Here is a 55,934-nt window from a genome sequence, read left to right as displayed (position 1 = left end):
AGCGGCACGTGGTCACTGTGGACGGCGGCGAGGTTTCGTTGCCGCTCAAGGAGTTCGACCTGCTCGAGTACCTGCTGCGCAACGTCGGCCGGGTGCTGACCCGCGGCCAGCTCATCGACCGGGTGTGGGGCGCGGACTACGTCGGCGACACCAAGACCCTCGACGTCCACGTGAAGCGGCTCCGCTCGAAGATCGAGCCGGACCCGGGTTCGCCGCGGCACCTGGTGACCGTGCGCGGGCTCGGCTACAAGTTCGAGACCTGAGCGGTTTCCCCGGCGGATTGAGGGGTCCGCCGGGTTGTCGGGGACGGTTGCGCCCCAATGTGGCATTGGGTGCATCTGACGCACCGAATGCCACATTGGGTGCGTCACATGCACCGAATGTGGCATTGGGGCGGTTTGGTGCGCGCACGGTGCCGGATCGCGCACGCTGAGTCGATGTTGATCCGAGTGGAGTTGGTTACAGTTTCGAGACCTGGCACTGGGACCGGTACGCTGAATCCTCGTGCGCCTAGGGGTACTCGACGTCGGTTCCAACACCGTCCACTTGCTCGTGGTCGACGCCCACCGTGGCGCCCACCCGACCCCGATGCACTCCGAGAAAACGATGCTGCGGCTGGCCGAGCAGCTGACCGGCTCCGGCGAGCTGAGCCGCCCGGGCGAGGACGGCCTGGTCCGGGCGGTCGAATCGGCAAGGGCCGCGGCCGTGCGGCTCGGCTGCGAGGACGTGCTGGCGTTCGCGACGTCGGCGGTGCGCGAGGCGAAGAACTCCGCGAAGGTGCTGGCCAGGGTGACCGCCGAAACCGGCGTCAACCTGCGCGTTCTCTCCGGTGCGGACGAGGCGCGGCTCACCTTCCTCGCGGTGCGCCGCTGGTACGGCTGGTCGGCCGGGAAACTGCTGGTGCTGGACATCGGCGGCGGGTCGTTCGAGGTCGCGATGGGCCGCGACGAGGAACCGGAACTCGCCGAATCGCTCCCGCTCGGCGCGGGCCGCACCACCCGCACGCGCTTCCGCAACGACCCGCCGACCCGCTCCGAGGTCGTCGCGACGTCGGCCTGGCTCGAGGACCAGCTCGCCGGGCTCGCGAAGAAGGTCGCCGGGCAGGGCATGCCGGACCGGGTCGTGGCGACCTCCAAGACGTTCCGCTCGCTCGCCCGGCTGACCGGTGCGGCCCCCTCGGCGGCGGGCCCCCGCGTGCGCCGTACGCTCACTGACACTGCCCTTCGCCAGCTCATCGCCTTCATTTCGCGGATGACCGCCGCGGATCTGGCTCAGCTGGAAGGCGTCAGCGGGAGCCGGTCGCACCAGCTCGTGGCGGGTGCGCTGGTGGCGCAGGCCGCGATGCGGGCGCTCTCCCTCACCGAGTTGGAGATTTGCCCCTGGGCGCTGCGAGAGGGTGTCATCCTGCGGCGGTTGGACCACGCCAACGGGGCGGACGAAACTGGTACTGCCGTCGCCGGCGTTTCGGCGAGCGGGGAGGACCGGTGACAGCAGCGGACTGGACTTGGCCGACGAGGACCAGGCACGGTGAAGAGGTGACGGACATGCACTGCACGGTGTCGATTGCGCGCGGCTCCGGAGGCAGGTGTGCCCGAGTGACCACAACCAACCCCGAGCGCGCTTTGGACAGCACGGTATGACGGACCAGACCGGCGGCGACCAGCCCCAGAAGACCGTGGCGGAACTGCTCGCCCAGCACGGGCAGCAGGTCGACGGCGCACGGCGACGCAGGCGCAGGGCGGCCGATGACGAGGACGAGGCCGCCCCGCGGCGCTCGAACCTCACCGACACCGGACCACAGGCGATCATCGACCGGGTGGCCTCCGAGGGCGGCACCCCGCCGCCTCCGTCGCGTCCCCCGGGCGGCCGTCGCCGTCCGGACGCGGCTCCGCGACCCGCGCCGCCTGCTCCGCCCGCGCCGCAGGAATCGGGTCAGTACCCGCGTCCCGGCCAGCAGCCCTCCGGGCAGTACCCGGCTCCGCAGGAGTCGGGCCAGTACCCGGTGAACGGCCAGCAGGACTCCGGCTACGCGCGTCCCCCGGCGCCGCCGCAGGAGTCCGGCCAGTACCCGCGGCCGGGCAACGGCCAGCAGGATTCGGCCTACGTGCGCCCGCCCACGCCGCCGCAGGAGTCGGGCCAGTTCGCCCGCCCCGCGCCGCCCGCGGCCGGTCCTGGTCCGCAGGGCACCGGCTACCTGCGTCCCGCCGCCCCGCAGGACTCGGGCTACGTGCGTCCGCCCGCGCCGCCGCAGGAATCCGGGCAGATGCCGGTGCCGCCGCGCGGCCGTCCGCCGCGTCCGCAGGGGCCACCGGCAGGCGGCGAGGAGACCCGCGGCGCGGTGCCGCCGGTCCGCCGCCGCCCGGCCCCGCAGGCTCCGCCGCCCCCGCCGGACGGTGGCCTCGCGGCCCGGCTCGACGGTCTCGACGGCGATTCCCCGGAACCGCCCGCGACGCCGATGGCGAGCGGCGCGTTCCCGGCTCCCGGCGCTCCGGCCGCTCCTCCCAACCGGCCGCGGCGCGCTCCGGCCCGCCGTCCGGCGCCGAAGCAGGAGCCGCACACCGAGCAGTTCGACGCGGTCGACGGCCTGCCCGCCGAGGGCGTCGCCGAAGACGCGCCGCCAGCGGGTCTCGCGGGCTGGCGTCAGCGTCGGCAGGCGGAGCAACTGGAGGACACCGAGGTCGGCATGATGCCGGCCGTCCCGCCCGCTGGTGCGGAGCCGGAACCGGCCGCGCAGTACGCCGAGGACGACTACGTCGACGACGGCTACGAGGACGAGTACCCGCCCGCCGCCGCGGACTACGACGCAGGCCCGCCGACCGCGGGCTACCCGGCCCCGATGCCGTTCGCGCCGGGCGGCAAGGACCAGGTCGAGGACGACCTGTCCGAGTACGAGCGCGAGTTCGCCGAGCCGTCGGGCTACCCCGAGGGCCAGCCGGACTTCGAGGGCGACGACGGCTACGGGTACGAGCAGGCCGAAGGCTACGAACACGCCGAGGGCTACGCCGAAGGCGACGAGTACGACGACTACCCCGAGGAAGCCGTCGCCGAGGACGCGCCGGAGGCCGAGCCGGAACCCGCGGTTTCGGCGGGCAAGCAGTGGCTGACGCTGGCCGGACAGCTGGCGCTGGGCGTCGTCGGCGGCGCCGCGGTGTGGCTCGGCTTCAACTGGCTGTGGGTCAACCTCGCGCCCGCCGCGCTCGTGGGCGCGCTGCTGGTGATCGTCGCGCTGGTCTGGATCGTGCGGAAGATCCGCCGCGCCGAGGACCTGCAGACGACGCTGCTGGCGATTCTCGTCGGGCTGGTGGTGACGGTGTCGCCCGCGGCGCTGTTGCTGGTGGCCAAGTAGCCCGCCGCCGAGGCCGCTGGGGCAGGATGGGCGCGTGAGTGAGAGCGCGCCCGTCCCCGTGGGTTTGAGCACCGCCTCGGTGTGGCCGCTGCGCGCGGGCGCGGCCTTCGAGCTGGCGGCGGACCTCGGCTACGACGGCGTCGAGGTCATGGTGTGGGCCGATCCGATCAGCCAGGACGTCTCGGCGATCCGGCGCTGGTCGCGGCGCACCGGGATGCCGGTGCTGTCGGTGCATTCGCCGTCGCTGCTGATCACGCAGCGGATCTGGTCGCCGGACCCCGAGGTGCGCCTGCGCCGCTCCGTGGACGCCGCGTTGGAACTCGGCGCGCGCACGGTCGTGGTGCACCCGCCGTTCCGCTGGCAGCGCCGCTACGGCGACGCGTTCGGCGATCTCGTGGACGAACTCGAGGACGCGAGCGGCGTCGACGTCGCGGTGGAGAACATGTTCAAGGTCCGCCCGCCCGGCGGCTCGCGTGACGCGCGGGTGTCGGCCTTCCGGCCCTCCATCGACCCCACCGATGTCGGATTCCGGCACTACACCTTGGACCTGTCGCATTCGGCCGCGGCGCGGATGGACGCGCTGGCACTGGCCGACCGGATGGGGGCCGGGCTGAGCCATGTCCATTTGGCGGACGGGACGGGAATTCCGAAGGACGAGCACCTGATTCCGGGGCATGGCGGGCAACCTTGTGCGGAATTGCTGGAAAAGCTGGTGAGTGACAGCTTTTCCGGGCAGGTGGTGCTGGAGGTCAACACCCGGCACGCGACGGGGGCGGCGGCGCGGGCCCGGGCGTTGGCGGAGGCGTTGCTGTTCGCCCGCCTGCATCTCGGGCAGTGATCCGCGGGTGATCTTGCTCGGCTGTCCGGGCGGTCCCTGCCCGGCTCGGCTCGCAAAGGCGGCCGGGCACCGTAAAGTGCGGGCGTGACCTCGCTGCCATCGCCGTCTCCAGTCTTCCCCGGACCCGGTTCCACGCGCCGTATCGCCGTGGCCGGTCGTCCGTGAGCGCGGCCGACGACACCGCGACCGCTTTCGACGCGGCCACCGCAGTCCGGTCGCTCGGGGACGGCACGTTCACCGCGACGTTGCGTTCGGAATGGGCGATCGCGGTCCATCCGCACGGCGGGTTTTTGGTGGCCTTGCTGGCAAAAACCGCAGCCGCCGCGTTGCACGAGCGCGGGGACGCGACGGTCGAACCGCTCGCGGTGAGCACCGAATTCCTGCACGCGCCCGCGCTCGGCCCGGTGCTGCTGCGCACCGATGTGCGCAAGGTCGGCCGCCGCGTTTCGGTGGTCGCGGTCTCGCTCGAACAGCGCGGCCGGGCTTGCGTCGAGGCGCGGGTCACGGTCGGCCGGCTGCCGATGCGCCGTTCCGAATGGACGGACCTGCCGCAGATGCCCGCCGAACCGCCGTCGAGCGCGCTACAGCTCGGCAAGGACACCCCGGAAGGCCCGTTCCACCTGTCCGCCGCCTGCGACGTGCGACTCGATCCGGCGACCGCGGGATTCGTGTCCGGACGGACCGGAGACCCGCCGCGGCTGCGGATGTGGGCCCGTCCGCGCGCCGGCCAGCCCGACGTGTACTTCGCGCTCCTGGCGGGCGACCTCAACCCGCCGGTGGTGGCGAACCTCGGCAGGCACGGCTGGGCCCCGACCGTCCAGCTGACCTCGCTGCTGCGCACCCGCCCGGCCCCGGGCTGGCTGCGGATCCTCGTCGAAGCGCGGTCGGTGCACGAGCCGTGGTTCGACTCGGACGCCACCGTCGTGGACGCGCAAGGCCGGCTCGTCGCGCAGGTGCGGCAGCTGGCGCTCGCCCCGGCACCGGGCGGCTGAGCTGCGTTTGGCACGCTGGCGGCATGAGTGTGATCGCGGTGCTGGGTGCGGGAAAGATCGGCGAAGCCCTGCTGTCGGGCCTGCTCAACGGCGGCCACGAGCCAGGCGACCTGCTCTTCACCGAGCGGTACGAGGAGCGGGCGCGCGAGCTTGAGGCGCGCTACCCGGGCATGAAGGCGGCGACTGTCGCGGACGCCGCCCGGCAGGCGGACATCGTCGTGGTCGCGGTGAAGCCGCAGGACATCGAGCCGGTGCTGGACGAGCTGGCCCCGCTGCTCGGGACGGCGTCGCTGGTCGTCTCACTGTGCGCGGGACTGCCGACCGCGCTGTACGAACGCCGGCTCGCTTCGGGGGTGCCGGTGGTCCGCGTGATGCCGAACACCCCGATGCTGGTCGGCGAGGCGATGAGTGCGATCTCACCCGGCAAGCACGCGACGCCGGCGCACGTCGCGACGGTCAAGGAGCTGCTGTCGCACGTCGGCCAGGTCGTCGAGGTGCCGGAGCGGCAGCAGGACGCGGTGACGGCGCTGTCCGGATCGGGTCCGGCGTACTTCTTTTACCTGGTCGAGGCCATGATCGACGCGGGCATCCTGCTCGGCCTGCCGCGCGCGCTCGCCGGGCAGCTGATCATCCAGTCGGCGGTCGGCGCGGCGAAGATGCTCGCCGAGGGCCAGGATCACCCGGTGCTGCTGCGCGAGGCGGTGACGTCCCCGGCCGGGACGACCATCAACGCGATCCGCGAACTGGAGAAGCACGGCGTGCGCGCGGCACTGCTCGACGCGATCGAGGCCGCCCGCGACCGCTCCGAGGAGCTGGGCCGCGCCCACGAAAACTGATCACCCGCCTGGTCACCCGCCGCCCAGACCGCCCCAACGCCACATTGGGTGCATGCGACGCACCGAACGCCACATTGGGCGCATCCCGCGCACCCAACGCCACATTGGGGCGCTTCTGCCAGCCACGTGCGAGGGTTCTCGCCCTCGTCGCCGGGCCTGGCGCGCGCTGGTCGCGAGGTCGAGGTACGTGAGGGGAACCCCGAGGGAATCAGATTCCCTCAGGGTTCCCCTCACGTACCTTCGCGGGAACCGAGCCACGGACCTCGGCAGAGCGCACTTGGCTCGCTGCGGGGTGGGCGTGGGGTGCTTCGGCGCAGTGATCGCGGGGCGGCGCGGGCGAGTCCTCTGGTCCGTTCAGTGCCGATGCTGCTGCAGCGGGGCGAATGACGGAATCGGGCGAACCGGACACTGCTGGGCCGTCTGGGCTATCCGAAGCCCCAGGTGAGAGCCCATCCTGGTGACAGGCGTCGCACGAGTCCCACCTGTCCCGCTACCCTCGGAAGAGCACGTGCGTGTCGATACCACAGGTGGGGAAGCCTCGTGGCGCGACACGTGTCGAAGGACGCGGTAAACATGTCGCCGAACAAGAGGGAGGATTTGCCCGCGGTAGGGCAGGTCCAGTTTTTGACAGTCGCCGAAGTGGCCACGCTGATGCGGGTCTCGAAGATGACCGTGTACCGCCTGGTGCATTCGGGCGAACTTCCCGCGGTCAGAGTCGGGAAGTCCTTCCGGGTGCCGGAAAAAGCGGTGCACGAGTATCTGCAGGGTGCTTACTTCGACGTGGGCTGACGGGTCGCCGGGCATGCGTCAAACCATGCCCGCCGACCGGCCCGCGCCGGGACGCTAGTAGCCTGGTGAACCGCTCGTGCCTGTGCGCTCCACCCGTTGGACGCTGCGCCGGGCAGCGTGACCGACGACAAGAGGAGCGCCCATGGGTTCCGTGATCAAGAAGCGCCGCAAGCGCATGTCCAAGAAGAAGCACCGCAAGCTGCTGCGCCGCACGCGCGTGCAGCGGCGCAAGGCCGGCAAGTGAGCCGTCCGCGCGGTTGAGGTTTCGTGGCCCGTCCAGTCTCTGGACGGGCCACACTCATGTTCGGGCCCGAGTACGCCCGATCGAGTGAGGCGCGTATCGCAATCCGGACGTCCCTCGTAAAAACGAGGTAAGCCCTGGTCAGAAGGGTGCCTGCGGCCGGTAACATGGCGGGCGCATCAGCGCGATGCTTCCAGCGAGTGCAGGTTCGCGCACCCCGAGTGATCACTCCGTCTTGCACACTGCTGCCGATCAGGGAGTTCCATGGCCTCGAACATCGTGCTCGTCACCGGGGTCGCCGGCGACCTCGGCGGCAAGCTGCTCGCCCGGCTCGGAGCCCATCCGGATCTTGAACGGGTGATCGGCGTCGACACCGCGCCGCCCGCCAAGGACGTCCAGCAGCGGATGGGCCGCGCCGAGTTCGTGCGCGCCGACATCCGCAATCCGCTCATCGCGAAGGTGATCAGCAGCGCCGAGGTGGACACGGTCGTGCACACCTCGTGCACCGCGCATCCGGCCGGGCCGAGCCGCCGCGCGGCGGTCAAGGAAGTCAACGTCATCGGCACCATGCGGCTGCTCGCCGCGTGCCAGCGCGCGCCGAAGGTGCGCAAGCTCGTCGTGAAGTCCAGCGCCGCGGTGTACGGCGCGGGCGCGCGTTCGCAGGCGGTCTTCACCGAGGATTCGGAGCTGATCCCGCCGTCGTCCAGCGGTTACGCGAAGGACGCGGTGGAGATGGAGGGCTACGTGCGCGGCCTCGCGCGCCGCCGCCCGGACCTGACCATCACGCTCGCCCGGTTCGCGAACATCATCGGCCCCGAGGTCGACACCGTGCTGGCCCGGTACTTCTCGCTGCCGGTCGTGCCGACGGTCTTCGGGTACGACTCCCGGCTGCAGCTCCTGCACGGTTCAGACGCGCTGTCGGTGCTGGAAATGGCGACTCTGGAAGACCGGCCGGGCGTGTTCAACGTCGCCTCGGAAGGGGTACTCACGCTGTCGCAGGCGATCCGCCGGGCGGGCCGGGTCGGGCTGCCGATGCCGCGCGGCGTCGTCCCGTCGGTCGGGAAGCTGCTGCGCGGGGCCCGGCTGGTCGATTTCTCCGCCGACCAGGTGCGGCTGCTGAATTTCGGCCGCGCGGTCGACATCACGAAGCTCAAGAAGGAGTTCGGGTACACGCCCCGCTGGACCACCCGCGAGGCGTTCGACGATTACGTGGCCGGCCGCGGCCTGCGCCCGGTGCTCGACGGCGGCGCACTGGCCGGGCTGGCCGGGAAAGTGCTCGAGGCCGCCGCCACCGGGCAGGCGCGCCGATGAACCACGCGACGAGGGCCGGAAGTGAGGCGAATCCCGTGAATGGTGCTGAGGCACAGGTCATCCCGCTGCATGGACCCGGCCGGGAGAAACCGGCCGAGGCGCCGGAGCAGGCCGAGGAGCGCGTGGACGCGCCCGTCGTCGAGTTCCCGGCGCAGCCGTCCGGTCCGGTGCGCGAACCCGCGGCCGATCCGTTGTCGGAGTCGGTCCGGAGCGCGCTCACCTTCCTCCGCCACCGGCTCACCGGCGACTACGCGGTGGACGAGTTCGGGTTCGACGCCGAGCTCACCGAGACGCTCGTGCTGCCGCCGCTGCGCGCGCTGTACGAGAAGTGGTTCCGCGTCGACACGTTCGGCGTCGAGAACCTGCCGAAGGCGGGCGGCGCGCTGCTGGTGTCCAACCACTCCGGCACCTTGCCGCTCGACGCGCTGATGACCGCGGTCGCGGTGCACGACGAGACCGGCGGGCGGCATCTGCGCGGCCTCGGTGCGGACCTGGTGTTCAAGCTGCCGCTGGTGGGGTCGTTCGCGCGCAAGTCAGGGCAGACGCTCGCCTGCAACGCCGACGCCGAACGCCTGCTGACCAACGGCGAGCTCGTCGGCGTGTGGCCCGAAGGGTTCAAGGGCGTCGGGAAGCCGTTCTCCGCGCGGTACAAGCTGCAGCGCTTCGGCCGCGGCGGCTTCGTGTCCGCGGCGATGCGCGCGGGCGTGCCGATCATCCCGGTGTCGGTGGTCGGGGCCGAGGAGACGTACCCGAAGATCGGCGAGCTGAAGGTGCTGGCGCGGCTGTTCGGGCTGCCGTACTTCCCGGTCACGCCGTTCTTCCCGCTGCTGGGCCCGCTCGGCGCGGTGCCGCTGCCGACGAAGTGGACCATCGAGTTCGGCGAGCCGATCCGCACCGACGACTACGGACCGGACGCGGTCGACGATCCGATGCTGGTGTTCACGCTCACCGACCAGGTGCGGGAGTCGATCCAGCATTCGCTGTACCGCAGGCTTTCCCAGCGGCGCAGCGTTTTCCGCGGCTGAGTTTCAGCCGGGCAGGTGCCAGCCGCGGCGCACTGAGCGTTCGCAGCGCTGAGGTTCGTCGCCGACGCTGACGAACAGCGCGGTCAGCAAGGGCGCGCCGTGATCGAGTGTGGTGCGCGGCAAGGGACCGTTTGCGACCAGCGAGACCAGGCCGTGTGCGATGGCCCAGCTTTGCGTCGCGAGTTCGAGTGCGTCGAGGCCTTCGCGGTACCGGCCGGTGTCGCGGCCTCGGGCGGCGGCTTGCACCAGGTATTCGAGGGTGTCGTCAGCGGCTTGGGCGTCTTCCAGCTCGAAGTTGGCGTCGAACATCACGCGGTACAGGTCGGGGTGGTCGAGCGCGTTGCCGAGGTACGCGGAGATCAGCGCGGCGTGGTCGCGTACCGGATCGGCGGACTGGCGGACCTCGGCCATCCGGTGAGCTAGGCGGGTAAAACCCTCCTGGCGCAAGGCTTTCCAGAGGCCGTCCATGTTGTCGAAGTGCGTGTAGACGGCCATCGTCGACACCCCGGTCCCGGCCACGAGCGAGCGCAGGGTGATCGGTTCGCGGGTGCGGAGCATCTGCGCTGCCCGTTCGAGCAGCAAGGTGCGCACTGCCGGATCCTTCGCCCTCGCCATGGCGGCATTCTATAGCATTGCAATGCTATGTTTGAAGAACCGATGATCTTTCCCGGCTTCAGGAGGAAAACATGGCCGTCACCCTGGTCAACCCGGCTGCGCTGCCGCAGGTCGGCCTCTACCGCCAGGTGTCCGTCGCGACCGGCTCGCGGACCGTATACATCGCCGGGCAGGTGGCACGGACTGCCGACGGCGGGCACGTCGGGGACGGGGATCTGGCCGCGCAGGTCGAGCAGGCTTACCTGAACGTGGCCGCGGCGCTGGTCGAGGTGGGTGCCACCTTTGCCGACGTGGCGCGGCTGACGGTGTATTTCGTCGAGTGGTCGCCGGAGAAGATGGGCGAGTTCGTCGAGGGCGTGCAGCGCGCGGAGAAGAAGCTGGGCGTCGCCATCCAGGCCCCGTTGACGGGGATCGGTGTGGCGTTCCTGGCGGAGCCGGACCTCCTGGTGGAGGTCGAAGCAACCGCGGTCCTGGACTGAAGCCTCAGCGGCGGCGGTACGCCATCCCCGCGGCGACCGCCCCCGCGACCGCACCCGCGCCGATCACCGACGGGACGCCGATCCGGGCGGCCTTGCGGCCGGTGCGGAAGTCGCGGATCTCCCAGCCGCGGGCGCGGGCGACGTCGCGCAGGCCGCTGTCCGGGTTCACCGCGACCGCGGTTCCGACGACCGACAGCATCGGCACGTCGTTCTGCGAATCCGAATAAGCCGTGCAGCGCTTGAGGTTCAGGCCTTCCCGCGACGCGAGCGCGCGGACCGCGTGGGCTTTCGCGCGGCCGTGCAGCATGTCGCCGACCAAGCGTCCGGTGTAGACGCCGTCCTTGGTTTCCGCGACCGTGCCGAGCGCGCCGGTCAGGCCGAGGCGGCGGGAGATGATCGCGGCGAGTTCGATCGGCGTCGCCGTGACGAGCCACACGCGCTGGCCCGCGTCGAGGTGCATCTGCGCGAGCGCGCGGGTGCCGGACCAGATCTTGTCCGCCATCAGCTCGTCGTAGATTTCCTCGCTCATCGTGGTGAGCTCCTCGACCGTGCGACCGGCCACAAAGGACAGCGCGCGCTCGCGGTGGGTCTTGATGTCGGCCTTGTTCTCGCGGCCGCCGATGCGGAACTTGACCTGGTCCCACACGAAACCGGCGAGGTCGGCGGAGGTGAAGAACTTGCGCGCGGCGAGGCCGCGGGCGAAGTAGAAGATCGACGCGCCCATCATCATCGTGTTGTCCACGTCGAAGAAGGCGCCCGCGGTGAGGTCCGGTGGCGCGGGCGGAACCGACGTCGCCAGCTGCGCCGAAGACGAGGCCGCCTCGGCCGACGCCTCGCCGGCGAGCGTGGCGAGCCGCTCGAGTTCCTGACTCTTATCCTTGCCACGCCAAGCTGACACGCACACCGCCTCCAGGTTCGGGCACGTCCCGGCGGACGACGCCGACCGGGTCCTGCAGGACAGGGTAGCGACCGCTCGACTCACCCGTTGGAGATGTGGCCCGTGCCTCCGATAGGGGTTGCCCACCCGCCCCGATCACCGCGCTCGAGAGTGATCTACGTCGCGGACAGTCAGCCGATGACGATCGGCGGCAGGCCGGGCAGCAGCGGCGGGATCGAGACGACCGGCGGGGGAGCGGGCCGGGTCGGGATCCGCGGCGGCGTCGGGGCGGTGATCGGCGGGGACACGCTCGGCGGGGTCGCCGTGCGCGGGACGTCCGTCGAGGTCGGCGTCGGAGTCGGCTGGTTCGGGCTGCTCAGCGTCGGCGAGGACACCGAGCGCACCGGCAGCGGGGAGTCCGTCGGCGGCACGCTCGACCCGGCAGCGGGCGGCGGGCTGCTCGGAGTGGAGCCGCCGGGCGAAAGCGGTTGCTGGGTGCACGCGCCGCGCGCCGGGAGGAGGCCCAGTTCGTCGGTGGTGCCGGTGGTGATCTGGTAGCAGCTCAGCCGCGAGCCCAGCGCGGACGTCCGCTGCCGCACCCGGTCGAGCAGGAGGCGCGCTTGCTCGAACTCCGAGAGGGCGGACTCCGGGACGTCGGCCTGTTCCGATTCCAGTTGCCGAGACTGGCTCTGCGCCCACGATTCCAGCGACGCCAGCCGCGTGCGGTTGCCGTTCGTGGTCGCCAGCTCGGTGAGTTCGGCCACGCCCGCGCGGACATCGCTGCCGAAATCGTGCAAGGCGGTCTGGAACGCAGCCGGGCTGGCGTCGCTCATCCGGCTCAGTTCGGTGACGCGGTTCGCGGCGAACTTCAGATGTTTCTCGGCCTTGGCTTCGTCGCCGAAGGTCAGGCCGAGCGAGGTGACTTCGCCGGCTCGCTTCACGCTGTACAGCGCGTCCCCGGGCAAGGCGTCTCGCGAAAGCAGCAGCGTGAGCCCGCCCAAGCCCAGAATGAGCGCGATGCCCGCGGCGGCGAGGTCGGCCATTCGCGGCCGCCAGCGTCGGCGGGGAAGCGGTTCGCCGATGCGGCCTTCGATCTCGGCGCGGATGCGGGCCCGGGTGGCTGGGTCGGGGTCGCCCGCTTGGCCCAGTTCGCGCAGGGCACCGACGAGAGCCAGCTCTTCGGCGAACTCGTCCGGCCGCTGTCCGGGGGAAGCATTGATCGCGTCGTCGAACCGTTCGCTCTCGGTCCGACCACGCGAAAACCACCCGGGCACGCCCACGGTGCTGCTCCGTCTCCACCCAACGCCCGGCCCTGACCGCCGGTCTGCGTGAGAAACGATTAAGAAGCCGAAAAAGTTACGGCTGATCGTTGAACGATCAACGCAGGCCGGTGGGCAGCAGCTGCGCGAGCCGCCGGACCGCGCGGTGCTGCAGCGCCTTCACCGCGCCCTCGTTGCGGTCCATGATCTGGGCGGTCTCGGCGACCGAGAGCCCCTGCAGGAACCGCAGCACGATGCATTCGCGCTGGTCGTCGCCGAGTTCGGCGACACATCGCAGCAGCTCGGTCCGGGTCGCGCCCGCGATCGCCTGCTGTTCGGGCCCGGCCTGCGCGACCGGGCCGACCGGTCCGCCGGGCACGCCGCCCGGTTCGGCGACCTCGTCGGTGACGACCTCGAGCCGGAACCGGCTGGACTTCACGTGGTCGAGGATCAGGTTGCGGGCGATGGTGACGAACCACGCGCCGACGTCGCGGCCCTGGTAGCTCACCGACGTGATCCGGCGCAGCGCGCGCAGGAAGGTCTCGCTGGTGACGTCCTCTGCAAGGTCGCGGTCGCCGAGGCGGAAGAGCGCGTAGCGGTAGACGACGTCGACGTATCGGTCGTAGAGCTGGCCGAACGCGGAGGAGTCGCCCGCCTGCGCGGCCCGCACCAGCTCCCACGCCTCGGCCTTGGCGACCTCGGCGGGATCCGGTTCGGCGTCCGCCTTGGGCAGCGGCACGGCGGCCGCGGCCGAGCCGAACACGCGGTCGGCGAACATCGCGACCGGCCCGCGGTGTGCGGTGGCGTACAGGGTGATCGGACGGGTCATCGAGCGGCACCTCCGGCTGTCCCTGGTGCTGCCGGGCAAGTGCCCGAGGGCGCGAAGGCGTGCCGCGGCGCGTGTCCCACTTCCTCGTGGACCGGCGGCTTCGGCACGACGACTCCCTTGGTCGGGTCACCCGGTAGTGATCAACGCCACCCGGCGACGCAGTGCAGCATACGTGTTGTTACCGCGAAGTAGGTAGTGTCCCGGTCAGGCAGAGGTGCGACGATCGCGCGGCATCCCCATTACGGGTGACAAGATGACGAATCCGCAACGGAACGAGAGGGGTGGGGGTGGACCGGATCAGCACCGCCCACGGCGTCGCCGGCCTGCTCGCCGATGCGGCCAGCCGCTGGCCGGAGCGCACGGCGATCACCGAGACGGGCACGGGCAGCACGCTGACCTGGCGACAGCTCGACGAAGCCGCGCACGCGCAGGCACGCAGCCTGGTGTCCTCTGGCGTCGCGCCGGGCGACCCGGTGGTGCTGCGGCTCCCGACGTCGGCTGACTTCGCGGTCGCCCTGTTCGCGGTGCTGCGCGCGGGCGGAATCGCCGTGCCGTTGTCGCCGCAAGCCCCCGCACCCGAACTGGAGCGGCTGCTGGAGCACTGCGGCGCGAAACGCGTGGTGCAGCGCGACGACGCCGAACTGCCCGAGGGCATCGCCGGTCTGCCGCCACGCAGCGACGAGCCGGGCGAACCGGTCGACCTCAGTCGTTCCGGCGAGGACATCGCGGTCATTTCGTACACCTCCGGCACGACCGGTCCGCCGCGCGGAGTGCTGCTGTCGCACCGGGCGTTGCTCGCGAACCTCGATCAACTGTCCCAAGTGGACGGTGTGACCGAGCACGACGACCGCGTGCTGGTGTCGATCCCGCTCTTCCACGTCTACGGCCTTGGCCCGGGGCTGCTCATGGCGACCGCGGTCGGCGCGACGCTGGTGCTGTCCGAACGCTTCGAAGCCCGCCGGACGCTCGAAGACTGCGCCGAACATCGCGTCACCGCGATCACCGGTGTGCCCGCGATGTACAACGAATTCGCCTCGCTCGAAACCGAGGAGCTGAGCCGCGGGCTGGCGACGGTAAAACGGCTGACGTCCGGTGCCGCGCCGCTGCATCCGAAGGTGCTCGCGGCGATCCGCGAGGCCACCGGGCTCGACGTGTACGAGGGCTACGGGCTTACCGAATGCGCGCCGGTGGTGACGTCCACGCTGGTCACCGGCTATCCGAAGCCAGGATCGGTCGGGCGGCCGCTGCCTGGGATCGAACTGCGGCTGGTGGAGTCCGACGGGTCCGCAGACGACCTGCCGCTCGACCCCGAAGAACCAGACGACATCTTCGAGGCGGGCGGCAGCACCGGGCTGGTGTCGGTGCGCGGGGCGAACCTGTTCTCCGGGTACTGGCCGGACGGCGCGCACGGCCCGGACGCCGAGGGCTGGTTCCGGACCGGCGACGTCGGCTATCTCGATTCCGACGGCGACCTGCACCTGGTCGACCGGGCGAACGACTTGATCATCGTCAACGGCTTCAACGTCTTCCCGCACGAGGTCGAGGAAGTGATCTCGCGACTGCCTGGAGTGGCTGAGGCCGCCGTCGTCGGCGTGGTGGACGAGCGCAGCGGCGAAGCGGTGAAGGCGGTCGTGGTGCCTGCCGAAGGCGCGTCGTTGTCGGAGCAGCAGGTGGTGGACCAGTGCACCGCGCATCTGGCTGGGTACAAGGTGCCGCACACCGTCGAATTCGCCGAGACGCTGCCGCATTCGGCGACAGGGAAGCTGCGGCGGCTGAAGCTGCGCTGACGTTTAGGCTGGCTCCGTGCACAAAGTGACCGTGATGAGCCGCGAAGGGTGCCACCTGTGTGAGGTGGCCGAGTCGGACGTCGCGCGGATCTGCGGTGAGCTGGGCGTGCCGTGGGAGACCGCGGACGTCGACAGCGACCCGGAATGGCAGGCCGAATACGGCGACCAGGTCCCGGTGATCCTGATCGACGGGATCGAGCACGGGTACTGGCGCGTCGAGGAAGAACGGCTGCGCGCGGCGCTGCGGTAAGCAACCCGTAAGCGCTTTCAACGGGCCCGCAGGGGCCGGACCCGCCGAAGATGGTGGGGTGAGTGCGTTGAAAGAAGCTCCGCCGGCCGTCCGGCCGCGCCTGTCGCTGGGCATCGCGACGTTCATCGGCCTGGTCTCGCTGGCCGTCGCGCTGGGCGTCGGACATCTGGTCGCCGGATTCGTCGGGTACAACGCGTCGCCGTTCGTCGCGGTCGCGGACTTCGTGATCGCGCACAGCCCGCACGCCGTCGTGGTGTGGGCGGAGCAGACGATCGGGACCGCGGACAAGACCGTGCTGAAGATCGGCCTGGCCGTGGTCCTGCTGGGTTTCGCGGTGCTTGCCGGACAGCTTTCGCGCAGCCGTCCGTTGCCGGGTCAACTGCTGGTGGTCGTGGTCGGCGCGTTCGGGATCTTCGCGGTGTTCGAGCGCACGGACGTCGGACAGCTCGCGTTGCTGGCTCCGGTACTGGCGCTGGGCGCTTCGCTGCTGGTGTTCGGCTGGCTGCACAAACGCGCGCTACCGCCGGAAACCGAACTGCGACAAGGACTTAGCCGTCGGCAGGTGTTGCAGCGCGGCGCGGGAATCGCGGCCGGTGCGGGGGTCGCGGCGATCGTCGGCGAGGTCGTGTCGACCACCGGCAGCGCGGCTGGCTCGCGCGCTTCGGTCGGGCCGCTGGTCGCTGCCCGGAAGGCTCCGCCGCTGCCGCCGGACGCGGATTTCCACAAGCTCGGGTCGCCGCCGTTCATCACGCCGAACGGGAGCTTCTACCGGATCGACACCGCGTTCGTCGTGCCGCAGGTGCGGGCCGAGGACTGGGCTTTGAAGATCCACGGCATGGTCGACCGCGAGGTGAGCTTCTCCTACGCGGACATCCGGAACCGCCCGCTGGTGGAACGGACCGTGACGCTCACCTGCGTCTCCAACGAGGTCGGCGGCGAACTGATCTCCACCGCGAACTTCATCGGCGTGGACCTGGTCGACCTGCTGAACGCGGCGGGCGTGCGGCCGGGCGCGCAGCAGATGTACGCGACCAGTGTCGACGGATTCACCTGCGGCACCCCCGCCAACGTCGCGCTGGACCCGGCGCGCGGCGCGATGCTCGCGATCGGCATGAACGGCGAGGCGCTGCCGGTCGAGCACGGGTTCCCGGCGCGGATCGTGATCCCCGGCCTGTACGGCTACGTCTCGGCGACCAAGTGGGTCACCGACCTGGAGTTCACGACCTGGGACGCGCGGCAGGCGTACTGGCTGCAGCGCGGCTGGGCGGAGCAGGCCCCGATCAAGACCGAATCGCGGATCGACGCACCGGCCGACGGGACGTCGGTGCGCGCGGGCAAGGTCCGGGTGGCGGGGACGGCGTGGGCGCAGCACGTCGGGATTGCGAAGGTCGAGGTGCGGGTGGACCAGGGCGCGTGGATCCCGGCGACGCTCTCGGCCGAGGTCAACAAGGACACGTGGCGGATGTGGTGGGCCGAGGCGCCGGTGCCGCCGGGCAGCCACACGGTGACGGTGCGGGCCACGGATCAGTCCGGCTACACGCAGACGGACCGGCCCGCGGACCCGGTTCCGGACGGTGCGACGGGCTGGCACACGGTGCCGTTCACCGCGGCCTGAGCTACCCCGGGGCTTCGCCGCCCGGCCCCCCGCCGCGCGTGCGGGGTTCGCTGTTCGTGAGGGGAACCCTGACGGACTCAGAGTTCCTCAGGGTTCCCCTGACGGACAGCGAGGAAGGCCGCGCGACGGACGTGGGCGCCCGGTGCTGACCTGGAGTCCCGGCAGGCGTGGTTGTGCTTCTGGTCATGCGGATGACCAGTGACTTTGTGCATGCGTTCACAAGTGGACTACCGTAGGAACCCGTCCCCGCGAGGACCGGCATCGAACCGGACGGAAGCCGTGGGGTCAAGAGTTGGTTTTCCACTGCCGGACAGGCAGGTGGGGGACAGCGCGGGCACGAAGCCGGATTGAGGAGAAGTCAGCGTGGTGACACAGCGGGGTGGGCGCAGCGGTGCCGAACCGCCGGCCACGCCTCCTCGCGACGAATCCGACGCCGCCGAAGCCGCCCCGCCGACCGCGCGCCGGACCGGTGGACGGCATGCCGCGGGAAGTCGCCGTCGCGCCACGGTGAGCGAGAACGGCTTGGCGCGCAACGGGAATTCGGCGGAAGCCAGTCACGAGAACGGCCAGGCCGGGCACGACCAGGTCGCTGGTGGCGGCGAGCACGCCGCGGGCAACGGCCGCGCCTCCGGAAACGGCCGCGCGAGCCGGGCGACCACCCGGGCCGCCGCGTCCGCAGCAGCGAGCACAGCGTCCGGCAACGGCCGCGCCAGCCGGGCGACCGCCCGAGCCGCTGCCGAAGCCCAGGCCGAAACCCCAGCGGAGAGCGACGCCAAGCCCCGCACCCGCCGCGCCGCCCGGACCTCCCGTCCCGCGCCGGACGCCGACAACGCCCCGACCGCCGAGATGCCCGCCGTCTCTGACGCGGAAGACACCGCGGTCCGCGCGAAGCAGATTCCGGAGGCCGCCGTCGCCCGGCTGGCTGTCTACCTGCGGATTCTCTCCGGCTTGGCCGAGCAGGGCACCACCGCTGTCTCCAGCGAGGAACTCTCCGCCGCGGCGGGCGTGAACTCCGCCAAACTCCGCAAAGACCTCTCCTACCTGGGCTCTTACGGCACCCGCGGCGTCGGCTACGAGGTGCAGGTGCTGGTCAGCCAGATCGAGCGGATCCTCGGCCTCACCCGGCAGCACCGCGTCGCCGTGGTCGGGATCGGCAACCTCGGCCACGCGCTCGCGAACTACGGCGGCTTCCCCGGCCGCGGGTTCCCGGTCGAGGCGCTCTTCGACCTCGACCCCGATCTGATCGGCGTCCCCGTAGGGGGTCTCCCAGTCTCGCACATGGACGACATTCCGCGCGTGTGCTCCGAACGGGAGATTTCCGTGGGGATCATCGCCACACCTCCTACCGCCGCGCAGTCGGTGTGCGACAGGCTGGTGGCGGGCGGCGTCCAGTGCATCCTCAACTTCGCGCCGGTAGTGCTCCAGGTGCCGGCACACGTCGAGGTCCGCAAGGTCGACCTGGCTGTCGAACTGCAGATCCTCTCGTTCCACGTGGCCCGGCGCGCCGACAGCGCGGCGAGCGCGGGGTCCGCCGGGGAAAACCAGGGGAATGCCGGGTTACCCGGAACCGGCGGGGCCGCCGACAATGGCAGCGGCGGACGAAACGGCGCCGGTACGGACGGCGGTCTCGGAATGGTGGTGCGCTGAAATGAGCGTGTTGGCGGTCGGGCTCTCCCATCGCAGTGCGGATCTCGGCACGCTCGAGCGTGCGGCGATCTCCGCGGACGAGCTGACCAAGGTCCTGCACGACCTGCAGCAGGCGGAGCACGTCAGCGAGGTCATGCTCGTCTCGACGTGCAACCGCATCGAGGTCTACGCCGTGGTGGAGACGTTCCACGGCGGCGTCAACGACGTCTCGGACGTGCTCTCCCGCAAAGCCGGGATGGAGCCGGCCGAGCTGTACGACAGCCTGTACGTGCACTACGCGGGCGCGGCCGTCGAGCACCTGTTCTCCGTCGCCTCGGGCCTCGACTCGATGGTGGTCGGCGAGACGCAGATCCTCGGCCAGGTCCGCTCCTCGTACGCGACCGCGCGCGACGCCGGCACCGTCGGCCGCACGCTGCACGAGCTGATCCAGACCACGCTGCGCGTCGGCAAGCGCGTGCACTCCGAGACCGGGCTCGACCAGCTGGGCGCGTCCGTCGTGTCCGAGGCGCTGGCCGCCGCGGGCGACATCGCGGGCAAGCACGCGCTGATCGTCGGGGCCGGTTCGATGGGCGCGCTCGCCGCGTCGCAGCTGCGCAAGGCCGGGATCGCCGAGATCACCGTGGCCAACCGCACCGAAGCCAACGCCGCCCGGCTGGCCGAGAAGGTCGTCGCGGAGGGGATTCCGGCCCGTTCGGTGCCGCTGTCCTCGCTCGCCGGGGCGGTCGAGCAGGCCGATCTCGTCGTGGCGTGCACCGGGGCGCAGGACGCGGTGTTCCTCGCCGGGCACGTGCCCGCGCGCGGGGGACGTCCGCTGGTCGTGTGCGACCTCGGGCTGCCCAAGGACGTCGACGTCGCGGTCGCGGACCTCGCCGACGTCACCGTGGTCGACCTGGAGACGATCCAGCGCCGCATGCGCGACGCGGGGGCCCCGACCACCGAGCGGCAGACCGCCAAAGCCAACGGCATCGTGCTCGACGAGGTGCGCGAGTACCTCGCCGGACAGCGCAGTGCCGAAGTGACGCCCACGGTCACCGCGCTGCGCAGGCGCGCGGCCGAGGTGGTGGACGCGGAGTTGCTCCGCCTGGACAACCGGCTGCCGGAACTCGACAGCCAGGTTCGCGAAGAGGTCGGCCGCACGGTTCGCCGCGTGGTCGACAAACTGCTGCACGCGCCGACGGTGCGGGTCAAGCAGCTGGCCGCCGAGACGGCCGACACCGACTACGCCAACGCGTTGCGGGAACTGTTCTGCCTCGACCCGCAGGCTCCTGCGGCCGTGGCGAGCCCGACAGCGCCGGAAACCGAGAAGAAGCGGTAAGTGACCAGAGTCATTCGCATCGGCACGCGGGGCAGCAAGCTCGCCCTCGCGCAGACCGGCATCGTCGCCGACACCATCCGCGCCACCGGGGCGGAGGTGGAGATCGTCACCGTCACCACGCCCGGCGACCTCTCCAGCGCCCCGATCTCGCAGATCGGGGTCGGCGTGTTCACCTCCGCACTGCGGGAAGCGTTGCTGCGCAACGAGATCGACGTCGCCGTGCACTCGTACAAGGACCTGCCCACCGCGCCGGAGGCCGGCCTCGTGCTGGCCGCGGTGCCGCCCCGCGAGGACCCGCGCGACGCGCTGATCGCGCGCGACGGCCTCACCCTCGGCGAGCTTCCGCCGGGCGCGAAGGTCGGCACCGGGGCCGCGCGGCGCATGGCTCAGCTGCGCGCGCTGGGTCTCGGTTTGGAAATCGTGCCGATTCGAGGCAATATCGATACCCGCATGCGCAAGGTCACCGACGGCGAGCTGGATGCCGTGGTGCTCGCGCGTGCCGGACTGGCCAGGGTCGGCCGGGTGGACGAGATCACCGAAACCCTCGACCCGATCCAGATGCTGCCCGCCCCCGCACAGGGGGCGCTGGCGCTGGAGTGCCGGGCCGCCGACGTGGACGTCGAGCACCTGCTCGCGTCCGCGGCGGACGACGAGAGCACGCGGGTCGCGGTGACGGCCGAACGGGCTCTGCTCGCCGCGCTCGAAGCCGGGTGCAGCGCGCCGGTGGGCGCGCTCGCCGAGATCGTCGAGGACCTCGACGACGAGGGCGCGGTGGTGGAACGCATCTCGCTGCGCGGCACCGCTGCCGTCGAAGGCGAGAACGGCGGCGTCGACATGGTGCGGGCTTCCGCGATCGCCGGGATCGGCGACGCGGAGAAGCTCGGCCGGGAACTGGCCGCCGAACTGCTTGACCTGGGAGCCGGGGCGCTGCTCGGCCCCGCCCTGTGACGCCAGCCGTCACCGACCCGCACGACCTGCCCGACAGCCGCGGCCGGAGCACCGGCCGCCCAAGAGGAGAAGAACACCAACGATGACCCCTGCTCGCAAGACCGCCGGGCGCGTCGCCTTCGTGGGCTCGGGCCCCGGGGACGCCGGGCTGCTCACCGTCCGCGCCCAGGAACTCCTGGCCAAGGCCGAGGTCGTGGTGACCGACCCGGACGTGCCCGCCAGCGTGCTCGCCTCCGCCGCCCCCGGCGCCGAGGTCCGGCCCGCCGTCGGCGAACCGTCCGACGTCGCGAAGGACCTGACCGCCGAGGCCAAGGCGGGCCGGCTCGCGCTGCGGCTGGTCTCCGGCGACCCGCTGACCAGCCCGGCCGTCGTGGCCGAGGTCCAGGCCGTCGCCCGCACCTCCGCCGTGTTCGACGTCATCCCGGGCGTCGCGCCGGGCACCGCGGTGCCGGCGTACGCGGGCGTCGCGCTCGGCGGCACCTACACCGAGGCGGACGTCCGCGGCGAGGTCGACTGGGGCGCGCTGGCCGCGGTTCCCGGCCCGATCGTGCTGCACGCCACCTCGGCGCACCTCGCCGAGGCGGCCAGCCAGCTCACCGAGAAGGGGCTGCCCGCCACCACGCCGGTCGCGGTCACCGCGAACGGCACCATCAACACCCAGCGCACGCTGGACACCACCCTCGCCTCGGTCGCGAACGACGCGGGCGAGCTGGTCGGCCCGCTGGTCGTGACCGTCGGGCAGGCCGCCGGGCAGCGTTCGAAGCTGTCCTGGTGGGAGTCGCGGGCGCTGTACGGCTGGAAGGTCCTGGTGCCGCGCACCAAGGAGCAGGCGGGCGAGATGGCCGAGCGGCTTCGCGGCCACGGCGCCACTTCGCACGAGGTGCCGACCATTTCGGTCGAGCCGCCCCGCAGCCCGGCGCAGATGGAGCGTTCGGTCAAGGGCCTGGTCGACGGCCGCTACCAGTGGATCGTCTTCACCTCCACCAACGCGGTGCGTGCGGTGTGGGAGAAGTTCGAGGAGTTCGGGCTCGACGCGCGGGCGTTCTCCGGCGTGAAGATCGCCTGCGTCGGCGAATCGACCGCGGCGAAGGTGCGCTCGTTCGGCATCATCCCGGAGCTGGTCCCGACGGGCGAGCAGTCGTCCGAGGGCCTGCTGGCCGAGTTCCCGCCGTACGACGACGTGCTGGACCCGGTGAACCGCGTCCTGCTGCCGCGTGCGGACATCGCCACCGAGATCCTGTCGGCCGGTCTGGTCGAACGCGGCTGGGAAGTGGACGACGTCACGGCCTACCGGACCGTCCGGGCCGCGCCGCCGCCAGCCGAGACCCGCGAGATGATCAAGACCGGCGGGTTCGACGCGGTCTGCTTCACCTCGTCGTCGACCGTGCGGAACCTGGTGGGGATCGCCGGGAAGCCGCACACGCGCACGTTGGTCGCGTGCATTGGGCCGAAGACCGCTGAGACCGCGGTGGAATTCGGTCTGCGGGTGGATGTGCAGCCGGAGAAGGCTGATGTGCCGCATTTGGTGGACGCTCTCGCCGAGCACGCCGCGCGGCTTCGCGCGGAGGGGGCACTGCCTCCGCCGCGCAAGGCCAAGCGCACCCGGCGCAGCTGAGGTTTTGTCCGTGAAGGGCTCCCTTGAGAAATCGAGGGAGCCCTTCACGCTTTCCGGGGTGGGCACCGGCGAGTGTGTGTATGGTGTGTGTATGGCGAGGATGAACGTCTACGTGCCGGATGAGCTGGCCGAACGCGCGAAGAAGGCTGATCTCAACGTCAGCGCGCTCGTGCAGTCGGCCCTGTCCGACGCACTGCAGAGGCAGGCCACGGATGCCTGGCTCGACGCGCTTCCCGTGCCGAGCCGGGAAGTGCCGCACGTCGTCGCCATGGCCGCGCTCGACTCCGCCCGCGACGAGTTCGGTGATCGCGCGGATGCCTGAAGCGCCAGGAGAAATCGCGGTTCTCGACGCGTCGGCGCTGGTGGATGTGCTCGCGGGGACCTGTCGTAGCGAGCAGGTGAAAACGCGGATGCGCGGCACGGTGCTGCACGCTCCGGCGCATCTGGACGCTGAAGTCCTCTCCGCGCTGGGGCGGTTGTGCCGTGCCGGAGTGCTGACGGCTTCGACAGTGGACGACGCGCTCCAGGCGTTGGCCAGCCTGCCGCTCACCCGGCACCCGGTCGTCGAATTGGCGAAAGGAGCTTGGGGGCGGCGCGGAGATCTGCGGCTTGTCGATGCGCTGTATGTCGAATTGGCCGCGAGCCTGGGTGCCAAGGTGCTCACGACGGACCGTCGGCTGGCGCGGGCGAGCGCCCTCGCCGAAGAGATTGTCTGAGCGCGGGAGTACCTTGGATGTGTGTTCCCTGAGCAGCGACCCCGCAGGCTTCGTACTACTCCGGCAATGCGCAGGATGGTCAGTGAGACCACGTTGCGGCCACGGCAATTGATCCTGCCGATGTTCGTCGGCGAAGGGCTCGACGCGCCGCGGCCGATCGCCAGCATGCCGGGCGTCGTTCAGCACACTCGCGACACTCTTCGCAAGGCCGCTGTCGAGGCGGTCAACGCCGGAGTCGGCGGGATCATGCTCTTCGGCATTCCGGAGAAGCGGGATCCGGAGGGGTCCGGCGCGGTTGACGAGAAGGGCATCCTCAACGTCGCGTTGCGGGATCTGCGCAGCGAGCTCGGTGACTCCACCGTGCTGATGGCGGACACCTGCTTGGACGAGTTCACCGATCACGGCCACTGCGGCGTCCTCGACGCGGACGGCGTGGTCGACAACGACGCCACCCTCCGGCTGTACGCCGAAATGGGCGTCGCGCAGGCGGAAGCCGGGGCGCACGTGCTCGGGCCGAGCGGGATGATGGACGGGCAGGTCGGCGTGATCCGCCGGGCGCTCGACGAGGTCGGGCACAGCGAGACCGCGATCCTCGCCTATTCGGTCAAGTACGCCAGCGCGTTCTACGGTCCCTTCCGCGAGGCCGTCGACTCGCAGCTCAAGGGCGACCGCAAGACCTACCAGCAGGACCTCGGCAACGCGCGCGAGGCGATGCGGGAGCTCGAACTCGACCTCGCCGAGGGCGCGGACATGGTCATGGTCAAGCCTGCACTGTCCTATTTGGACATCATCAAGGCGGCGGCCGACATTTCGCCGGTTCCCGTCGCGGCGTACAACATCTCCGGCGAGTACGCGATGGTCGAGGCGGCCGCGGCGAACGGCTGGATCGAGCGCGAGCGCACCGTCCTCGAGGTGCTCACCTCCATCCGCCGCGCGGGCGCGGACGTCATCCTGACCTACTGGGCGGCCGAGGCCGCGGCCTGGCTGGACTGAGCCCGGGTAGGGTCTTTCGGGTGGCCGAGAAGGACGAGAACACCCCGAAGCCAGCCAGCGTGACCTCGGACGATCTTTCCGGGCTCACCGACGACGAGCGCCGCAAGCGCGGGCGCGCGCCGGATCCGGTGCTGCCGGGGCAGAACGCGCCGAAGGCCCAGCCGCCGACGCCGGTGCACGCCGCGTTCGTGCTCGCGATCCTGGCCGCGCTCGTCGTCGTGGCCGGGCAGGTCCTCACGGTCCTGCTCAAGCAGCAGCTGGTCGACCGGGCGGTCGAGCAGGTGCAGAAGTCCGGCCAGAAGGTCGACGTCGCGCAGGTGCAGGCCAACGCCAACACTCTCGTGTGGGCCATGCTGATCGGCGCGCTGTGCTTCGGCGCGCTGCTCGTCTTGTTCGCCTGGAAGGCCCGCGAGGGCACGCGGTCGGCGCGCAGCATCGTGACGCTGCTGGCGGTGCTCGGCATCGTGTTCGAGCTCGGGGTGATCCGCAGCATCTTCTCGGTCGTCGCGTCGCTGGCGCTGATCGTCATGCTGATCCTGCTGTACCTGCCGAAGGTCGCGGACTACTTCCCGAAGGTCGGCAAGAACCTGTAATGGCGGCGAGGACGCTGTACTCCGAGCCCGGCGTCGGCTGGTCGGCCCTGATCTGGGGGCCGCTGTTCGCGCTGCTGGGCGCGCTCGCCGAACTGGCCACCGGCGGGCCGACGCACGTCGTCGGCTGGGTGCTGATCGGTGTCGCGCTGGTCGCGCTGACGCTGCCGTGGGTGTACGCGCGGCGGCGGTTCCTTTCGCTGGAGGTCACCACCGAGGCGCTGCGGCAAGGGCGCGAGACGCTGGCCGCCGAGAAGATCGCCTCGGTGAGCGACGTCGGGGCGCCGGTCGGGACGCGCGTTCTCGGCGGTGGCTGGTCGGTGCCGCGGAAGTACGACGAGTTGCCGGTGGAGCTGGACGACGGCACGGTGGTGCTCGCCTGGGCCCGCGACGTCGAAGCGCTGAAGGCCGCGCTCGCCGAGCTGGCCGCGAAGAACCACCCGAATGCCGAGGAGCGGGCCGATGACTCCCGGAACTGAACCCCCACGAGGGACGCGGAACGACGGCGAACCTGAAAGGCTGGACCCCGTGATCGATCTGCCCCAGCCGACCGGAGCCGGGCTTTGGCCGCCGGAGGAAACACAGCCGCGGACGAAGCTGAACCAGCCGTGGCGCGCGTTCGTCGCGCTCGGCGAGGTCGTGGTGGCCGGATTGGTGCTGTGGGCGGCGTTCGCGCTGTGGCACGCAGGCGTCGTCACGGTCGTCACCACCGCGGGCGACGGCACTCGATTGGTCTCTGAGCGGTACTTCGGCGGACATATCGCCGGGGCACTCGGGCTCGGCACGCTGTCGGCGGTATTGATCGTGGACGCGGTCCGGCAATTGTTGCTCGCGGTGCGTGCGCGGCACAAAAAGAAGAAGGACTGACTTACACAGCTGTCCCACAGGGAACCAACAGCTCACTGCTAAGCAGGCCCCGCAGTCTTGCGGCCATGACGCGGCTGCGCACACGAACCTGGGTGATCAACGGAGTCCTTGTCGTGCTGCTCGGCGGCGCGGCTTTCGGGATTTACCAGGCCTTTTCGCCGGCGAGTTCGACAGCGCAGGCACAAACCCGCACGACGCCGGTACGGCGCGCGAACGTTTCCCAGACCGTTTCGGCGGCGGGCACGATCGCGAGCACGTACACCGGTGCCGCGAACTTCACGACCTCCGGCAAGGTCACGAGCATCGACGTGAAGGTCGGCGACGTCGTGAGCGCCGGGCAGAAGCTCGCCACGATCGACTCTTCCCAGGCCAGCAAGCAACTTCAGGTCGCCAAGGCCAATCTCGCGGTCGCCGAGGACAACCTCACCACGGCCGAGGACAATCCGCCGGCGAACCAGACCGCAACCCAGGCGCAGAGCAGCACCGCGTCGCTTCAGGCCAAAGTGGATCAAGCGCAGCTGGATGTCGACAACGCGGAAACGGCGGTCTCCGCGACGACGTTGACCGCGCCGGGCGCTGGGACAATCACCGCGATCAACGGGACAGTCGGGCAGCAAACGGGCAGCGGGTCCAATTCCAGCAACAGTTCCGTGAGTGCGTCTTCGTCGAATTCCGGCTCTGGCGGGCAATCCGGGCAGCAGTCGTCCGCAAGCAGCAGCAGTAGCAGCAGTGGTTTTATCGATATCACTGACATGGGAAATCTTGTCGTCAATACCTCGGTGGCGGAAATTGACGTGAGCAAGGTGAAAACCGGTCAGAAAGCCACGGTTACTTTGAACGCGACGCCGGACCGGCCGTTGCAAGCGACCGTTTCCAGCATCGACCTCACGCCGACCACGAGCAGCAATGTCGTCAGCTACGGCGCGAAGCTGGCGTTGACGAATCCGCCTTCGGGGCTGCGGCCCGGACAGTCGGCGAGCGTCGTGATCACGGTCGCGGAAGCCGATGGCGTGCTGAGCGTTCCGGCCGCGGCCGTGCGGACCAGCGGGACGACGAACGCGGTCACGGTGGAGCAGAACGGGCAGCCGGTTACGCGGCAGGTCGAGGTCGGCGTGCGCGGAGAGTCCACAGTGGAGATCAAGTCCGGGCTCAACGAGGGCGACAACGTGGTGCTCACAGCCGCGTCGCCGACGACGTCGAGCGGCTCCAACGGGCAGCAGCGCACCGGCGGCACCGGCGGTCTCGGCGGGTTCGGCGGCGGTCAGCAGGGCGGACTCGGCGGCGGTCGCCAAGGCGGCGTCGGGGGCCGGGGATGAAGCCGGTGATCGCGGTCTCCGGACTGCGCAAGACCTACGGCAGCGGGGAAACCGCGGTGCACGCGTTGCGCGGGGTCGACCTGCAGGTGTGGCCGGGTGAGTACGTGGCGATCATGGGCGCGTCCGGGTCCGGGAAGTCGACGCTGCTGAACATGCTCGGCTGTCTCGACACGCCCACCTCAGGCCGGTATCTCCTGGACGGATTCTCGGTCGCCGATCTCAACGAACGCCAGCTTGCCTTGCTGCGCAACCGAAAGATCGGCTTCATCTTCCAGTCCTTCAACCTCGTGCCGCGCACCAGTGCGTTGTCCAATGTGGAATTGCCGATGGTCTACAGCGGACTCAAGCGAGGCGAGCGGCGACGCCGGGCGCTGGCCGCGCTGGAGATGGTCGGGTTGACCGATCGGGCCAAGCATCTGCCGAACGAACTGTCCGGCGGACAGCAGCAGCGCGTCGCGGTGGCGCGGGCGCTCGTCGGCGGACCGGCGTTGCTGCTCGCCGACGAACCGACCGGAAACCTCGACCACGCAAGCACTGTCGACGTCCTCGGTGTCTTCGACCGGCTCAACGCACTCGGCCGCACGGTCGTGGTGATCACGCACGAGGACGAGGTCGCGCGGCACGCGCACCGCGTCGTCCGGGTCAGCGACGGACGGATCGTGTCGGACGAGGTCCGCGCCGGGGTGGTCGCGTGAACTTCGTCGAGATCATGCGGTTCGCGGTGCGCGGACTCGCCTCGAACAAACTCCGTTCGGTGCTGACCACGCTCGGCATCACCATCGGCGTCGCGTCGGTGATCTTGTTGGTGGCAGTGGGAAACGGCGCTTCCGCGGCGATCACCGCGAGCATCCAGGGCCTCGGCACCGACGTGGTCAACGTGTCGCCGCTCCGCGGCGGCGGGCAGTCCAGCCAGGTGCGTCCGCTCACCGTGCAGGACGCGCACGCGCTGGTCGACCCGGTGGGCGCGCCGGATGTCAAGGCGGCGGCTCCGGTGGTGAACACCAGCGGGACCGCGACGTACGGGCAGACTTCCTATGACGTGTCCAGCGTCGTCGGCACCGAACCCAGCTACTTCACCACCACGAACCGCCAGATCGCCGACGGCCAGCTGTTCAGCGCCGAGGACGTGACGCAGGCGCGCAAGGTCGTGGTGCTCGGGCCGACGACAGCGCAGTCGATCTTCGGCACCGCCGAACCGGTCGGCAAGAACGTGCTGATCAACAGCATCCAGTTCACCGTGATCGGCGTGCTGCAGACGAAGGGCAGCACCGGGCTGCAGAACGCCGACGACGTGGCGATCGCCCCGATCAGCGCGGTGCAGAACTCGCTCGCCGGCTACGGCAGCCTGAACCAGATCGCGGTACAGGCGACCAACGCCGACTCGATCGGGCTCGCGCAAGCCGAGGTCACCGCGATTCTCGACGCCCGGCACGGTATCCAGGCCTCGGCGAATCCGGACTTCCAGATCCAGAACTCCGCGCAGCTGCTGCAGACCCGCACGTCGGCGATCCAGACGTTCACCGTGCTGCTCGGCGCGGTCGCGGCGATCTCGCTGCTGGTCGGCGGGATCGGCGTCACGAACATCATGCTCGTCACGGTCACCGAGCGGATCCGCGAAATCGGCATCCGCAAGGCGATCGGCGCGCCGCGCTCGGCGATCCTCGGCCAGTTCCTCGCCGAGGCGACCATGCTGAGCCTCTTCGGCGGACTGCTCGGCGTGCTGATCGGAGTGGTCGGCAGCCGGTTCAGCATCGCGGGCATCCAGCCGGTGGTGGTGCCGTCGTCGATCGCGCTGGCGTTCGCGGTTTCCGCACTGATCGGGCTTTTCTTCGGCAGTTTCCCGGCGAACCGGGCTTCGCGGCTGCGGCCGATCGACGCCCTCCGGCACGAGTAGGAGCGTCATGTCCGCGTCGACCACCCAGCCCATTCCGACTCCGCCGGAGGAGCCCGCCCGTCCGGAAGAACTCATCGCCGAGCCCGCCGTCCAGGGCGATCTCACCGCCGAGCTGAAGCAGGTTGCGCGGCCGTTCGGCAAGCCGACGCTCGTGCTCGCCGGATTGCTCGTGCTGGCACTGGCGTTCGCCGGTGGTGCGTGGACGCACGCGGCGTTCGGCTCGTCGAGCGGCTCTTCCAGCGCCCGAACAGCCGCTGGTCCCGGTACTGGGGCGGCTTCCGGGCAACAGGGCGCTGGCGGCTTCGGCGGACGGACGGCAGGCGGTCGCGGGACGGTCGGCACCGTGGAGAAGGTCGACGGCAGCACGGTCACGCTGAAGACCGTGCAGGGCAGCGAAGTCACGGTGTCCACTTCGGACAGTACGACGGTCGGCGTGACCCAGCCGGGCAAGCTCAGCGACCTCAAGCCGGGCCAGACGGTGACCGTTCAGGGCCGCACCGGATCGGACGGTTCGGTGACCGCGCAGGCGATCGTGGCGCAGCCGGGCCGTTAGGGAACGCCGTTGAGCGCGATGATCGCGACGTTCAGCGCGGTCGTGTAGAGCAGCCACGCCAGGTACGGCAGGAGCAGCAGCGCGGCGGTGCGGGATCGGCGGTAGAAGAGCGCGATCGTCACGATCACGGTGAAATCGAGCAGCACGATGTCCACGCACGCGACCTGGGTGGAACCGCCCGCGAAGAACAGCGAGATCCACATCAGGTTGAACAGCAGGCCGATGCCGTACGCGGCGAAGCCCTGGTTCTCGCCGTCGGTGCGCCAATAAACCCAGCCGGCGAAGGCGAGCACGACGTACAGGACCGTCCACACCGGACTGAACAGGGACGAGGGCGGGGCCCACTCCGGCAGCGCGTACCGGTTGTAGGCGTCCGGCGCGGTCGTCGCGGCCAGCGCTCCCACCAGCGCGATGACGCCGACCAGCCCGAAGAACACCGCGAGCATCAGCCACGGGTTCCGGCGGTGTGTGGGCGCCGTCACGTCTCCTCCATGGCTGGCCCCGTCCATGCGCGCCCATCTTAAGAGCGGTTCGGCCGGTGTGCCGGGTGGCAATCGGGTGGCAGCTTGGGCGCCGCCGACACCCGAACGGAGGATTTGCAAGACTGGGGCGGTGAGCACTGGCACCGAGCAGTCCAAAGCATGGTTCGCACGCGCCAAGGCAGCCGTTCCGGGCGGGGTGAACTCGCCGGTGCGCGCCTTCAACTCGGTCGGCGGCACGCCGCGGTTCATGGTCCGCGGCGAGGGCCCGTATCTCTGGGACGCCGACGGCAACCGCTACGTCGACCTCGTCTCCTCGTGGGGCCCGATGATCCTCGGGCACGCGCACCCCAAGGTGGTGGCCGCCGCCCGCGCGGCCGCGGAGCACGGGCTTTCCTTCGGCACGCCGACGATCGGCGAGGTCGAACTGGCCGAGGAGATCATCGGCCGGGTCGGCCCGGTCGAGCAGGTCCGGCTGGTCAACTCCGGCACCGAAGCCACGATGAGCGCCATCCGGCTGGCCCGCGGTTTCACCGGCCGCGCCAAGATCGTGAAGTTCGCCGGTTGCTACCACGGTCACGTTGACGCGCTGCTCGCCGAAGCGGGCTCCGGTGTCGCGACGCTCGGCCTGCCGACTTCGCCGGGTGTCACCGGCGCACAGGCCGCGGACACGATTGTCTTGCCGTACAACGATCTTGACGCGCTTCGGAAGTCCTTCGCGGAGAACGAGGGCCAGATCGCCGCGGTGATCACCGAAGCGGCCGCGGGCAACATGGGCGCGGTGCCGCCGGACCCCGGCTTCAACGCGGCACTGCGTGACCTCGCGCACGAAAACGGCGCGCTGCTGATCATGGACGAGGTGATGACCGGCTTCCGCGTCTCGCGCGCCGGTTGGTTCGGCCTCGAAGACGTCGCCGGCGACCTCTACACCTTCGGCAAGGTGATGTCCGGCGGGCTGCCTGCGGCGGCGTTCGGCGGTCGCGCGGACATCATGGCGAAGCTCGCGCCCGGCGGTCCCGTCTATCAGGCAGGCACGCTGTCCGGTAACCCCGTCGCAGTCGCCGCCGGTCTCACCGCGCTGCGCGAAGCCGACGACGCCGTGTACGCGAAGCTCGATGCCAACGCGAAGCGTCTCGGCGGGCTTTTCGACAAGGCGCTCAGCGAAGCGGGCGTCACGCACACTGTGCAGTACGCGGGCAACCTCTTGAGCATCTTCTTCACCGACAAGCCCGTACGCACCTACGCGGACGCGCAGGCCTCCGAGACGTGGCGCTTCCCGGCGTTCTTCCACGCACTGCTCGAAGCAGGCGTGTACCCGCCGCCGAGCGCGTACGAGGTGTACTTCGTGAACGCCGCGATGGACGACGAAGCGTTCGGCGTCATCGAGGCTGCGTTGCCGGCAGCGGCGCGTGCGGCGGCTGAGGCGGTTAAGCCGTGACCACCGTCGTCCACATGCTGCGGCACGGCGAGGTTCACAACCCGGAGAAGATCCTCTACGGGCGGCTGCCGAACTTCCGGCTTTCGGAGCGCGGGCAACGCCAGGCGCTCACCGTCGCCGAGGCGGTCGCTGGGCATGACCTCGCGTACGTCGTCGCTTCGCCGCTTCAGCGCGCGCAGGAGACCGCGGCACCCATCGCGGGCGCGCACCGTCTCGACATCGCCACGGACGAAGGTCTCATCGAAGCGGCGAACGTCTTCGAGGGACAGCGCGTGGCTGTGGGCGACGGCGCGCTGCGGCAGCCGAAAGCGTGGCCGCACCTGGTGAATCCCTTTAAGCCGTCGTGGGGCGAGCCGTACGTCGAGATCGCACACCGCATGCTCGGCGCGGTCCACCGTGCGCGCGTAAAGGCTGAAGGGCGCGAAGCGCTGTGTGTGTCGCACCAGCTGCCGATCTGGACGCTTCGCCGCTTCTTGGAAGCGAAGCGGCTGTGGCACGACCCGCGGCAGCGGCAGTGCTCGCTCGCGTCGCTCACCAGCCTGGTCTTCGACGGCGAGGAACTGCTGGAGATCGTCTACAGCGAACCCGCGGGCACCACCGACCCCAAGGTGACCGGCGCATGAAACGGCGGCTGCTCGGGGTGCTGCTGGCCGCCGCGCTGGTCGTGACGGGCTGCTCGACCGGCAAGGACGCGGTCGTCTCGGGCGGCACCTTCACCTTCGTCTCGCCCGGCGGCAAGGTCGACATCACCTACCCGGTGAACGAGCGCCAGCAGGCCCCGACGCTGGCCGGCGACGACCTGATGCACGAGGGCAAACAGCTCTCGATCGCGGACTTCCCCGGCAAGGCCCTGGTGATCAACCTGTGGGGCCAGTGGTGCGGCCCGTGCCGCGCCGAAGCGCCCGAGCTGGAGACCGCGAGCAAGCAGATGGCCCCGCTCGGCGCCCAGGTGATCGGGCTCGACGTGCGCGACCCGGCGCGCGACGTGGCACAGGACTTCGTGCGCGACCGGGCTCTCACGTACCCGTCGATCTGGGACCCGTCCGGGCGCGTGCTGCTGCAGCTGGCCGGGTATCCGCGCAACATCATCCCGTCGACGCTGGTGCTCGACAAGCAACACCGGGTGGCGGCGGTGTTCCTGCGGCAGGTGCTGGCCTCGGACCTGGTTCCGGTGGTGCAGCGGCTGAGCGCGGAGAAGTAGCTCCGCCCCGGCCCGCTCCGCCCGCGGGCTCCGCCCTGGCCCGCTCCGCCTCGGCCCGCCCAGTTCCGCCCCAATGTGGCGTTGGGTGCATGTGGCGCACCCAATGTGGCGTTGGGTGCGTGTGACGCACCCAATGTGGCGTTGGGTGCGTGTGGCGCACCCAACGTGGCGTTCGGTGCGTCTGACGCACCCAATGCCACATTGGGGCGGCACAGGACCGCAGGACCAAGGTCCCGGAGCGGCTGTGGCGTAGGTCCTGTGAGAAGGCCCCGCCCGCCTCACGTCCAGCTCACTGCCTACTCTCAAGTGCGTGAACTCCGTGTCCGAGCTGGCGCTCTCCGGGCCGCTGCTGCTCGCCGCGGGCGTTGCGCTGCTGGCCGGGGCCATCTCGTTCGCGTCGCCGTGCGTGGTGCCGCTCGTGCCCGGGTACCTCGCCTACCTGGCGGCTCTCGTCGGCGCGGACGCCCCTGCGGTGCGCGACGGCGAGGAGCGCAAAAAGGGCCGCTACGCCGTCCTCGGCGCGGCGGGCCTGTTCGTGCTCGGGTTCACCGTGGTGTTCGTCGCGACCATGGGCACGCTGGTCTGGCTCGCGAACACCTTGCTGGTCAACGAGGATCTGCTGCAGCGCATCGGCGGCATCCTCACCATCCTCATGGCGCTGGTCTTCATCGGCTGGATCCCGGGGCTGCAGCGCGAGGTCCGCTCGCACCGCGTGCCCGGCGGCGGCCTCTGGGGCGCGCCGATCCTCGGCGCGGTGTTCGGGCTCGGCTGGACGCCGTGCATCGGGCCGACGCTCTCGGCCGTCACGAGTCTCGCCAGCGCGACCGGCGGGGCCGCGGTCCGCGGGTACGTGCTGGTGCTCGTTTACTGCCTCGGCCTGGGCGTCCCGTTCCTGCTGATCGCGCTCGGCGCCCGCTGGGCCGTGCGCGCCACGGACTGGCTTCGCCGCAACGGCCGCCGGGTGCAGATCTTCGGCGGGGTGTTGCTGATGGTGGTCGGCATCCTGCTGGTCACCGGGCTGTGGGGAGACGTCATGGGCTGGCTCCGCAACTCCGTCGCCTCCGATCTCGAGCTGCCGTTGTGACCACTACCGAAGCGCCCCCGAAGAACCCGAACCCGTACCGCCCGTCCGCGGCCAAGCAGGCGCTGGCTTTCCTGCGCAACACCTGGCGCGGCCTGACGTCCATGCGCACCGCGCTGGTGCTGCTGTTCCTGCTGGCGCTCGCCGCGCTGCCCGGCGCGCTGCTGCCGCAGCGGCGGCTGAACGCGCCGAAGGTCGACGAGTACATCAGCGCGCACGGCTGGTGGGGTTCGCTGCTCGACAAGCTGGAGTTCTTCGACGTCTACTCCAGCGTCTGGTTCTCCGCGATCTACATCCTGCTGATGATCTCGCTGATCGGCTGCCTCACGCCGCGCAGCTACGAGTACGTCAAGCAGATGCGGGCCAAGCCGGTGCTGACGCCGCGCAACCTCGCGCGCATGCCGCACCACCGGATCGCCCGCACCGCGCGCACGCCGGAGACGATCCGCGAGGACGTGCGCAAGCAGCTGTCCGGCTGGCGGCGCGTCGAGCGCGAGGAGGACGGCGGCGGGTTCAGCGTCTCGGCCGAACGCGGCTACCTGCGCGAGACCGGGAACCTGCTGTTCCACTTCGGCATGCTCGGCCTGATCGTCTTCTTCGCCCTCGGCAAGCTCTACAGCTACGAGGGCCAGGTCATCGTGCAGGCCAACGGCGGCCAGTTCTGCAACTCGGGCATCTACAACTACGACTCGTTCGAGGCCGGGCTGCGCGTCGACGGCACCGACCTCAACCCGTTCTGCGTGCAGGTCAACGACTTCACCGCCCGCTACACCGCCACGAACCAGGCCGATTACTACCACTCGCACATCGAGTACCAGTCCGGCGAAGACCTGCAGACCGGCACGTGGAAGCCGTACGACCTCGAGGTCAACGAGCCGCTGCGGACCGTCGGCGACCGGGTTTACCTGCTGGGCAACGGTTATTCGCCGCAGTTCACGGTGACCTTCCCGAACGGCGAGAAGCGCACCCAGAACACCCAGTGGATGTTCACCAACCCGGCGACGATGCTGTCCGAGGGCGCGACGAAGTTCGACCAGCCCGGCGTCACCGACGAGGTCCAGCGGCGCACCAAGCAGCTCGCGATCACCGGCCTCTTCGCGCCGTCGTCGTTCATCCACGGCGGCGTGCTCACCTCGACCGCGCCGCAGCTGAACAACCCGATGGTCGCGGTCGACGTGCTGCGCGGCGACCTCGGTCTCGACGCGGGCCGCGGCCAGTCGGTGTTCTCGGTCGACCAGTCCCGCGTCCAGGACGGCCGGCTCAAGCGGGTCGCCCGCAAGAACCTGGCGGTCGGCCAGGAAGTGACGCTCGACGACGGCACGAAGGTGCGCTTCGACGGCGTCAACAAATGGGTCAACCTGCAGATCTCGCACGATCCGACGCAGGGCTTCGTGCTCGGCTTCGCGATCGTGATGTTCGCCGGGCTCGGTGCTTCGCTGCTGGTCAAGCGGCGTCGCGTGTGGGTGCGGGTGCGGCCGGGCAAGGACGAGAGCGCGAGTACCGTGATCGAGGTCGCGGGGCTCGCGCGCACGGATCAAGCCGGTTACGGCGAGGAATTCCAGCGGATCAGCGAACGGCTGGTCACGGGCCGGAAGGGCAGCTGAGGCATGGAAATCAACGAGACTCTCTCGCAGTACAGCGACCTGCTGTACACGACGACAGTGGCGATTTACGTGCTGGCGCTGCTGTTCACGCTGTTCGAGCAGGCGTTCGGGGCCAAGGGCCGTCTCGCCGCCGAGCGCAGCCGCCAGCGCGTGCTGGTCGGCGCGGGCGGACCGGACTCCGACGACGCCAGCATCGAAGACGGTGACGTCCCGGCGGAGCCCGAGGCCCCGCGCGCGGTCGGCCGCGCCGAGCGGATCGGCCGGATGGGCGCGGCGCTGCTCGTGCTGGGCGCGCTGCTGCAGCTGTCGGCGATCGTGCTGCGCGGACTCGCGGTGCACCGCGCGCCGTGGGGCAACATGTACGAGTACGGCATGGCGGTCACCTTCATCACCGTCGTCGCGTGGCTCGTGGTGATCAAGAAGTTCCCGGTCCGCCACCTCACCGGCTTCCTGCTGCTGCCCGTCGTGATCCTGATGTTCATCAACGGCACGATGCTGTACACGGTCGCCGCGCCGGTCGTGCCCGCGCTGCAGTCGTACTGGCTCGTGATCCACGTGTCCGCCGCGATCATCGGCTCCGGCGTGTTCCTGGTGCCGGGCGTGGCGAGCGTGCTCTACCTCTTCCGCACCGCGCACGACCGCGACCCGGCCAAGTTCGCCGGCTTCGGCCCGAAGCTGCCCGCCGCCGACGTGCTCGACCGGATCGCCTACCGCGCCACGATCGTGGCGTTCCCGATCTTCACCTTCGGCGTGCTGTGCGGCGCGGTGTGGGCCGAGGCCGCGTGGGGCCGGTTCTGGGGATGGGACCCGAAGGAGACCGTCGCGTTCATCGCGTGGGTCGTCTACGCGGCATACCTGCACTCCCGCGCCACCGCGGGCTGGCGCGGGACGCGCGCCGCGGTGATCAACATCGTCGGGTTCTCGGTGACGATCTTCAACCTGTTCTTCGTCAACCTGGTTACCGCCGGACTGCATTCCTACGCCGGAGTGAGCTGAGCCGGGGGTCCACCGCCCGGACCGGGCCTCGGGCGACTACCGTCGTCGTCAGGGGCCCTTCGACGTACCCGGGAGGTTGGCAACGGTGACCGGACCCAGTGAAGAGACTGCCGGGGAACAGCAGTCCGAGCAGGCCCAGGAACCGGCTGCCATGTTCTCCGAAGAACGCACCGACTCGACGCCGCACCCCGGCACCGGGCCGTACGACGCGCAGCCGACGCAGGTCGTCGATCCGCCGCCGCAGGGGGCGTACCAGCCGCTGCCGCAGCCGGGCGGGTACCAGGCGCACTACGACCAGAATCTGCCGCCGTTGCAGCCTCCCGCGCAGCAGCCGCCGCAATATGCCCCTCCGGGCGGGTACCAGCAGCAGCCTGCCGCTCCGGCCGGCACGCCGGTCCCCGCTCCGGGCGCCGTTCCCGCGGCGGGGCAGGGGCTTCCGCAGCCAGCTTCCGGCGCGGACGAGCTGGCCACCGCGCACCTGGTGAAGCAGCAGAAGCGAACGCCGCAGTCCGGCTGGCGCAAGGCCGTGTACTTGGGCACCGGCAAGCTGGTCAACCCGGGGGAGAGCCCCGCGGACACGCGACGGCGCGAGCTGATCGCGCGGGTCAACCAGCCGCTGCGCGGGTGCTACAAGATCGCGATGCTGAGCCTCAAGGGCGGCGTCGGCAAGACCACCACCACGACCACGCTCGGCGCGACGTTCGCGTCGTTGCGCGGCGACCGGGTGGTGGCGGTGGACGCGAACCCGGACCGCGGGACGCTGTCGCAGAAGATCGCCATCGAGACCACCGCGACCGTGCGGCACCTGCTGCGGGACGCGGACAAGATCACGCGCTACAGCGACGTCCGGTCATACACGTCGCAGGGGTCGAGCCGCTTGGAGATCCTGGCGAGCGAACAGGATCCGGCGGTGTCGGAGGCGTTCTCCGAGAACGACTACCGGCGCACGGTGAACCTGCTGGAGCACTTCTACAACATCGTGCTCACCGACTGCGGCACCGGTTTGATGCACTCGGCGATGAAGGGCGTCCTCGACGTCGCGGATTCGCTGGTGGTGGTGTCGTCGGGCTCGGTCGACGGGGCGCGCAGTGCTTCGGCGACGCTGGACTGGCTCGAGGCGCACGGTTACGGCGACCTGGTGAAACGGTCGGTCGTGGTGATCAACTCGGTGCGGCCCAAGGGGAGTTCGGTCGACCTGGACAAGCTGGCCGCGCACTTCGGCGCGAAGGTGCGGTCGGTGTGCCGGATCCCGTTCGACGCGCATCTGGAAGAGGGCGCGGAGATCGAGTTGGAACGCCTCGGCGGGGATACTCGGCTGGCGCTGTTGGAGCTGGCGGCAACCGTGGCCGACGGATTCTCTTCCTGAGCCAGCTTCAGGAGTCGTTGTCGTCGGTCGGGCGATTGCGTTGCTGTTCAGACAGCTTGCGCAGGAATTCGGGATCGTCGTCGGGAGCGACGGCCGGGCGGCGCTGCGGGACACTGACCCGCTGTGCGCCGAGTGCCCGCCACAATAGAACGGCGATGGTGATGGCGCCCACGGCTGCGAGCAAAGGAATCATGCCCGGGTCCTTCCGTGTTGGATTGCCGCGGCTTCGCCGCGGCGGCGAGATCGCCGGGGAGCCGGTTTCTTCCCTCCCGATTTCCCCGGCCTGGGGGCCGGTGAAATCGCTCAGTCCAGAAACCGGCGCGATCTCGCGGTGTGGTCACGGGCCACTTTACGGAACTCTACGGGACTTTCCCGGAACGCGGCGAAGGGTCGTGACCGGCAAGCGATGCGGGAGGCACCCCTTGCCACTCACGACCCTTCGTCGTCTGCGTGACCCGCGGAATCAGATCTTGCGGGTCGGTTCGCTGGCGTCCGTGGTGAGTTCGGCCAGCAGGTCGTTCACCTCGGACTCGCGGAACCGGCGGTGTCCGCCCGGCGTCCGGATCGAGCCGATGCGGCCCGCGGTGGCCCAGCGGGTCACCGTCTTCGGGTCCACCCGGAACAGAGCGGCCACCTCACCCGGGGTGAGCAACCGTCCGCCCATGGTTGCGGTCATTTTCCGCCTCCTTAACGCCCAACTTGCTATACCGGGGGCATCGGGCGATTTCGCCCGTCGCGCCCGGGTGGCCAACGCGGCAATCGTGGCACTTCACCCGTCGGGTACTCGAACGGTTGTCCTTGGGTAAAGAGCCCTTAAAGTGCAAAAGGGACATAACTCAGCAGATTCTCAGGATCGCTCAGGGCCCGTTCGCGCCCCGCTGACCAGGCATTTTCCAACCGTCTGCGCCGAGATCCGGGTAAAGGTCAGGCAAAGGCCGAGTTTGCGCGCTGACTGGCGCTGAGGTTGCTGTGACGCAGGAGACAATCCGGGACCTACCGGGATGAGCCGGCCGGGCACCCGCGCCGCATAATGGGCCGGTGGATCAGCTGGACCGGAAGATCATCGCCGAGCTGCGGGCCAACGGCCGGGCTACCTACGCCGACCTCGGCCGGACGGTGGGGCTCTCCGCGTCGTCGGTGCACGAACGCGTCGGGAAGCTCGAGGCGGCGGGCGTGATCACCGGGTACCACGCGATGGTCGACCCGAACACGGTCGGCCTCGGCGTCACCGCGCTGGTCGGTATCCATCCCACCGACACCGCCACCGACGAGGACGTCGCGACTTCGCTCGGCGAATTGCCCGAGGTGGAGAGCTGTTACGCGGTCGCGGGCGACGAGGCCTTCGTAGTAAAGGTGCGGGTGTCGACGGTCGACGAGCTGGAGCTCACCCTCGGCAGGCTGCGCCGCATCCCCGGGGTCGGCCGCACCAATACGACAGTCGTGCTCTCCACCCGGTTCGAGGGCCGCCCCAACAACGCGGGCCTGGACGAAGACTCGCCGAGCGGGGCGTAGCCTGTTTCGGTGTGAGCGAGACACCGGACCACCTTCCCCGTGACCTGACGGTGTACTTGATCGCGCGGTTCGCGCTCGTCGCGGTGGTCGCGGTCGTGCTTTCGCTGGTCGGCGTGCCGCTGCTGGTCTCTTTGCTGATCGGGCTCGTCGTCGGACTTCCGCTTGGCCTGCTGCTTCTGCGCGGCCTGAACCAGCGCGTGACGGCCGGGCTGGCCAAGCGCAACGAATCCCGCGCGCGTGCTCGGGCTCAGCTGCGGTCGCAGCTGCGCGGCGAGACCTCGGCCGACGACTCCGCGGCATGAGCAAACCGCACAGCCGCGCCTGGGTCCGGGAAGCCGTCCGGATCATCGAGGCCGACGCCAACCGCAGCGCTGACACTCACCTGCACGTCTTCCCGCTGCCGCCGGAATGGGGCATCGACCTTTACCTGAAGGACGAGTCGGTGCACCCGACCGGCTCGCTCAAGCACCGGCTCGCGCGCTCGCTGATCCTGTACGGCCTGGTCAACGGGCACATCGGCCCGGACACCGTGCTGGTCGAGGCGTCCAGCGGCTCGACCGCGGTGTCCGAGGCGTACTTCGCGCGGATGCTCGGCCTGCGCTTCGTGACCGTCGTGCCGCGGCGGACGAGCAAGGAAAAGATCGCGCTCATCGAGTTCTACGGCGGCGAATGCCACTACGTCGACGCGGCCCCGGCGATGTACCCGGAGGCCGAGCGGTTGGCCGCCGAGTGCAACGGGCATTACCTCGACCAGTTCACCTACGCCGAGCGCGCGACGGACTGGCGCGGCAACAACAACATCGCCGAATCGGTGTTCGCGCAGATGCGCGCCGAACGCCATCCGGTGCCGTCGTGGATCGTCGTCGGCGCGGGCACCGGCGGGACGAGCGCGACGTTCGGCCGCTACGTCCGGTACAAGCGGCACACCACGAAGATCTGCGTGGTGGACCCGGAAAACTCGTCGTTCTACGGCGCTTGGGAAACGGGTGCGCCGGACTACGCGACCGGAATGCCGTCGCGGATCGAAGGCATCGGACGGCCGCGCTGCGAGCCGTCGTTCGTGCCCGGCGTGATCGACGAGATGTTCCAGGTGCCCGACGCCGGTTCCCTCGCGGCGATCCGCTTGCTGCGCGACCGCACCGGACACTGGGCGGGCGGCTCGACCGGGACCAACCTGTACGGCGCGTTCCAGCTGATCTCGCGGATGCTGGCAGACGGCCAGGCGGGCTCGGTGGTGACGCTGCTGTGCGACGGCGGCGAGCGGTACGCGAACACGTACTACTCCGACGAATGGCTTGGCGAGCAGGGGATCGACCTGGCTCCGCATCGGGCGCGGTTCGACGAGTTCCTGCTCACTGGCCGATTCGACGCCTGACGTCCTGGTAGCCCAGCGTCAGCACGACTATCAACCGGCGCAGCCGGTCCTCGAAGTCGAGGCGGGAGCCGGACAGGCGCGGATCCTTGATGGCTTCTCGGACGGCTTCGTTCGGGTGCGCCAGCGGCCACATCCCCGCGGTGAACATGAAGATCGCGGCGGACAGCTCTAGCGCGGTCTCTGCGGAAAGGCCGGGCAGCGCGGCGTGCAGCAGGTCGCCGGTGCGAGCGTTGTGCTTCGCCGACCGGAGTTTGTAATCCCGTGCGATCTCCGTCGAGACATTCCGCTCCAGCACGTTCGCCAGCACGCTGATCAGTTCGCACAGCACCGGTCGCGTCGCGAGTGAACGGGCGAGGGTCGCGGCGACCTCCGACATGTCGCCGTCCAGGGTGAGCGAGTCGAGCCACGCGCCGCGGGCGCGGTCGAGCACCTCCAGGTAGACGGCCTCCCGCGTGGGGAAGTAGCGCGCGACGTTCGACGCCGACAAGCCCACTCGCCGAGCCAGTTCGCGCATGCTGATTTCGCCGACGGACGACTCCGTCATCAGCTCTTCGGCCACGTCGAGGATCGCTTCGCGGCGGGCTTCCACCTGCTCAGGACTGCGGGCGCGCTGGAACTCGGACACGTCGGAAAGTGTAACAGGACACTGCTCTCTTGATAAAAGAACAGCGTCCTGTTAACTTCGAAAACAAGAGAGCAGTGTTCCGTTAACCTCGGCAGGAGATCCCGATGCGTACTTACGACCAGCTCTTCCTCGGCGGCCGCTGGACCGAACCCGCGACGACCGACATCCTCGAAGTCCGCTCGCCGCACGACCGGGCGCTGGTGGGCACCGCGCCGAAGGCCTCGACGGCGGACGTCGACCGTGCGGTGGCGGCGGCGCGGCGGGCGCTCGAACCGTGGGGCAGAACCCCGCTGGCCGAGCGGCTGCGGCTGGTCGAGCGGTTCAACGAACTGCACGCGGCCCGCGCGGACGAGATCGCCGAGCTGATCACCGCGGAGAACGGCTCGCCGAGCTGGTTCACCGGGTGGACACAGCACAACCTCCCGGAGCGCACGGCCGCGTGGCTCAAGCTCGCGCGCGAGTTCTCCTGGGAGGAGACGCTGACCGACGAGGCGGGCAACCGGACGATCGTGCGTGCCGCGCCGGTCGGGGTGGTCGCGGCGGTGATCCCGTGGAACTCGCCGCATTCGGCCGCGCTGGTGAAGCTGATCCCGGCGTTGCTGGCGGGCAATCCCGTGCTGCTCAAGGCCGCGCCGGAAACCGCGCTCGACGCGATGGTGCTGGCGGAGCTCTTCGAGCAGGCCGGGTTCCCCGAGGGCGTGGTGAGCGTGTTCGCGGCTGACCGCGACGTGAGCGAGCACCTCGTGTGTCACCCCGGCGTGGACAAGATCTCGTTCACCGGCTCGACGGCGGCCGGGCGGCGGATCGCGTCGCTCGCCGGGGAGCAGCTCAAGCGGGTCGGGCTCGAGCTCGGCGGCAAGTCCGCGGCGATCGTGCTCGCGGACGCGGACCCGGAAACCGTCGCCGAGGGGATCCGGAGCGCGACGTTCGCCAACAACGGCGAGATGTGCGTGGCCCACACGCGGATCTTCGCGGCGCGCGAGCGGTACGCCGAGGTCGTGGCCGCACTCGCGGAAATGGCCGACGGGCTCGTGGTCGGCGACCCGGCGAAGCCGGACACGTTCGTCGGTCCGATCGTGCGGCAGGACCAGTACGAGCGGGTGCTTTCGTACCTGCGGCTAGGCGTCGAGGAGGGTGCCCGGATCGCGGCGGGCGGCGCCGAGCCGTTCGCGGATCCCGAGCTGGCGGAAGGGTTTTACGTGCGTCCGACGGTGTTCGCCGACGTCGCGAACGACATGCGGATCGCGCGCGAGGAGATCTTCGGGCCGGTGCTCGTGGTGATCCCGTTCGACACCGAGGAGGAGGCGATCCGGCTCGCGAACGACTCGGACTACGGGCTCAGCGGCGGTGTGTGGACGGCCGACGCGGAGCACGGCGTCGAGATCGCGCGGTCCGTGCGCACGGGCACGTTCCACGTCAACGGTGCGCCGCGGCACGGGAACGCGCCGTTCGGCGGGTTCAAGGCCAGCGGGGTCGGCCGCGAATACGGCTCGCACGGGTTGGCGGAGTTCGTGGAGTGGCAGGCGATCGCGGCCGGCCGCTAGAGCGACCGCGCTCGGCGCCGCCCAGACCGGCATCGCCATGCCGGTGACGCGCGGGGCCGGGATCACTCCCGGCCCTCGCCACCGCCCTGATCGGCTTCAGCTGGATGGCTCGGCGAGCAGGGCGATCGACCTGCTCGCCGCATCGGGCGCGGTCCGGCGAGCGGCCGGTTCGAGGGTCAGTCGTTCAGCAGTTTCGCGACGCCTTCCGGGTCTTCGCGCATCGCGTTGTGGGCGGTGGGGAGGACGTGGACGAGCCAGTCCGGGTCGGCTTCGAGCCGGTCCCGGAGTTCGGTGAAGGGCGTGCCTTCCCAGCCGGAGCAGTAGACGAACTCGCGCCGGGGGACCTCGGCGAACCCGCCGGTGAGCCGGATCTTCTGCAGCAGCGAGGCGAGCGGATGGGGACGGCGGCGGGAATCCCGGCCATCGCGTTCCGGCGGGCGGACGGCGTAGCCGGTGTCCTCGGCGCCGGCCACGAATGCCTGCCGGTATGCCTCGGTCGTCGATGACCAGCACGATTCGCCGTCGCGAGGCACGTAGGCGTCGAGATGCACGACCCGCGAGACCCGGCCCCCGGCTCGGTCGGCAGCGGCGGCGATCACCAACCCGCCGTAGCTGTGGCCGACGAGTGTCGCGTCGGTGATGCGGGCGCGGTCGAGGAGCGCCAGCACGTCGTCGGCGTGGGTGTCGAGGTTGGCGGCGGCGACCGTCGCGGCGGCGTCGTCCGGCCGCAGACCGGTCAGGGTCAGGGCGTGCACGGTGTGCCCGGCCTGCTCCAGCAGCGGCACCACCTCCTCGAAGACCCAGCCGCCATGCCAAGCACCGGGGACGAGAACGAACGTCGACATGTATTTCTCCCTTTAACCGCAACGGCTTCTTCGGGAGAGAGCATTTCAAGAGCTGGCGGTGGCTCGTTAACGCTAGAATGCCAACTGATGCCCACTGCCCGCCAACCCGGTATTGCGTCGTACCTGTGGCCGTCGGGCGGCAGGCATCTCTGGCCGTCCGGCGAAACCAGCGAGCTGCAGACGCACGAGCGCGGGCACCTGGTCTACGCGGCTACCGGTGTCCTGGCGGTGCACACCGAGTACGGGACGTCGCTCGCACCCGCCACCCGAGTCGCCTGGACGCCCGCCGGGTTCCCGCATTTCCATCGTGCCCACGGCGACACCGACATCCGGATCGTCTTTCTCGCCCCGTCGCTGGCCCGGCTCGTCTCGGACCGGCCAGCGGTGTTCCGGACTTCCGGCCTCGCTCGCGAGGTTCTGCTCGCGCTGACCGGGCCCCGCAATTACGAGGGTTCCGGGTATCGCGGCTCCGCGCGTGCTCGTCTGCATCGGGTCCTCGTCGACGAACTCCGCGAAGCACCCGACCCGCCGCTGCAATTGCCCGCGCCGCAAGATGATCGGCTGCGGGCGATTGCCGAGCGGCTGCACGAGAATCCGGCCGACAACGCCACACTGGCCGAGCTCGGGAAGGCGATCGGAGCCAGCGCGCGCACCCTCAGCAGGCTGTTCCACGACGAGCTCGGCATGACCTTCTACGAGTGGCGCACCCAGCTCCGCATCTACCACGCACTGGTGCTTCTAGCCGACGGCCACGACACCGTCCGCACCGCTTACGCCTGCGGCTGGGCCAATCCCAGCGGCTTCATCGCGGCGTTCACCGCCATCATCGGGACCACGCCGGGCCGCTATCGAAGCGGCCGCTAGAGAGCCAGCGCGACCGCGCTCAGCACCGCCCAGGCCAGCATCGCCATGCCGGTGTCGCGCAGGGCCGGGATCAGCTCCCGGCCCTTGCCGCCACCGCCGACGGCCTTGATCGGCTTCAGCAGGAGCGGCGCGGTCACGAAGGTGATGAACAGCAGCGGGTGCCAGACGCCCATCAGCACGGTGAGCGCGTACGGAACCGTCACCAGGGTCAGGTAAAGCTTGCGCGTGCCGCCGTCGCCCATGCGGGTCGCGAGGGTGTGTTTGCCGGACTCGATGTCAGTGGGGATGTCGCGGAGGTTGTTCGCCACCAGCACGGCCATCGAGAACGAGCCGACGGCCACAGCGCAGCCCAGCGCGTCCCAGCTGACGCGGCCTGCCTGGACGTAGACCGTGCCGAGGACGCCAGCGAGGCCGAAGAACACGAAGACCGCGAGCTCGCCCAAACCGTAGTAGCCGTACGGCTTTTTGCCGCCGGTGTAGAACCACGCGCCGAGGATGCACAGCGCGCCCATCGCGAGCAGCCACCAGTATCCGCTCAGCGCGACGAGCGTCAGGCCGAGCACTCCGGCCAGGCCGAGGGAGGTCAGGGCGGCGCGCAGCACGGCCTTCGGGTTCGCCGCGCCGGAGCCGACGAGACGCAGCGGGCCGACGCGGTGTTCGTCGGTGCCGCGGATGCCGTCGGAGTAGTCGTTGGCGAAGTTCACGCCGATGATCAGCGACAGCGAGACCAGCAGCGCGAGCAGCGAACGCCACCAGGAGAACGCGTCGAGCGCGATCGCCGCCCCGATCCCGGCCACGACCGGCGCGATCGCGTTCGGCAGCGTCCTCGGCCGCGCGCCTTCGACCCACTCACTGACTGTCGCCATGGGGTCCATTCAACGCCATGCGATCTTCACCCGTTCGGTACCCGGCCAAAGTCCGTGAGGGGAACCCTGGGGGAATCAGAGTCCCGCAGGGTTCCCCTCACGGAACCAGGCGGGACTTCACGGCCTGGCGGTCGATCTTGCCGGGGCCGCGCAGGGGCAGCTCGCTGACGAACTCGATTCGTTTCGGGGTGGCGGCCGCACCTAACTCGGTCCGCACCGCAGCTCGCAGCGCTGCTTCGTCCGCCGAGGCCACCACCATCGCGACGACGGCCTCGCCCCACTGCGGGTCCGGAATGCCGACGACACAAGCGTCCCGCACTCCGGCCTGGGCGCCGAGCAGGCGTTCGATCGCGGCGGCGGAAACCTTGACCCCGCCGGTGTTGATCACGTCGTCCGCCCGCCCGAGCACTTCGACCCGCCCGTCGGGCAGCAGGCGGCCGCGGTCGGAGGTACGGAACCGGCCGTCCAGGAACGACTCCGCGGTCAGTTCCGGCGCGAGGCGGTAGCCGTGCGAAAGCACCGGGCCGGAGATCCACAGCCGCTCGTCGGCGTCGGGTTCCACGCTCACACCGTCGAGCGGAATGCCGTCGTAGACGCAGCCGCTGGCGGTCTCGCTCATCCCGTACGAGGGAACGATCCGCACGCCTTCCTCGGCCGCTTGCGCGCGCAGCTTCGGCGAGGTCGCGGCGGCGCCCAGGATGATTCCGTCGAAGGCCTTCGCGGCGGCCAGGCCAGCGCCGCCGTCGTCGAGCAGCCGGACTAGCTGGGTCGGCACGAGCGCGGTGTAGCGCGGGCCGTTCTCCGCCAAGACCGGCGCGGCCGCGGCGGCGAACTCGTCCGGACGGAAGCCGGTGCCGGTCAGGAACGCCGGTTTCGTGCCTGCCAGGCGCGCTCGGATCAGGACCTGCAGGCCGCCGATGTAGTGCGCGGGCGTGGCGAGCAGCCAGTGCCCGGGGCCGCCGAGCCGGGCGTGTGTGGCCGTCGCGGACGCGGTGAGCGCTCGCGGCGACAGCAGGACCCCCTTCGGCGCTCCGGTGGACCCGGACGTGGCGATCACCACGGCGGTGCCCGGCTCGACCGGGCGGTCCGGTGCCATCGCTTCGAGGAGGGCTGGGGCCGACGGGTCGGCGGAGTTCAGGGGGAGAACCGCCTCGCCGCCGTCCAGGGCTGGGGCGAGGGCCGCGTCTAGGGCGGCCAGGGCGGCGGGGCTGCCGTCTAGGCGGGAAACGTGCACCAAGGGGCTCCGGCTGGGTCTTGCGAGTGTTTATGCCGGTCAGAACCGGCATAAACACTCACGAGGTCAGTAGTAGTACGGGTAGCCGGACCAGTCCGGGTCGCGCTTCTCCAGGAACGCGTCGCGGCCTTCGACGGCCTCGTCCTGCATGTACGCCAGCCGGGTGGTTTCGCCGGCGAACAGCTGCTGTCCGACGAGCCCGTCGTCGATCGCGTTGAACGCGTACTTCAGCATCCGCTGCGCGGTCGGCGACTTGCCGATGATCGTCCAGCCCCATTCGAGCGCGACCCGCTCCAGTTCGGCGTGCGGAACGACCTCGTTGACCGCGCCCATCCGCTGCATCTGCTCGGCGGTGTAGTCGCGGCCGAGGAAGAAGATCTCCCGCGCGAACTTCTGCCCGACCTGCCGGGCGAGGCCCGCCGAACCGTAGCCCGCGTCGAACGAGCCGACGTCCGCGTCGGTCTGCTTGAACCGTGCGTGCTCGGCCGAGGCGAGGGTGAGATCGCACACGACGTGCAGCGAATGCCCGCCGCCCGCCGCCCAGCCCGGCACCACGGCTACCACGGGTTTCGGCATGAACCGGATCAACCGCTGGACCTCGAGGATGTGCAGCCGGCCCGCCCGCGCCGGGTCGACCGTGTCCGAGGTCTCCCCGCTCGCGTACTGATACCCGGAGCGTCCGCGAATACGCTGGTCACCGCCGGAGCAGAACGCCCAGCCGCCGTCCTTGGGCGACGGGCCGTTGCCGGTGAGCAGGACGCAGCCGACGTCCGAGCTCATCCGGGCGTGGTCGAGCGCCCGGTAGAGCTCGTCGACGGTGTGCGGGCGGAAGGCGTTGCGGACCTCCGGACGGTCGAAAGCGATCCGGACCACCCGTTTGCCGGAGCGGGCATCTCGCGAACGGTGGTAGGTGATGTCGGTGAAGGAGAACCCTTCGACCTCGGACCAGGCGGCGGGGTCGAACAGCTCGGAAACTCGGGCGTCATCCACGTTTGGGAGAATAGGACCTGTGGACATGATCGCTGTGCCTGACGCCGCCCCGGGGGAGAGCCCGTCGGACGGCGCCCAAGCTGGGGCTTGCCGGTGAACCCCTCCACCGCGCAGGCCAGGGTCATCGTCGACGAACTCGTCCGCAACACCGTCTCGCACGTGGTGTTGTGTCCAGGATCTCGCAACGCGCCGCTGTCCATCGCGCTCTACGACGCCGCCGCGTCGGGACGGCTGAAGCTGCACGTCCGCATCGACGAGCGCGGCGCGGCGTTCCTCGCGCTCGGCATCGCGGCGCGCACCGGCCGTCCGGCGGCGGTGGTCTGCACCTCCGGCACCGCGGCGGCGAACTTCCACCCGGCCGTGCTGGAGGCCGACCGGGCGGGCGTGCCGCTGATCGTGCTCACCGCCGACCGTCCGCCCGAGCTGCGTTCCGCGGGCGCGAGCCAGGTGATCAACCAGTACGAGCTGTACGGCGACGCCGTCCGCTACTTCGACGAGCTGGCCGTCGCCGAGCGCCGGGCCGGGCAGAACTCCTACTGGCGCAGCCAGATCTGCCGCGCGTGGAATGCCGCGTACGGCGAGTGGCGCTGCGGGCCGGTGCACCTGAACATCCCGTTCCGCGAGCCGCTCGTGCCGGATCTCGACGATGACGGGCAGTGGTACGAATCGCTCGAAGGCCGTCCGGACGGCGAACGCTGGACCGAGCTGCCGGACTTCGGCGCGCTGCCCTCGTTCGTGGTGCCCTCGGCGCGCCACGGCCTGGTGATCGCGTGCGACACCGGCGCGCAGGCGGCCAGCGAATGGGCCGAACAGCACGGCTGGCCGGTGGTTTCGGAGACCGGCGGGCTCGGCCTGTCCGGCGCGACCGCGATGTCGTCCGGCGCCTGGCTGCTGGGCGTCGAGGAATTCATCTCGCGGCACCGTCCCGAGCAGGTGCTGTGCCTCGGCCGTCCGACGGTGTTCCGGCAGGTGCAGAAGGTCCTGTCGGACCCTGAGGTCGAGGTGCTGCTGGTGCGGCCGGATTCGGACTGGCCCGCGCCCGCGCACAACGTCCGCCAGGTCGGGCAGTGGTTCGCCGAGCCGACGAAGCCCGCCGACCCGGAGTGGCTGGCGAGCTGGCAGCGCGCCGACGCCGCGGCCAGCCAAGCGGTTTCGACGGCGCTGGCCGCCGAGCCGTGGCCGAGCGGCGTGCGGGTGGCGACCGAGCTGGTCGACGCGTTGCCGGAAGGCGCGCTGCTGGTGGTCGGCTCCTCGAACCCGACGCGCGATGTCGCGCTGGCCGGACGGCTGCGTCCGGACGTCCTGGTGCACCGCAACCGCGGCGTCGCCGGGATCGACGGCACGGTGTCGACGGCCATCGGCGCGGCCACCGTGCACCGCGCGCCGTCGTACGCGCTGCTCGGCGACCTGACGTTCCTGCACGACGCGTCCGGCCTGCTCACCGGGCCCGCGGAGCAGCTGCCGGACCTGACGATCGTGGTGCTGAACGACGACGGCGGCGGCATTTTCTCGCTGCTGGAGCAGGGCGCGCCGGAACACTCGGCGAGCTTCGAGCGCGTCTTCGGCACGCCGCACGGCGCGGATTTGGGCGCGCTCTGCGCGGGCTACCGGGTGCCGCACGTCGTGGCCGAGACGGTCGAAGAATTCCGTGCCGCGTTGCGGCCGGCGCCGGGCCTGCGAGTGGTCGAGGTCCGGGTTGACCGGGCTCAGCACCGGAATCTCCACGCGCGGCTGAAGTCGGCGGTCGCGGAAGCGGTGGGGACGGTTTAACCGGCGGGGGCCGGTGAAAATGGGGGATTTCGTGAACGAGGCGGACCTGCGCCCGCGAGGCCGGTGGGCCTGGTTCAGCGCGGCGGTGGCGGCGCTGGCCCTGGTCGGGCTGGTGTGCTCGTATTTCTCGTCGTTCCTGGTGATGGCCAGCGACAACTGCTTCGCCGGGGACAGCAGGGCGATCTGCAGCGCGGCCGGGCAGCAGGCGGTCGCCTCGCTGCCGTGGGTCGGCTGGTTCGCGGCGATCGGCGGCTCGTTCGCGATGGCCGGGCTGGCCGCGCGGCGCGGCTGGGGGCCGTGGCCGGGGCTGTACGCGGGCCCGATCCTGTACGGCATTCCGATCGCCATCGCGTGGTGGATCGCCGAATCCGGTTGATCTTCCCAGTGGGTAAGAACCCGTCCTTCGGACGTACCTGTGCGGTGCTGACGTGGATACGTTCGGTCGCATTGGCCACCTTGGAGGAACAATGCGATCGAGAACTCGGGCCGGAATCGGGGCGGTTGCGGCTGGAGTCGCGACGGTGCTGCTGGCGGGCACCGCTTCGGCAGTGCCGGCACCGGGCGCGCCCGGCGTCGGCGACCCGTACTACCCGAACGCCGGCAACGGCGGCACCGACGTGCAGCACTACGACATCCGCGTCAGCTACCAGCCGGAAACCGACGTCCTGTCGGGCACCACGACGCTGCTGCTCACCGCGACGCAGGACCTCTCGCGGTTCGACCTGGACTTCGCGCTCAAGGCGTCGAACGTGCTGGTGAACAACCGGCCCGCGCAGTTCGCCAACCAAAACGGCGACGGCGAGCTGGTGATCACCCCGGCGCAGCCGCTGCTGAAGGGCCAGTCCGCGACGGTCGTCGTGAGCTACTCCGACAGCCCGTCGACGGAGAAGGTCGGCGGCCTGAACACCTGGAAGAAGGGCGCTTTCGGGGCGCTCGGCGTCGACGAGCCGCAGAGCGCGCAGTGGTGGTTCCCCTCCAACGACCACCCGACCGACAAAGCGACTTACGACGTGTCGATCGAGGCTCCGGACGGCCTGTCCGCCATCACGAACGGCACGCTCGTGAAGAAGACCAAGAAGCGCGCGGGCTGGACGCGGTGGAACTGGCGCAGCACCAAGCCGCAGGCGACCTACCTGACGTCGTTCGTCGTCGGCAAGTACGACGTGGTCCAGTCCACCACGCCGGACGGCAAACCGTTCATCACCGCCTACGGCGCGGATCTCGGCGACTCGCTCGACGCGGCCAAGGCGAGCGTGGAGCGGACGCCGGAGGTCGACGAGTTCCTGGCGTCGAAGTTCGGGCCGTATCCGTTCGAGGCCGAGGGCGGCGTCGTGACCAGCGGGATCACCTTCTCGCTGGAAAACCAGACCCGGCCGACCTACGGCGCGCGCAACTTCGCCGCCGGCGCCAACACCACGCTGATCGCGCACGAAAACGCACACCAGTGGTTCGGCGACAACGTTTCGCTGGGCAAGTGGAGCGACATCTGGCTGAACGAGGGCTTCGCGTCCTACGCCGAGTACCTGTGGTCCGAGCACCAGGGCGAGGGCACGACCGCGGAACTCGCGCAGTACGCGTACGACTCCTACGCCGCCGACGACCCGTTCTGGCAGGTCCTGCCGGGCGACCCGGGCGAGCCGAAGCAGTTCGACCGCGCGGTGTACGACCGGGGCGCGATGGCCGTGCAGGCGCTGCGCAAGACGGTCGGCGACGACGCGTTCTTCTCGATCCTGCAGCAGTGGCAGGTCGCGAAGGCCGGCAAGGCGGCGGTGATCCCGGACTTCGTGGCGCTCGCGGAGAAGGTGTCGGGCAAGCCGTTGCAGGAGCTGTTCCAGACCTGGCTGTTCACCAAGGGCAAGCCCGCGGTCGGTCCTAATGGGACGGTCGCGGCCCGTGCGTTCGCCGCTGCTCCGGCGAAGCCGAAGGCGTGGGACCAGATCCAGGCGAACCACCGCGCGCTGGCGGAGGCCGATCGGCACTGAAATTCGCTTGCCTGGCTGCGGGATCCTGGAGAGTTCCGCTCTCGGCAAGGAGGATTCGGTGGCCATGAAAGTGCGGGCGCAGCTCCGCCACGCTCGGCTCGACGGCCGGGAGTGGCGGGTGCTGCGCCCTGATCCCGCTCTGGATACCGCGGTGCTGTACGAAAACGACCGGTACCCGCACATGTGCGTCGACCGCCGCGCGGCGTATCGGATCGGGGTGCTGTGGCTGCTGGCCGCGCGATCCCGGCATACGGTCATTCACCTGCCGTTGCGCGCCGGTCGGACTCCCGCCGAGCCGGAGTGCGCCGGTCGTCCGCTGGATCTCGTACTGAGCCAGCACACCGCGCAGCTGCGGGCATCGCACTGGCCCCGGCTGAGGGCGGCGCTCGGCCCGGCCCGGCCGCACACGGTGCGAATCCCGGCTGATCGGCGTCCGGTGGAGCGGCCGCACTGGCAGACCCGGGACCGGCTGCACGACCGGGTCCACGCCGACACGATGTTCCTGACCGGCAGCGCGGCAGTCTTCCGATTCACGGCGGAGTACTTCTTCGACCTCGCCTTCCTCGCTCCGGGGTCTGCTCCGGGCGAGGAAACGCCGCACCACGCGTGTTCGGACCTGAATTGCACAACTCGGGTGCTGGTCAATACGTACTGCCTGCACGTGCTTTACCGGGCGCACTGGCTGCCGCGTGCCGAGCTGGTCGGCGCACCCGACTAAACTCTCGGTGTGGCAGCCAGGAGTGTGCAGGCGCGGCGGATCGGGTGGTTCGCCGTGTTGGGCGTAGCCGTGCTGCTCACAGTGATGTGCGTGAGCCTGGTGTTCGCCGCGTTCCGCAACGACAACGCGATCGAATCGCACCTGGGCACCGCGACCGCGACGGTCGAGTCGGTGGCGTTCGACCGCACGATCATCCAGTACCAGACCCCGGACGGCATCGTGCACAGTCCGCCGACCGGGGTGCTGTACCCGTCAGGTCTCGCCGCCGGCCAACTGGTGGCGATCGAGTACGACGCGACCAACCCGGAACTGACCCGGGTCGCCGGCCGAACCGCGACGCTGACGCTGCTGCCGGTGGGGATGACGGTGCTGATCACGTGGCTGGTCGCGGGCCCGCTGCTGTGGTGGCTGCGCAGGCTGATCAAGCGGGACCGGTCCGCTCCGGAACCGATGCTCGCGAGGGCCTGAAGGCCTCCGGCCCAACGTCCGTGAGGGGAACCCTCACGGACTCTGATTCCCTCGGGGTTCCCCTCACGGACTTCAGTACTCAGGTCCCGACGGTCTCCTGCCACCAGCCGAGGACCTCATCAGCCACGCCGGGAGCCGCGACCAGCAACCCGTCCGTAGGCAGCGCGGCGTCCTCCCCGTGCTTGTCCAGCACCACCGCACCCGCCTCGATCGCCATCGCGACTGAGCCAGCGACATCCCATTCGTGGTAGCTGTGCAACACCGCCGCGGCCGCGTGCCCCAGCGCGACCTGTGCGATCGACAGCGCGGCCGACCCCAGCACCCGCACCCCGGCGTGTGCGGCCGCCGCTCGTTCGATGAACTCGCCCATTCCCGGCCACGGGCCCTTGCGCGCCAGTTCGGTGCAGACGATCGCCCCCGCCGTCCCGGAACGGTCCACCAGCTTCAGCGGCTTCCCATTGGCCCTGGCGCCGCGTCCGCGAGCGGCGGCGTAGATCTGCGCCCGGTACGGATCCGCGACCACGCCCACCACGGGGCCGCTCGCGTCGACCAGGGCGAGGCTGTACGCGCACCAAGGCACTCCGGCGACGTAGTTCGCGGTGCCGTCCACCGAATCGACCACCCAGCGGTATTCCGCGACGTCCGCGCCGTGGTCGGCCCCGAATTCGTGGCCCACCACCGGGATTCCGGGGAACTCCGCGGTCAGTACGCGCCGGGTGTGCCGTTCCAGGATCCGATCGGTGTCGGTGACCCAGTCGAACGGCGAATCCAGCGTCGCCGGGTGCGCGCCGCGGCCGGCGGTCGCGGTGATCACGTCGGTGGCGTCGTTCGCCAGCCGCCCCGCGACCTCGAGTGCTCGGGAGAGCAGCCCGGGTTCCACGGGCCGCGACGGCCTGGAGGACAAGAGGGTCATGCCTGCTTAGTCTGGGCGGTCCTGGTGTCCGGGACACGACCGGAAGATGACATGTCGTGGCGAATTCTTCGACGGTCGGCGCCCGATCGCGGACGCTGCGGAGTGTTTCGCCGCCGTTGGCCGGTCGGTTACGCGGGATTGGCCCGCCCTGCCTGCGGTTTTGCGACAGTGACGTTGTGCGAGTCGCCATAGTCACCGAAAGTTTCCTGCCCCAGGTGAACGGCGTGACGAATTCCGTTCTGCGGGTCGTCGAGCACCTGGTCGAATCCGCGCACGACGTGCTGGTCGTCGCGCCGGGGCCGGGCCCGGCGAGTTACCGCGGCGCTCCGGTCGTCCGCATTCCGGCGCTGGACTTCCCCGGCGTGAACTCGCTGCCGATCGGCCTGCCGACGCGCACCGTGCTGACCGCGCTGGCCGATTTCGGCCCGGACGTCGTGCACCTGGCCTCGCCGTTCGTCGTCGGCGCGCGCGGGCTCGCCGCGGCCAGACGGCTGCGGGTTCCGTCGATCGCGGTCTACCAGACCGACATCGCCGGGTTCGCCACGTCATACGGTTTCGGCATCGGCGCGCGGGCGGCCTGGCGCTGGGTGCGCCGGCTGCACTCGCGGGCCGACCGGACGCTCGCGCCGTCGTCGGACTCGATCGAACAGCTGAAGCTGCACGGCGTTCCGCGCGTGCACCGCTGGGCTCGCGGCGTGGACATCAGCCGCTTTTCCCCGGCGCACGCGGACCCGGCGCTGCGCGCGGAACTCGCGCCGAACGGCGAGCTGCTGGTCGGGTTCGTCGGACGGCTCGCTCCGGAGAAGGAGGTCGACCGGCTGACCGTGCTGGCCGGGATACCGGGCGTGCGCGTGGTCGTGATCGGCGACGGACCGGAGCTGCCAGCGCTGCGGGAACGGTTGCCTGGCGCGGCTTTCCTCGGCGCGAAGTACGGCGACGAGCTGTCGGTCGCGTACGCGAGCCTCGACGTCTTCGTGCACACCGGGCCGCACGAGACGTTCTGTCAGGCGGTGCAGGAGGCGATGGCGTCCGGGCTGCCGGTGCTCGCGCCGGACGCGGGCGGGCCGAAAGACCTCGTGCTGCCGGGCCGGACCGGGTATCTGCTGCCCGCCGACCGCGAGTCGTTCGGCCTGGCGCTGGTGTCCAAGGTCGACGACCTGCGGGACGCGGCGTTGCGGGCGCGGCTCGGCGAGAAGGCGCGGAAAGTGGTCCTGGGCCGGACGTGGCCCGCGGTGTGCCGGGAGCTGGTCGGGCACTACGAAGCGGTACAGGGCCGAGTCGCGCGTGCGGCTTGAGCCATGCACATCGTCCAGCTGGCGAACTTCTACGGACCGCGGTCCGGCGGGTTGCGGACCGCGCTGAACCACCTCGGTGCGGGGTATGTCGCCAGCGGGCACCGGGTGACGCTGGTCGTGCCCGGGCGGCGGTACGCGGTGGAAAGCCTGCCGACGGGCGTGTGCCGGTATTCGTTGCCTGCCTTGCAGATTCCCGGCACCGGCGGTTATCGCGCGGTTGATCCGCAGCGGGTGCGGGCGGTGTTGCGGCGGCTGGAGCCGGATCGGCTGGAGGTGTCCGATCGGCTGACGTTGCGAGGGATGGGCGTCTGGGCTCGGCGCAATGGCGTGCCCAGCATGGTGATCTCGCACGAGCGGCTGGACCGGTTGCTGGAGCAGTTTCTCTTGCCGGGGGCGATGGCTCGGCACGTCGCGGATGTCGCCAATCGGCGGATGGCCGCCTCGTACGACACGGTCGTTTGCACTACTGCCTTCGCGCACGCGGAGTTCGAACGGATCGCCGCGCCGAATGTTCGGCGGGTGCCGCTGGGGGTGGATCTGGCTACCTTCGCGCCGTCGATGCGGGATTCGGGATGGCGGTCGGCGTTGGCCGGTGGCGCTGACGCGTTGATTGTCCATTGTGGTCGGTTGTCGCCGGAGAAACACGTTGAGCGGAGCGTGGATACGGTCGCCGAGCTGACCGAGTCCGGGGCGCGGGTGCGGTTGGTGATCGCGGGCGACGGGCCGCGGCGGCGGGCGTTGGAACGGCGGGCTCGGGGCTTGCCGGTGACGTTCCTCGGCTTCTTGGCTGGGCGCGGGGAGGTGGCTCGGTTGCTGGCCAGCGCGGATGTTTCGCTGGCTCCGGGGCCGCACGAGACGTTCGGGTTGGCGGCGTTGGAGGCGCTTGCTTCGGGTACGCCGGTGGTGGTTTCGGCGTCGTCGGCGTTGCGGGAGATCGTGCGGCCGGGGTGCGGGGCCGCGGTGGATGACTACGCGCCGGCGTTCGCCAGTGCGGTGACCGGATTGCTGGACAGCCCTGAAGAGATCAGGCGCGCGGCCGCTCGGGCGCGTGCGGAGGAGTTCGCCTGGCCGATCTCGGTACGGGGAATGCTCGCCGCGCTCGGCTGACGAAAGTCCGTGAGGGGAACCCTGAGCTTGAGTTTTAAGGTCCGGGTGTCGGAGGGTGCACCCGGTTGGTCATGGGTGAAGCCCTTGGTTGATCATTCTTCTTGCGACAGAAGGAAGA

60 protein-coding genes (1 of these 60 running past the window's edge) are annotated in these 55,934 nt (G+C 70.4%); 47 read left to right on the top strand and 13 right to left on the bottom strand.

The genetic code is table 11. The annotated features are described in order from the left end of the window. The 10 genes from ACFORO_RS43305 to ACFORO_RS43260 form a co-directional block, all read left to right on the top strand. A protein-coding gene (locus ACFORO_RS43305; protein WP_344288160.1) for a response regulator transcription factor crosses the window boundary here: on the top strand, nt 1-263 show its 3' end. 427 nt of this gene lie to the left of the window's left edge; the window shows 263 of its 690 coding nt (coding positions 428-690); its start codon lies beyond the left edge, outside the window; its stop codon occupies nt 261-263. Between the two features lie 241 nt (nt 264-504). Continuing rightward, entirely contained in the window at nt 505-1,488 is a 984-nt protein-coding gene (locus ACFORO_RS43300; RefSeq protein ID WP_377871640.1) for a Ppx/GppA phosphatase family protein, read from the top strand. Nucleotides 1,489-1,636: 148 nt separating this feature from the next. After that, nucleotides 1,637-3,346, top strand: a complete 1,710-nt coding sequence (locus ACFORO_RS43295) for a hypothetical protein (protein ID WP_377871639.1) — start codon at nt 1,637-1,639, stop codon at nt 3,344-3,346. A 34-nt stretch (nt 3,347-3,380) separates the two neighbouring features. After that, on the top strand, nt 3,381-4,184 hold the full coding sequence (locus tag ACFORO_RS43290; RefSeq protein ID WP_354746153.1) for a sugar phosphate isomerase/epimerase family protein: 804 nt from the start codon (nt 3,381-3,383) through the stop codon (nt 4,182-4,184). 161 nt (nt 4,185-4,345) lie between these two features. Further along, nucleotides 4,346-5,176 (top strand): thioesterase family protein, encoded by an 831-nt coding sequence (locus ACFORO_RS43285; RefSeq protein ID WP_377871638.1) that lies wholly within the window; start codon nt 4,346-4,348, stop codon nt 5,174-5,176. Nucleotides 5,177-5,199: 23 nt separating this feature from the next. Further along, nucleotides 5,200-6,012 carry a pyrroline-5-carboxylate reductase gene (gene proC, locus ACFORO_RS43280; RefSeq protein WP_354746157.1) on the top strand — a complete coding sequence of 271 codons (813 nt, stop codon included), beginning with the start codon at nt 5,200-5,202 and terminating at the stop codon, nt 6,010-6,012. A gap of 573 nt (nt 6,013-6,585) precedes the next feature. Next, nucleotides 6,586-6,801, top strand: coding sequence for a helix-turn-helix domain-containing protein (locus ACFORO_RS43275; RefSeq protein WP_033291067.1), 216 nt, complete (start codon nt 6,586-6,588; stop codon nt 6,799-6,801). A gap of 142 nt (nt 6,802-6,943) precedes the next feature. Beyond that, complete coding sequence (locus ACFORO_RS43270; RefSeq protein ID WP_007030867.1) at nt 6,944-7,045, top strand: 30S ribosomal protein bS22; 102 nt, start codon at nt 6,944-6,946, stop codon at nt 7,043-7,045. Nucleotides 7,046-7,306: 261 nt separating this feature from the next. Beyond that, nucleotides 7,307-8,353, top strand: coding sequence for an NAD-dependent epimerase/dehydratase family protein (locus ACFORO_RS43265; protein ID WP_354746159.1), 1,047 nt, complete (start codon nt 7,307-7,309; stop codon nt 8,351-8,353). Further along, entirely contained in the window at nt 8,350-9,378 is a 1,029-nt protein-coding gene (locus ACFORO_RS43260; protein WP_377871637.1) for a lysophospholipid acyltransferase family protein, read from the top strand. Before ACFORO_RS43265 ends, ACFORO_RS43260 begins: the two co-directional genes overlap by 4 nt. Before the next feature lie 3 nt (nt 9,379-9,381). Here the strand turns inward: ACFORO_RS43260 and ACFORO_RS43255 are convergent, their stop codons facing one another. Further along, nucleotides 9,382-9,993, bottom strand: a complete 612-nt coding sequence (locus ACFORO_RS43255) for a TetR/AcrR family transcriptional regulator (RefSeq protein WP_377871636.1) — start codon at nt 9,991-9,993, stop codon at nt 9,382-9,384. A gap of 71 nt (nt 9,994-10,064) precedes the next feature. On the opposite strand from ACFORO_RS43255, the gene ACFORO_RS43250 reads away from it, so the two are divergent. Next, nucleotides 10,065-10,472, top strand: a complete 408-nt coding sequence (locus tag ACFORO_RS43250) for a RidA family protein (protein WP_377871635.1) — start codon at nt 10,065-10,067, stop codon at nt 10,470-10,472. 4 nt (nt 10,473-10,476) lie between these two features. Here ACFORO_RS43250 and ACFORO_RS43245 read toward each other — a convergent pair whose 3' ends face one another. The 3 genes from ACFORO_RS43245 to ACFORO_RS43235 form a co-directional block, all read right to left on the bottom strand. Next, nucleotides 10,477-11,385, bottom strand: a complete 909-nt coding sequence (locus ACFORO_RS43245; RefSeq protein ID WP_344288310.1) for an HAD family hydrolase — start codon at nt 11,383-11,385, stop codon at nt 10,477-10,479. Between the two features lie 155 nt (nt 11,386-11,540). Then, entirely contained in the window at nt 11,541-12,629 is a 1,089-nt protein-coding gene (locus ACFORO_RS43240) for a DUF5667 domain-containing protein (RefSeq protein WP_377871634.1), read from the bottom strand. Between the two features lie 97 nt (nt 12,630-12,726). Then, nucleotides 12,727-13,437: a sigma-70 family RNA polymerase sigma factor gene (locus tag ACFORO_RS43235; protein ID WP_377871632.1), complete on the bottom strand. Its 711-nt coding sequence runs from the start codon at nt 13,435-13,437 to the stop codon at nt 12,727-12,729. A 281-nt stretch (nt 13,438-13,718) separates the two neighbouring features. On the opposite strand from ACFORO_RS43235, the gene ACFORO_RS43230 reads away from it, so the two are divergent. The 17 genes from ACFORO_RS43230 to ACFORO_RS43150 all read left to right on the top strand — a co-directional run bounded on the left by ACFORO_RS43230 (nt 13,719) and on the right by ACFORO_RS43150 (nt 29,543). Further along, on the top strand, nt 13,719-15,224 hold the full coding sequence (locus ACFORO_RS43230; RefSeq protein WP_377871631.1) for an AMP-binding protein: 1,506 nt from the start codon (nt 13,719-13,721) through the stop codon (nt 15,222-15,224). A 34-nt stretch (nt 15,225-15,258) separates the two neighbouring features. Continuing rightward, nucleotides 15,259-15,474 carry a glutaredoxin family protein gene (locus ACFORO_RS43225; protein WP_377871655.1) on the top strand — a complete coding sequence of 72 codons (216 nt, stop codon included), beginning with the start codon at nt 15,259-15,261 and terminating at the stop codon, nt 15,472-15,474. A 58-nt stretch (nt 15,475-15,532) separates the two neighbouring features. Continuing rightward, nucleotides 15,533-17,089: a molybdopterin-dependent oxidoreductase gene (locus tag ACFORO_RS43220; RefSeq protein WP_377871630.1), complete on the top strand. Its 1,557-nt coding sequence runs from the start codon at nt 15,533-15,535 to the stop codon at nt 17,087-17,089. An 846-nt stretch (nt 17,090-17,935) separates the two neighbouring features. Continuing rightward, nucleotides 17,936-18,736 (top strand): redox-sensing transcriptional repressor Rex, encoded by an 801-nt coding sequence (locus tag ACFORO_RS43215; protein WP_354746235.1) that lies wholly within the window; start codon nt 17,936-17,938, stop codon nt 18,734-18,736. 1 nt (nt 18,737) lies between these two features. After that, nucleotides 18,738-20,051, top strand: coding sequence for a glutamyl-tRNA reductase (locus ACFORO_RS43210; protein ID WP_377871629.1), 1,314 nt, complete (start codon nt 18,738-18,740; stop codon nt 20,049-20,051). After that, entirely contained in the window at nt 20,052-20,999 is a 948-nt protein-coding gene (hemC, locus tag ACFORO_RS43205) for a hydroxymethylbilane synthase (RefSeq protein WP_354746177.1), read from the top strand. It abuts the gene before it with no gap. Nucleotides 21,000-21,081: 82 nt separating this feature from the next. Beyond that, nucleotides 21,082-22,614, top strand: coding sequence for a bifunctional uroporphyrinogen-III C-methyltransferase/uroporphyrinogen-III synthase (locus tag ACFORO_RS43200; protein WP_116202022.1), 1,533 nt, complete (start codon nt 21,082-21,084; stop codon nt 22,612-22,614). 91 nt (nt 22,615-22,705) lie between these two features. Further along, nucleotides 22,706-22,936 carry a type II toxin-antitoxin system CcdA family antitoxin gene (locus tag ACFORO_RS43195; RefSeq protein WP_377871628.1) on the top strand — a complete coding sequence of 77 codons (231 nt, stop codon included), beginning with the start codon at nt 22,706-22,708 and terminating at the stop codon, nt 22,934-22,936. Then, nucleotides 22,929-23,330, top strand: coding sequence for a type II toxin-antitoxin system VapC family toxin (locus tag ACFORO_RS43190; RefSeq protein WP_377871627.1), 402 nt, complete (start codon nt 22,929-22,931; stop codon nt 23,328-23,330). The genes ACFORO_RS43195 and ACFORO_RS43190 overlap by 8 nt, the downstream gene beginning before the upstream one ends. Nucleotides 23,331-23,351: 21 nt before the next feature. Next, a complete protein-coding gene (hemB, locus tag ACFORO_RS43185) occupies nt 23,352-24,323 on the top strand; it encodes a porphobilinogen synthase (RefSeq protein ID WP_354746183.1) in 972 nt (323 codons plus the stop codon). Between the two features lie 20 nt (nt 24,324-24,343). After that, nucleotides 24,344-24,916 carry a hypothetical protein gene (locus ACFORO_RS43180; RefSeq protein WP_377871626.1) on the top strand — a complete coding sequence of 191 codons (573 nt, stop codon included), beginning with the start codon at nt 24,344-24,346 and terminating at the stop codon, nt 24,914-24,916. Beyond that, complete coding sequence (locus tag ACFORO_RS43175) at nt 24,916-25,392, top strand: hypothetical protein (RefSeq protein WP_354746187.1); 477 nt, start codon at nt 24,916-24,918, stop codon at nt 25,390-25,392. Before ACFORO_RS43180 ends, ACFORO_RS43175 begins: the two co-directional genes overlap by 1 nt. 49 nt (nt 25,393-25,441) lie before the next feature. Continuing rightward, nucleotides 25,442-25,780, top strand: a complete 339-nt coding sequence (locus tag ACFORO_RS43170; RefSeq protein ID WP_354746189.1) for a hypothetical protein — start codon at nt 25,442-25,444, stop codon at nt 25,778-25,780. Nucleotides 25,781-25,845: 65 nt separating this feature from the next. Beyond that, a complete protein-coding gene (locus tag ACFORO_RS43165) occupies nt 25,846-27,096 on the top strand; it encodes an efflux RND transporter periplasmic adaptor subunit (protein WP_377871625.1) in 1,251 nt (416 codons plus the stop codon). Further along, entirely contained in the window at nt 27,093-27,791 is a 699-nt protein-coding gene (locus tag ACFORO_RS43160) for an ABC transporter ATP-binding protein (RefSeq protein ID WP_370932317.1), read from the top strand. Before ACFORO_RS43165 ends, ACFORO_RS43160 begins: the two co-directional genes overlap by 4 nt. Further along, complete coding sequence (locus ACFORO_RS43155; protein WP_354746195.1) at nt 27,788-28,990, top strand: ABC transporter permease; 1,203 nt, start codon at nt 27,788-27,790, stop codon at nt 28,988-28,990. Before ACFORO_RS43160 ends, ACFORO_RS43155 begins: the two co-directional genes overlap by 4 nt. A 7-nt stretch (nt 28,991-28,997) precedes the next feature. Beyond that, a complete protein-coding gene (locus tag ACFORO_RS43150) occupies nt 28,998-29,543 on the top strand; it encodes a DUF5666 domain-containing protein (RefSeq protein WP_377871624.1) in 546 nt (181 codons plus the stop codon). On the opposite strand, the gene ACFORO_RS43145 is transcribed toward ACFORO_RS43150, so the two are convergent. Further along, entirely contained in the window at nt 29,540-30,025 is a 486-nt protein-coding gene (locus ACFORO_RS43145; RefSeq protein WP_377871623.1) for a TspO/MBR family protein, read from the bottom strand. The genes ACFORO_RS43150 and ACFORO_RS43145 overlap by 4 nt on opposite strands. A 130-nt stretch (nt 30,026-30,155) precedes the next feature. Between ACFORO_RS43145 and hemL the strand changes: the two genes are divergently transcribed. From hemL to ACFORO_RS43110, 7 genes are all read left to right on the top strand, one after another. Then, on the top strand, nt 30,156-31,460 hold the full coding sequence (gene hemL, locus ACFORO_RS43140; RefSeq protein ID WP_377871621.1) for a glutamate-1-semialdehyde 2,1-aminomutase: 1,305 nt from the start codon (nt 30,156-30,158) through the stop codon (nt 31,458-31,460). Then, entirely contained in the window at nt 31,457-32,083 is a 627-nt protein-coding gene (locus ACFORO_RS43135) for a histidine phosphatase family protein (RefSeq protein WP_009071997.1), read from the top strand. The genes hemL and ACFORO_RS43135 overlap by 4 nt, the downstream gene beginning before the upstream one ends. Continuing rightward, entirely contained in the window at nt 32,080-32,661 is a 582-nt protein-coding gene (locus ACFORO_RS43130; protein ID WP_377871620.1) for a TlpA family protein disulfide reductase, read from the top strand. Before ACFORO_RS43135 ends, ACFORO_RS43130 begins: the two co-directional genes overlap by 4 nt. 310 nt (nt 32,662-32,971) lie before the next feature. Beyond that, entirely contained in the window at nt 32,972-33,745 is a 774-nt protein-coding gene (locus tag ACFORO_RS43125) for a cytochrome c biogenesis CcdA family protein (RefSeq protein WP_377871619.1), read from the top strand. After that, on the top strand, nt 33,742-35,346 hold the full coding sequence (resB, locus tag ACFORO_RS43120; protein ID WP_377871618.1) for a cytochrome c biogenesis protein ResB: 1,605 nt from the start codon (nt 33,742-33,744) through the stop codon (nt 35,344-35,346). The genes ACFORO_RS43125 and resB overlap by 4 nt, the downstream gene beginning before the upstream one ends. A gap of 3 nt (nt 35,347-35,349) precedes the next feature. After that, complete coding sequence (gene ccsB, locus ACFORO_RS43115; RefSeq protein ID WP_377871617.1) at nt 35,350-36,342, top strand: c-type cytochrome biogenesis protein CcsB; 993 nt, start codon at nt 35,350-35,352, stop codon at nt 36,340-36,342. Between the two features lie 85 nt (nt 36,343-36,427). Beyond that, nucleotides 36,428-37,708, top strand: coding sequence for a nucleotide-binding protein (locus tag ACFORO_RS43110; RefSeq protein ID WP_377871616.1), 1,281 nt, complete (start codon nt 36,428-36,430; stop codon nt 37,706-37,708). 7 nt (nt 37,709-37,715) lie between these two features. On the opposite strand, the gene ACFORO_RS43105 is transcribed toward ACFORO_RS43110, so the two are convergent. After that, nucleotides 37,716-37,901 carry a hypothetical protein gene (locus ACFORO_RS43105; protein ID WP_377871652.1) on the bottom strand — a complete coding sequence of 62 codons (186 nt, stop codon included), beginning with the start codon at nt 37,899-37,901 and terminating at the stop codon, nt 37,716-37,718. A gap of 270 nt (nt 37,902-38,171) precedes the next feature. Beyond that, nucleotides 38,172-38,384 carry a BldC family transcriptional regulator gene (locus ACFORO_RS43100; RefSeq protein ID WP_009072010.1) on the bottom strand — a complete coding sequence of 71 codons (213 nt, stop codon included), beginning with the start codon at nt 38,382-38,384 and terminating at the stop codon, nt 38,172-38,174. Between the two features lie 362 nt (nt 38,385-38,746). Here ACFORO_RS43100 and ACFORO_RS43095 point away from each other — a divergent pair, with 362 nt between their 5' ends. From ACFORO_RS43095 to ACFORO_RS43085, 3 genes are read left to right on the top strand one after another with little or no spacing between them, the layout of a single operon-like run. Further along, the gene (locus ACFORO_RS43095) at nt 38,747-39,220 is read left to right on the top strand and encodes an Lrp/AsnC family transcriptional regulator (RefSeq protein ID WP_162834336.1); all 474 of its coding nucleotides are present in this window, start codon (nt 38,747-38,749) and stop codon (nt 39,218-39,220) included. A gap of 11 nt (nt 39,221-39,231) precedes the next feature. Continuing rightward, the gene (locus tag ACFORO_RS43090; protein ID WP_037818858.1) at nt 39,232-39,522 is read left to right on the top strand and encodes a DUF4229 domain-containing protein; all 291 of its coding nucleotides are present in this window, start codon (nt 39,232-39,234) and stop codon (nt 39,520-39,522) included. Then, the gene (locus tag ACFORO_RS43085) at nt 39,519-40,595 is read left to right on the top strand and encodes a PLP-dependent cysteine synthase family protein (RefSeq protein WP_354746215.1); all 1,077 of its coding nucleotides are present in this window, start codon (nt 39,519-39,521) and stop codon (nt 40,593-40,595) included. The genes ACFORO_RS43090 and ACFORO_RS43085 overlap by 4 nt, the downstream gene beginning before the upstream one ends. On the opposite strand, the gene ACFORO_RS43080 is transcribed toward ACFORO_RS43085, so the two are convergent. Continuing rightward, complete coding sequence (locus ACFORO_RS43080) at nt 40,573-41,220, bottom strand: TetR/AcrR family transcriptional regulator (RefSeq protein WP_377871614.1); 648 nt, start codon at nt 41,218-41,220, stop codon at nt 40,573-40,575. The genes ACFORO_RS43085 and ACFORO_RS43080 overlap by 23 nt on opposite strands. Before the next feature lie 104 nt (nt 41,221-41,324). On the opposite strand from ACFORO_RS43080, the gene ACFORO_RS43075 reads away from it, so the two are divergent. Then, nucleotides 41,325-42,764 carry an aldehyde dehydrogenase gene (locus tag ACFORO_RS43075; protein WP_377871613.1) on the top strand — a complete coding sequence of 480 codons (1,440 nt, stop codon included), beginning with the start codon at nt 41,325-41,327 and terminating at the stop codon, nt 42,762-42,764. A gap of 176 nt (nt 42,765-42,940) precedes the next feature. Here ACFORO_RS43075 and ACFORO_RS43070 read toward each other — a convergent pair whose 3' ends face one another. Next, nucleotides 42,941-43,609, bottom strand: coding sequence for an alpha/beta fold hydrolase (locus tag ACFORO_RS43070; RefSeq protein WP_377871612.1), 669 nt, complete (start codon nt 43,607-43,609; stop codon nt 42,941-42,943). 87 nt (nt 43,610-43,696) lie between these two features. Between ACFORO_RS43070 and ACFORO_RS43065 the strand changes: the two genes are divergently transcribed. Next, entirely contained in the window at nt 43,697-44,473 is a 777-nt protein-coding gene (locus tag ACFORO_RS43065; RefSeq protein ID WP_354746223.1) for a helix-turn-helix transcriptional regulator, read from the top strand. Here ACFORO_RS43065 and ACFORO_RS43060 read toward each other — a convergent pair. The 3 genes from ACFORO_RS43060 to ACFORO_RS43050 form a co-directional block, all read right to left on the bottom strand. Beyond that, nucleotides 44,470-45,339 (bottom strand): 1,4-dihydroxy-2-naphthoate polyprenyltransferase, encoded by an 870-nt coding sequence (locus ACFORO_RS43060; RefSeq protein WP_377871611.1) that lies wholly within the window; start codon nt 45,337-45,339, stop codon nt 44,470-44,472. The genes ACFORO_RS43065 and ACFORO_RS43060 overlap by 4 nt on opposite strands. Before the next feature lie 97 nt (nt 45,340-45,436). Beyond that, nucleotides 45,437-46,573, bottom strand: a complete 1,137-nt coding sequence (gene menE, locus ACFORO_RS43055; RefSeq protein WP_377871610.1) for an o-succinylbenzoate--CoA ligase — start codon at nt 46,571-46,573, stop codon at nt 45,437-45,439. A gap of 66 nt (nt 46,574-46,639) precedes the next feature. Continuing rightward, entirely contained in the window at nt 46,640-47,563 is a 924-nt protein-coding gene (locus ACFORO_RS43050; RefSeq protein WP_354750221.1) for a 1,4-dihydroxy-2-naphthoyl-CoA synthase, read from the bottom strand. A gap of 93 nt (nt 47,564-47,656) precedes the next feature. Between ACFORO_RS43050 and menD the strand changes: the two genes are divergently transcribed. The 5 genes from menD to ACFORO_RS43025 all read left to right on the top strand — a co-directional run bounded on the left by menD (nt 47,657) and on the right by ACFORO_RS43025 (nt 52,501). Further along, the gene (gene menD, locus ACFORO_RS43045; RefSeq protein ID WP_377871609.1) at nt 47,657-49,333 is read left to right on the top strand and encodes a 2-succinyl-5-enolpyruvyl-6-hydroxy-3-cyclohexene-1-carboxylic-acid synthase; all 1,677 of its coding nucleotides are present in this window, start codon (nt 47,657-47,659) and stop codon (nt 49,331-49,333) included. A 31-nt stretch (nt 49,334-49,364) separates the two neighbouring features. Beyond that, entirely contained in the window at nt 49,365-49,709 is a 345-nt protein-coding gene (locus ACFORO_RS43040; protein ID WP_354750217.1) for a hypothetical protein, read from the top strand. A gap of 91 nt (nt 49,710-49,800) precedes the next feature. Further along, nucleotides 49,801-51,315 (top strand): M1 family metallopeptidase, encoded by a 1,515-nt coding sequence (locus ACFORO_RS43035; protein WP_377871607.1) that lies wholly within the window; start codon nt 49,801-49,803, stop codon nt 51,313-51,315. Between the two features lie 58 nt (nt 51,316-51,373). After that, on the top strand, nt 51,374-52,033 hold the full coding sequence (locus ACFORO_RS43030) for a hypothetical protein (RefSeq protein WP_377871606.1): 660 nt from the start codon (nt 51,374-51,376) through the stop codon (nt 52,031-52,033). An 84-nt stretch (nt 52,034-52,117) separates the two neighbouring features. Further along, nucleotides 52,118-52,501, top strand: a complete 384-nt coding sequence (locus tag ACFORO_RS43025) for a DUF3592 domain-containing protein (RefSeq protein ID WP_446681607.1) — start codon at nt 52,118-52,120, stop codon at nt 52,499-52,501. A gap of 79 nt (nt 52,502-52,580) precedes the next feature. Here ACFORO_RS43025 and ACFORO_RS43020 read toward each other — a convergent pair whose 3' ends face one another. Beyond that, a complete protein-coding gene (locus ACFORO_RS43020) occupies nt 52,581-53,414 on the bottom strand; it encodes an inositol monophosphatase family protein (RefSeq protein ID WP_354750209.1) in 834 nt (277 codons plus the stop codon). 224 nt (nt 53,415-53,638) lie between these two features. Between ACFORO_RS43020 and ACFORO_RS43015 the strand changes: the two genes are divergently transcribed. After that, nucleotides 53,639-54,709, top strand: coding sequence for a glycosyltransferase family 4 protein (locus ACFORO_RS43015; protein ID WP_377871604.1), 1,071 nt, complete (start codon nt 53,639-53,641; stop codon nt 54,707-54,709). Between the two features lie 3 nt (nt 54,710-54,712). After that, nucleotides 54,713-55,816 carry a glycosyltransferase gene (locus tag ACFORO_RS43010; RefSeq protein WP_377871602.1) on the top strand — a complete coding sequence of 368 codons (1,104 nt, stop codon included), beginning with the start codon at nt 54,713-54,715 and terminating at the stop codon, nt 55,814-55,816. Nucleotides 55,817-55,934: the final 118 nt, after the last annotated feature.

It is taken from the genome of Amycolatopsis halotolerans (assembly GCF_042647905.1).
In the GTDB taxonomy this organism is placed as follows: Bacteria; Actinomycetota; Actinomycetes; order Mycobacteriales; family Pseudonocardiaceae; genus Amycolatopsis; species Amycolatopsis halotolerans.
Note: the sequence above shows the minus strand (reverse complement) of the source record. Positions and strands in the feature narration are given on the sequence as shown.

Bases quoted from the DNA above. Each gene is read 5' to 3' on its own strand.
- ACFORO_RS43130 (WP_377871620.1), top strand. From the start codon at position 32,080: ATGAAACGGCGGCTGCTCGGGGTGCTGCTGGCCGCCGCGCTGGTCGTG.
- ACFORO_RS43210 (WP_377871629.1), top strand. From the start codon at position 18,738: ATGAGCGTGTTGGCGGTCGGGCTCTCCCATCGCAGTGCGGATCTCGGC.
- ACFORO_RS43195 (WP_377871628.1), top strand. From the start codon at position 22,706: ATGGCGAGGATGAACGTCTACGTGCCGGATGAGCTGGCCGAACGCGCG.
- ACFORO_RS43165 (WP_377871625.1), top strand. From the start codon at position 25,846: ATGACGCGGCTGCGCACACGAACCTGGGTGATCAACGGAGTCCTTGTC.
- ACFORO_RS43215 (WP_354746235.1), top strand. From the start codon at position 17,936: ATGCCCGCCGTCTCTGACGCGGAAGACACCGCGGTCCGCGCGAAGCAG.
- ACFORO_RS43085 (WP_354746215.1), top strand. From the start codon at position 39,519: ATGAGCAAACCGCACAGCCGCGCCTGGGTCCGGGAAGCCGTCCGGATC.
- ACFORO_RS43225 (WP_377871655.1), top strand. From the start codon at position 15,259: ATGAGCCGCGAAGGGTGCCACCTGTGTGAGGTGGCCGAGTCGGACGTC.
- ACFORO_RS43255 (WP_377871636.1), bottom strand. From the start codon at position 9,993: ATGGCGAGGGCGAAGGATCCGGCAGTGCGCACCTTGCTGCTCGAACGG.
- ACFORO_RS43035 (WP_377871607.1), top strand. From the start codon at position 49,801: ATGCGATCGAGAACTCGGGCCGGAATCGGGGCGGTTGCGGCTGGAGTC.
- ACFORO_RS43025 (WP_446681607.1), top strand. From the start codon at position 52,118: ATGTGCGTGAGCCTGGTGTTCGCCGCGTTCCGCAACGACAACGCGATC.
- ACFORO_RS43150 (WP_377871624.1), top strand. From the start codon at position 28,998: ATGTCCGCGTCGACCACCCAGCCCATTCCGACTCCGCCGGAGGAGCCC.
- proC (WP_354746157.1), top strand. From the start codon at position 5,200: ATGAGTGTGATCGCGGTGCTGGGTGCGGGAAAGATCGGCGAAGCCCTG.
- ACFORO_RS43065 (WP_354746223.1), top strand. From the start codon at position 43,697: ATGCCCACTGCCCGCCAACCCGGTATTGCGTCGTACCTGTGGCCGTCG.
- ACFORO_RS43020 (WP_354750209.1), bottom strand. From the start codon at position 53,414: ATGACCCTCTTGTCCTCCAGGCCGTCGCGGCCCGTGGAACCCGGGCTG.
- ACFORO_RS43100 (WP_009072010.1), bottom strand. From the start codon at position 38,384: ATGACCGCAACCATGGGCGGACGGTTGCTCACCCCGGGTGAGGTGGCC.
- ACFORO_RS43295 (WP_377871639.1), top strand. From the start codon at position 1,637: ATGACGGACCAGACCGGCGGCGACCAGCCCCAGAAGACCGTGGCGGAA.
- ACFORO_RS43260 (WP_377871637.1), top strand. From the start codon at position 8,350: ATGAACCACGCGACGAGGGCCGGAAGTGAGGCGAATCCCGTGAATGGT.
- ACFORO_RS43190 (WP_377871627.1), top strand. From the start codon at position 22,929: ATGCCTGAAGCGCCAGGAGAAATCGCGGTTCTCGACGCGTCGGCGCTG.
- ACFORO_RS43175 (WP_354746187.1), top strand. From the start codon at position 24,916: ATGGCGGCGAGGACGCTGTACTCCGAGCCCGGCGTCGGCTGGTCGGCC.
- ACFORO_RS43200 (WP_116202022.1), top strand. From the start codon at position 21,082: ATGACCCCTGCTCGCAAGACCGCCGGGCGCGTCGCCTTCGTGGGCTCG.
- ACFORO_RS43060 (WP_377871611.1), bottom strand. From the start codon at position 45,339: ATGGCGACAGTCAGTGAGTGGGTCGAAGGCGCGCGGCCGAGGACGCTG.
- ACFORO_RS43105 (WP_377871652.1), bottom strand. From the start codon at position 37,901: ATGATTCCTTTGCTCGCAGCCGTGGGCGCCATCACCATCGCCGTTCTA.
- ACFORO_RS43070 (WP_377871612.1), bottom strand. From the start codon at position 43,609: ATGTCGACGTTCGTTCTCGTCCCCGGTGCTTGGCATGGCGGCTGGGTC.
- ACFORO_RS43160 (WP_370932317.1), top strand. From the start codon at position 27,093: ATGAAGCCGGTGATCGCGGTCTCCGGACTGCGCAAGACCTACGGCAGC.
- ACFORO_RS43010 (WP_377871602.1), top strand. From the start codon at position 54,713: ATGCACATCGTCCAGCTGGCGAACTTCTACGGACCGCGGTCCGGCGGG.
- ACFORO_RS43265 (WP_354746159.1), top strand. From the start codon at position 7,307: ATGGCCTCGAACATCGTGCTCGTCACCGGGGTCGCCGGCGACCTCGGC.
- ACFORO_RS43235 (WP_377871632.1), bottom strand. From the start codon at position 13,437: ATGACCCGTCCGATCACCCTGTACGCCACCGCACACCGCGGGCCGGTC.
- ACFORO_RS43270 (WP_007030867.1), top strand. From the start codon at position 6,944: ATGGGTTCCGTGATCAAGAAGCGCCGCAAGCGCATGTCCAAGAAGAAG.
- ccsB (WP_377871617.1), top strand. From the start codon at position 35,350: ATGGAAATCAACGAGACTCTCTCGCAGTACAGCGACCTGCTGTACACG.
- ACFORO_RS43075 (WP_377871613.1), top strand. From the start codon at position 41,325: ATGCGTACTTACGACCAGCTCTTCCTCGGCGGCCGCTGGACCGAACCC.
- ACFORO_RS43250 (WP_377871635.1), top strand. From the start codon at position 10,065: ATGGCCGTCACCCTGGTCAACCCGGCTGCGCTGCCGCAGGTCGGCCTC.
- ACFORO_RS43275 (WP_033291067.1), top strand. From the start codon at position 6,586: ATGTCGCCGAACAAGAGGGAGGATTTGCCCGCGGTAGGGCAGGTCCAG.